This is a genomic window from Faecalibacterium sp. 3, from assembly GCF_048323735.1.
Taxonomy (GTDB): Bacteria; Bacillota; Clostridia; order Oscillospirales; family Ruminococcaceae; genus Faecalibacterium; species Faecalibacterium wellingii.
This window is the reverse complement of record NZ_JBLWFN010000001.1, coordinates 171836-228801: the sequence shown is the minus strand read 5'-3', so window position 1 is coordinate 228801 and position 56966 is coordinate 171836. Positions and strand designations below refer to the sequence as shown.

Annotated in this window: 52 protein-coding genes and 2 riboswitches (2 of these 54 running past the window's edge); of the genes, 24 read left to right on the top strand and 28 right to left on the bottom strand. The window is 58.3% G+C overall.

Features of this window, described 5'->3' with window-relative positions:
- Nucleotides 1–545, top strand: partial view of an alkaline phosphatase gene (locus ACNSPV_RS01030; RefSeq protein ID WP_348584904.1) — the 3' portion only. Its footprint begins 1003 nt before the window's first position; the window shows 545 of its 1548 coding nt (coding positions 1004–1548); its start codon lies beyond the left edge, outside the window; the stop codon is at nt 543–545.
- 231 nt (nt 546–776) lie between these two features.
- On the opposite strand, the gene mscL is transcribed toward ACNSPV_RS01030, so the two are convergent.
- The 7 genes from mscL to ACNSPV_RS00995 form a co-directional block, all read right to left on the bottom strand.
- The gene (mscL, locus tag ACNSPV_RS01025; RefSeq protein ID WP_249237400.1) at nt 777–1229 is read right to left on the bottom strand and encodes a large conductance mechanosensitive channel protein MscL; all 453 of its coding nucleotides are present in this window, start codon (nt 1227–1229) and stop codon (nt 777–779) included.
- 171 nt (nt 1230–1400) lie between these two features.
- Nucleotides 1401–1892: a hypothetical protein gene (locus tag ACNSPV_RS01020; RefSeq protein WP_044953969.1), complete on the bottom strand. Its 492-nt coding sequence runs from the start codon at nt 1890–1892 to the stop codon at nt 1401–1403.
- Nucleotides 1893–2198: 306 nt separating this feature from the next.
- The gene (locus tag ACNSPV_RS01015; protein WP_348584905.1) at nt 2199–2999 is read right to left on the bottom strand and encodes a gluconate 5-dehydrogenase; all 801 of its coding nucleotides are present in this window, start codon (nt 2997–2999) and stop codon (nt 2199–2201) included.
- A 216-nt stretch (nt 3000–3215) separates the two neighbouring features.
- The gene (gene kduI / locus ACNSPV_RS01010) at nt 3216–4064 is read right to left on the bottom strand and encodes a 5-dehydro-4-deoxy-D-glucuronate isomerase (RefSeq protein ID WP_249237397.1); all 849 of its coding nucleotides are present in this window, start codon (nt 4062–4064) and stop codon (nt 3216–3218) included.
- Between the two features lie 19 nt (nt 4065–4083).
- Nucleotides 4084–5109, bottom strand: a complete 1026-nt coding sequence (locus tag ACNSPV_RS01005) for a sugar kinase (protein ID WP_097777423.1) — start codon at nt 5107–5109, stop codon at nt 4084–4086.
- A gap of 93 nt (nt 5110–5202) precedes the next feature.
- Nucleotides 5203–6165, bottom strand: a complete 963-nt coding sequence (gene eda / locus ACNSPV_RS01000; RefSeq protein ID WP_348584906.1) for a bifunctional 4-hydroxy-2-oxoglutarate aldolase/2-dehydro-3-deoxy-phosphogluconate aldolase — start codon at nt 6163–6165, stop codon at nt 5203–5205.
- Between the two features lie 223 nt (nt 6166–6388).
- Entirely contained in the window at nt 6389–7300 is a 912-nt protein-coding gene (locus ACNSPV_RS00995) for a Cof-type HAD-IIB family hydrolase (RefSeq protein WP_348584907.1), read from the bottom strand.
- 138 nt (nt 7301–7438) lie between these two features.
- Between ACNSPV_RS00995 and ACNSPV_RS00990 the strand changes: the two genes are divergently transcribed.
- From ACNSPV_RS00990 to ACNSPV_RS00980, 3 genes are all read left to right on the top strand, one after another.
- A complete protein-coding gene (locus ACNSPV_RS00990; protein WP_348584908.1) occupies nt 7439–8074 on the top strand; it encodes a phosphatase PAP2 family protein in 636 nt (211 codons plus the stop codon).
- Nucleotides 8075–8256: 182 nt separating this feature from the next.
- Nucleotides 8257–8931, top strand: coding sequence for a GntR family transcriptional regulator (locus ACNSPV_RS00985; protein ID WP_339395063.1), 675 nt, complete (start codon nt 8257–8259; stop codon nt 8929–8931).
- 205 nt (nt 8932–9136) lie between these two features.
- Entirely contained in the window at nt 9137–10066 is a 930-nt protein-coding gene (locus tag ACNSPV_RS00980; RefSeq protein ID WP_339395064.1) for a hypothetical protein, read from the top strand.
- 70 nt (nt 10067–10136) lie between these two features.
- On the opposite strand, the gene ACNSPV_RS00975 is transcribed toward ACNSPV_RS00980, so the two are convergent.
- From ACNSPV_RS00975 to ACNSPV_RS00955, 5 genes are all read right to left on the bottom strand, one after another.
- Complete coding sequence (locus tag ACNSPV_RS00975; RefSeq protein WP_249237390.1) at nt 10137–10883, bottom strand: J domain-containing protein; 747 nt, start codon at nt 10881–10883, stop codon at nt 10137–10139.
- Between the two features lie 95 nt (nt 10884–10978).
- Nucleotides 10979–11821, bottom strand: coding sequence for a DUF5685 family protein (locus ACNSPV_RS00970; protein WP_348584909.1), 843 nt, complete (start codon nt 11819–11821; stop codon nt 10979–10981).
- Between the two features lie 6 nt (nt 11822–11827).
- The gene (locus tag ACNSPV_RS00965) at nt 11828–12223 is read right to left on the bottom strand and encodes a hypothetical protein (protein WP_348584910.1); all 396 of its coding nucleotides are present in this window, start codon (nt 12221–12223) and stop codon (nt 11828–11830) included.
- 135 nt (nt 12224–12358) lie between these two features.
- Entirely contained in the window at nt 12359–14749 is a 2391-nt protein-coding gene (locus ACNSPV_RS00960) for a glycoside hydrolase family 2 protein (RefSeq protein ID WP_348584911.1), read from the bottom strand.
- Between the two features lie 234 nt (nt 14750–14983).
- Entirely contained in the window at nt 14984–15604 is a 621-nt protein-coding gene (locus ACNSPV_RS00955; RefSeq protein ID WP_348584912.1) for a flavodoxin family protein, read from the bottom strand.
- Nucleotides 15605–15793: 189 nt separating this feature from the next.
- Here ACNSPV_RS00955 and rsmD point away from each other — a divergent pair, with 189 nt between their 5' ends.
- The 11 genes from rsmD (at nt 15794) to ACNSPV_RS00900 (ending at nt 29435) form a co-directional block, all read left to right on the top strand.
- Nucleotides 15794–16372, top strand: coding sequence for a 16S rRNA (guanine(966)-N(2))-methyltransferase RsmD (gene rsmD, locus ACNSPV_RS00950; protein ID WP_249237384.1), 579 nt, complete (start codon nt 15794–15796; stop codon nt 16370–16372).
- Entirely contained in the window at nt 16369–16830 is a 462-nt protein-coding gene (locus ACNSPV_RS00945) for an ATPase (RefSeq protein WP_348584913.1), read from the top strand. Before rsmD ends, ACNSPV_RS00945 begins: the two co-directional genes overlap by 4 nt.
- A 297-nt stretch (nt 16831–17127) precedes the next feature.
- The gene (gene rsmH, locus ACNSPV_RS00940) at nt 17128–18093 is read left to right on the top strand and encodes a 16S rRNA (cytosine(1402)-N(4))-methyltransferase RsmH (protein ID WP_348584914.1); all 966 of its coding nucleotides are present in this window, start codon (nt 17128–17130) and stop codon (nt 18091–18093) included.
- Between the two features lie 35 nt (nt 18094–18128).
- Nucleotides 18129–18608, top strand: coding sequence for a cell division protein FtsL (locus tag ACNSPV_RS00935; protein WP_249237381.1), 480 nt, complete (start codon nt 18129–18131; stop codon nt 18606–18608).
- 127 nt (nt 18609–18735) lie between these two features.
- The gene (locus ACNSPV_RS00930; protein ID WP_348584915.1) at nt 18736–21219 is read left to right on the top strand and encodes a penicillin-binding transpeptidase domain-containing protein; all 2484 of its coding nucleotides are present in this window, start codon (nt 18736–18738) and stop codon (nt 21217–21219) included.
- A gap of 190 nt (nt 21220–21409) precedes the next feature.
- A complete protein-coding gene (locus tag ACNSPV_RS00925; RefSeq protein WP_348584916.1) occupies nt 21410–22792 on the top strand; it encodes a UDP-N-acetylmuramoyl-tripeptide--D-alanyl-D-alanine ligase in 1383 nt (460 codons plus the stop codon).
- 29 nt (nt 22793–22821) lie between these two features.
- Nucleotides 22822–23832 carry a glycosyl transferase family 4 gene (locus ACNSPV_RS00920; RefSeq protein WP_348584917.1) on the top strand — a complete coding sequence of 337 codons (1011 nt, stop codon included), beginning with the start codon at nt 22822–22824 and terminating at the stop codon, nt 23830–23832.
- Nucleotides 23833–23866: 34 nt separating this feature from the next.
- Entirely contained in the window at nt 23867–25192 is a 1326-nt protein-coding gene (locus ACNSPV_RS00915; protein WP_249237377.1) for an FtsW/RodA/SpoVE family cell cycle protein, read from the top strand.
- Nucleotides 25193–25235: 43 nt separating this feature from the next.
- Nucleotides 25236–26363 carry an undecaprenyldiphospho-muramoylpentapeptide beta-N-acetylglucosaminyltransferase gene (gene murG / locus ACNSPV_RS00910; protein WP_348584918.1) on the top strand — a complete coding sequence of 376 codons (1128 nt, stop codon included), beginning with the start codon at nt 25236–25238 and terminating at the stop codon, nt 26361–26363.
- Between the two features lie 31 nt (nt 26364–26394).
- The gene (locus tag ACNSPV_RS00905; protein WP_348584919.1) at nt 26395–27927 is read left to right on the top strand and encodes a cell division protein FtsQ/DivIB; all 1533 of its coding nucleotides are present in this window, start codon (nt 26395–26397) and stop codon (nt 27925–27927) included.
- Between the two features lie 29 nt (nt 27928–27956).
- Nucleotides 27957–29435, top strand: coding sequence for a UDP-N-acetylmuramoyl-L-alanyl-D-glutamate--2,6-diaminopimelate ligase (locus ACNSPV_RS00900; RefSeq protein WP_249237374.1), 1479 nt, complete (start codon nt 27957–27959; stop codon nt 29433–29435).
- A gap of 60 nt (nt 29436–29495) precedes the next feature.
- On the opposite strand, the gene ACNSPV_RS00895 is transcribed toward ACNSPV_RS00900, so the two are convergent.
- From ACNSPV_RS00895 to serC, 4 genes are all read right to left on the bottom strand, one after another.
- Nucleotides 29496–31598, bottom strand: a complete 2103-nt coding sequence (locus tag ACNSPV_RS00895; protein ID WP_348584920.1) for a heavy metal translocating P-type ATPase — start codon at nt 31596–31598, stop codon at nt 29496–29498.
- Nucleotides 31599–31742: 144 nt separating this feature from the next.
- Complete coding sequence (locus ACNSPV_RS00890; RefSeq protein WP_005944105.1) at nt 31743–32024, bottom strand: DUF6110 family protein; 282 nt, start codon at nt 32022–32024, stop codon at nt 31743–31745.
- Nucleotides 32025–32425: 401 nt separating this feature from the next.
- Nucleotides 32426–33586 carry a phosphoglycerate dehydrogenase gene (locus ACNSPV_RS00885; RefSeq protein ID WP_249237371.1) on the bottom strand — a complete coding sequence of 387 codons (1161 nt, stop codon included), beginning with the start codon at nt 33584–33586 and terminating at the stop codon, nt 32426–32428.
- Between the two features lie 214 nt (nt 33587–33800).
- On the bottom strand, nt 33801–34883 hold the full coding sequence (gene serC, locus ACNSPV_RS00880) for a 3-phosphoserine/phosphohydroxythreonine transaminase (RefSeq protein WP_207698925.1): 1083 nt from the start codon (nt 34881–34883) through the stop codon (nt 33801–33803).
- A gap of 331 nt (nt 34884–35214) precedes the next feature.
- On the opposite strand from serC, the gene ACNSPV_RS00875 reads away from it, so the two are divergent.
- A complete protein-coding gene (locus tag ACNSPV_RS00875) occupies nt 35215–35637 on the top strand; it encodes a BlaI/MecI/CopY family transcriptional regulator (protein WP_348584921.1) in 423 nt (140 codons plus the stop codon).
- 15 nt (nt 35638–35652) lie between these two features.
- On the top strand, nt 35653–37080 hold the full coding sequence (gene rlmD / locus ACNSPV_RS00870) for a 23S rRNA (uracil(1939)-C(5))-methyltransferase RlmD (RefSeq protein ID WP_348584922.1): 1428 nt from the start codon (nt 35653–35655) through the stop codon (nt 37078–37080).
- 62 nt (nt 37081–37142) lie between these two features.
- Here rlmD and ACNSPV_RS00865 read toward each other — a convergent pair whose 3' ends face one another.
- From ACNSPV_RS00865 to ribD, 6 genes are read right to left on the bottom strand one after another with little or no spacing between them, the layout of a single operon-like run.
- Nucleotides 37143–37595, bottom strand: a complete 453-nt coding sequence (locus tag ACNSPV_RS00865; RefSeq protein ID WP_348584923.1) for a low molecular weight protein-tyrosine-phosphatase — start codon at nt 37593–37595, stop codon at nt 37143–37145.
- Entirely contained in the window at nt 37592–38008 is a 417-nt protein-coding gene (locus ACNSPV_RS00860; protein ID WP_005944121.1) for a winged helix-turn-helix domain-containing protein, read from the bottom strand. The genes ACNSPV_RS00865 and ACNSPV_RS00860 overlap by 4 nt, the downstream gene beginning before the upstream one ends.
- A 20-nt stretch (nt 38009–38028) precedes the next feature.
- Nucleotides 38029–38505: a 6,7-dimethyl-8-ribityllumazine synthase gene (ribE, locus tag ACNSPV_RS00855; protein WP_097781396.1), complete on the bottom strand. Its 477-nt coding sequence runs from the start codon at nt 38503–38505 to the stop codon at nt 38029–38031.
- A gap of 21 nt (nt 38506–38526) precedes the next feature.
- Nucleotides 38527–39723 carry a bifunctional 3,4-dihydroxy-2-butanone-4-phosphate synthase/GTP cyclohydrolase II gene (locus ACNSPV_RS00850; RefSeq protein ID WP_348584924.1) on the bottom strand — a complete coding sequence of 399 codons (1197 nt, stop codon included), beginning with the start codon at nt 39721–39723 and terminating at the stop codon, nt 38527–38529.
- A 12-nt stretch (nt 39724–39735) separates the two neighbouring features.
- Nucleotides 39736–40377: a riboflavin synthase gene (locus tag ACNSPV_RS00845; RefSeq protein ID WP_418268249.1), complete on the bottom strand. Its 642-nt coding sequence runs from the start codon at nt 40375–40377 to the stop codon at nt 39736–39738.
- Nucleotides 40341–41465 (bottom strand): bifunctional diaminohydroxyphosphoribosylaminopyrimidine deaminase/5-amino-6-(5-phosphoribosylamino)uracil reductase RibD, encoded by a 1125-nt coding sequence (ribD, locus tag ACNSPV_RS00840; RefSeq protein ID WP_348584926.1) that lies wholly within the window; start codon nt 41463–41465, stop codon nt 40341–40343. The genes ACNSPV_RS00845 and ribD overlap by 37 nt, the downstream gene beginning before the upstream one ends.
- A 151-nt stretch (nt 41466–41616) precedes the next feature.
- Nucleotides 41617–41731: riboswitch (FMN riboswitch) on the bottom strand.
- 269 nt (nt 41732–42000) lie between these two features.
- Here ribD and ACNSPV_RS00835 point away from each other — a divergent pair.
- Nucleotides 42001–42504, top strand: coding sequence for a resolvase (locus ACNSPV_RS00835; RefSeq protein WP_348584927.1), 504 nt, complete (start codon nt 42001–42003; stop codon nt 42502–42504).
- 147 nt (nt 42505–42651) lie between these two features.
- A complete protein-coding gene (locus tag ACNSPV_RS00830) occupies nt 42652–43167 on the top strand; it encodes a hypothetical protein (protein ID WP_348584928.1) in 516 nt (171 codons plus the stop codon).
- A 59-nt stretch (nt 43168–43226) separates the two neighbouring features.
- Here the strand turns inward: ACNSPV_RS00830 and ACNSPV_RS00825 are convergent, their stop codons facing one another.
- From ACNSPV_RS00825 to ACNSPV_RS00810, 4 genes are all read right to left on the bottom strand, one after another.
- Nucleotides 43227–44108: an aldose epimerase gene (locus tag ACNSPV_RS00825; protein WP_348584930.1), complete on the bottom strand. Its 882-nt coding sequence runs from the start codon at nt 44106–44108 to the stop codon at nt 43227–43229.
- A 107-nt stretch (nt 44109–44215) separates the two neighbouring features.
- Nucleotides 44216–44371, bottom strand: coding sequence for a hypothetical protein (locus ACNSPV_RS00820; RefSeq protein WP_249237360.1), 156 nt, complete (start codon nt 44369–44371; stop codon nt 44216–44218).
- 80 nt (nt 44372–44451) lie between these two features.
- The gene (locus tag ACNSPV_RS00815; protein ID WP_005944146.1) at nt 44452–45942 is read right to left on the bottom strand and encodes a UxaA family hydrolase; all 1491 of its coding nucleotides are present in this window, start codon (nt 45940–45942) and stop codon (nt 44452–44454) included.
- 206 nt (nt 45943–46148) lie between these two features.
- Nucleotides 46149–47663, bottom strand: a complete 1515-nt coding sequence (locus ACNSPV_RS00810; RefSeq protein WP_348584931.1) for a tagaturonate reductase — start codon at nt 47661–47663, stop codon at nt 46149–46151.
- Between the two features lie 326 nt (nt 47664–47989).
- On the opposite strand from ACNSPV_RS00810, the gene uxaC reads away from it, so the two are divergent.
- Complete coding sequence (uxaC, locus tag ACNSPV_RS00805; RefSeq protein ID WP_348584932.1) at nt 47990–49423, top strand: glucuronate isomerase; 1434 nt, start codon at nt 47990–47992, stop codon at nt 49421–49423.
- Between the two features lie 87 nt (nt 49424–49510).
- Here the strand turns inward: uxaC and ACNSPV_RS00800 are convergent, their stop codons facing one another.
- Nucleotides 49511–50185 carry a hypothetical protein gene (locus tag ACNSPV_RS00800; RefSeq protein ID WP_348584933.1) on the bottom strand — a complete coding sequence of 225 codons (675 nt, stop codon included), beginning with the start codon at nt 50183–50185 and terminating at the stop codon, nt 49511–49513.
- Nucleotides 50186–50335: 150 nt separating this feature from the next.
- Nucleotides 50336–52027, bottom strand: a complete 1692-nt coding sequence (locus ACNSPV_RS00795; RefSeq protein ID WP_348584934.1) for a M3 family oligoendopeptidase — start codon at nt 52025–52027, stop codon at nt 50336–50338.
- A 202-nt stretch (nt 52028–52229) separates the two neighbouring features.
- Nucleotides 52230–52325: riboswitch (THF riboswitch) on the top strand.
- 155 nt (nt 52326–52480) lie between these two features.
- On the opposite strand from ACNSPV_RS00795, the gene ACNSPV_RS00790 reads away from it, so the two are divergent.
- The 4 genes from ACNSPV_RS00790 to ACNSPV_RS00775 form a co-directional block, all read left to right on the top strand.
- Nucleotides 52481–52993, top strand: a complete 513-nt coding sequence (locus ACNSPV_RS00790) for a folate family ECF transporter S component (protein WP_348584936.1) — start codon at nt 52481–52483, stop codon at nt 52991–52993.
- A 66-nt stretch (nt 52994–53059) separates the two neighbouring features.
- A complete protein-coding gene (locus tag ACNSPV_RS00785) occupies nt 53060–54334 on the top strand; it encodes a folylpolyglutamate synthase/dihydrofolate synthase family protein (protein ID WP_348584937.1) in 1275 nt (424 codons plus the stop codon).
- A 1061-nt stretch (nt 54335–55395) separates the two neighbouring features.
- Nucleotides 55396–56772: an MATE family efflux transporter gene (locus ACNSPV_RS00780; RefSeq protein ID WP_348584938.1), complete on the top strand. Its 1377-nt coding sequence runs from the start codon at nt 55396–55398 to the stop codon at nt 56770–56772.
- Nucleotides 56773–56788: 16 nt separating this feature from the next.
- On the top strand, nt 56789–56966 hold the beginning of the coding sequence (locus ACNSPV_RS00775) for an exodeoxyribonuclease III (RefSeq protein WP_249237352.1). It continues 575 nt past the right edge of the window; only the first 178 of its 753 coding nucleotides appear in the window; its start codon is at nt 56789–56791; its stop codon lies off the right edge, out of view.

Sequence of the window (56966 nt, the reverse complement as noted above, 5' to 3'; positions counted from 1 at the left end):
TGATCCTTGTCACCGCCGACCACGAGACCGGCGGTATGGCCATCGGCTACAAGACCACCAACTACGACACCTTCCTGACCAATCTGGCCCACCAGAAGATGTCTTACGCAAAGTTTGATTCTACCTATGTGCAGAACTACATCGCCAACAAGACCCCCTTTGAAGCTGCCATGCAGGATGTGAAGGCAAACTTCGGTCTGACCCTGCCCACCGACCCGGATGCCGCCAGCGCCGGCAAGCTGCTGCTGACCGACTACGAGGTGCAGAACCTGCGCACCGCCTACGAGCGTACCCTGAAGGTCGGCTCTGCCAGCCAGAAGGAAATGTCTCAGCAGGACTACGAGCTGTACGGCACCTACATCCCCTTCAGCATGGCCATCTGCCATACCATCAACCATAAATCCGGCATGGACCACACCACCTACGCTCACACCGGTGCCATGGTGAACGTCTACGCCAACGGCGTGGGTGCGGAGAAGTTCGGCGGCGTGTTCGACAACACCGAGATCTTCCACAAGCTGGCCGACCTGACCAAGGTCAAGTAAAGCTTCACCAGACCGATCTTCCACATTTTTCCCGGATAAAATAAAACCTCCCCGCTCTGGAACCGCAGCGACTGCGGCCGGGCAGGGAGGTTTTGCGTTGATTATGCTGTTTGCCTTTGCGGCTCCGCCGGTGAAAAAACAAATCGGGAAAGTTCGCAGACTTTCCCGATTTGTAATTTGGAAAATGATTCCGCTGAATATGGCCAGAGCAAAGCGGAGGCCATTCAAAATTTAATTGTTGATCTCCGGGAAGCCCTCCAGCTTGCTGGTGCAGTGGGGGCAGCGCACCGCCTTGATGGAGATCTCGCTCTGGCAGTAGGGGCACACCTTGGTGGTGGGCTCTGCGGGAGCTTCCGGCTCAGCAGGCTTCTTGTGCAGGGAGTTGACGAACTTGATGACCACGAACAGCACGAATGCCACGATCAGGAAGTTGATGACGGCATTGATAAAGGAACCGATGCCGATCATCACATCGCCCACATGGATGCCGACGTCCGAGAAATCGGCGTTGAAAAACAGGCCGATGGCGGGGTTGATGATGTCGTTCACCAGTGAGTTGACGATGGCGGTAAAAGCACCGCCGATGACAACGCCGACTGCCATGTCCAGCACATTGCCGCGCATGGCAAAGGCCTTGAACTCTTCAAAAAACTTTTTGATGCCCTTGACTTCTTTTTCTGCCATAAGGAAATCCACTCCTTTACTCCCTTTGTGCCGCAAGGGAACGTATTTGCTTTTATGATAGCGGATTTTTGGCGTGATTGCAAGGGAAAATGACAGCCTCAGCCCGCTTTTGGCAAAAAATAAAACGGGAAAGCCCGCAGACTTTCCCGTTTTACAGTGATGAAACAGTTCTTACTTTTCCGGTGCAGTAAAAGCGATAGGGGTAGCACCTGCAGCGGCATCCACACTCAGCAGGGAGATGGGAGCGACCTCGTAGTGCAGGGTCTCAAAGCTCTGAGTCTGGCCGTCCTCGGTGGTGAACTCCAGAATGTAGGTCACGTCGGACTGCTTGTCAGCCTCCACGTCGCGGGTGATGACGATGTTCTCGCCGTCAGCCAGACCGTTCTCGCCGGCCAAATTGTCGCCCTTCTCGTCGCTGCCTGCATCGTACAGGTACAGCTCGGTGACGGTAGAACCGGTGGTGTTGTACACAGTGTACTCAGCGGTGGTGGGCTCAGCTGCTTCGCTGGAAGCAGCCTCAGAGCTTGCAGCCTCGGAAGAAGCGGCAGCAGAAGAAGCCACAGAAGAGGAAGCGGCGGTGGAGGATGCAGAAGAACCGCAGGCGGTCATGCCAACAGCCAGTGCTGCAGCGGCAGCAACGATCGCAATGTTCTTGAGTTTCATGTGAAATATACTCCTTTGAAATTTCTTCGTATTCAGATCAACCAACAGGGTGTGATGGATGATGAAGACGATTATACGGGAATTTCGACAAAAAATCAAGACGCCTATGTGCATTTTCGACGATGAAACAGGAACTGTTACCGATTTGACATGAAATTGGAACATTTTAACATGAGTTAACATGAAGCAAAGTTTTGCAGGAAAGGCCGCTTGCCGCTTCGTAAAAAAAAACAGCCCCATGCAGACTTTGGCCTGCACAGAGCTGTCTGGTCGGAAGGTTAAAGAAGGCGCAGTGCCCCAATGGCTTTACTTGGGCTGGCGGCCGATGTAAGCCAGAATGCCGCCGTCGGCGTACAGGATCTGGCCGTTCACAAAGTCGGAAGCGTGGCTTGCAAGGAACACGCAGGGGCCCACCATGTCGTCCGGCTCACCCCAGCGGCCTGCGGGGGTCTTGGCGGTGATGAACTGGTCGAAGGGGTGGCGGCTGCCGTCCGGCTGCACCTCCCGCAGGGGTGCGGTCTGGGCAGTGGCGATGTAGCCGGGGCCCATGCCGTTGCACTGGATGTTGTACTCACCGTACTCGGAAGCGATATTCTTGGTGAGCATCTTCAGTGCACCCTTGGCGGCGGCGTAGGCAGAGACGGTCTCGCGGCCCAGCTCGCTCATCATGGAGCAGATGTTGATGATCTTGCCCTCGCGCCTTTCCATCATGTCCGGCAGAACGGCCTTGGAGCAGTTGAAGGCACCGCCTACATGCACGTCGATGACCCGCATGAAGTCGGCGTGGCTCATCTCGATCATGGGCACCCGCTTCATCAGACCGGCGTTGTTCACCAGAATGTCCACAGGGCCCACCTCGGCCTTGATCTTTGCCACCATGGTGTTCACAGCGTCCTCGTCGGACACATCTGCCACATAGCCGTGGGCGTCGATGCCGACAGCCTTGTAGGCGGCAAGACCTTTCTCCAGACTTGCCTCGGAGGAGCAGTTGAAGCAGACGGTTGCACCGCACTGGGCCATGCCCTCGGCGATGGAGAAGCCGATGCCGTGGGCACCGCCGGTGATCAGAGCAACCTTGCCCTGCAGATTGAAAGCGGAAAGATCCATGATTTTCTCCTTCTCAAGTTAAATAACCCTCTCAGTCTGCTTCGCAGCCAGCTCCCCCGAAGGGGGAGCTTTTAGATACGTTGAGGAAAGATGGATAAAAACCTCGCCCTTCGGGAGAGGTGGCATCGCGCAGCAATGACGGAGAAGGTTCAAGTTAAATTTTTAGCAAAAAGCCCCGTACCGGTTACCCGGTACGGGGCTTTTGAATGGTGCTTTTTAGCGCAGGTCAGTGGTAGCGATGTTGTCCATGTCGTCAAACTCCATGTTCTCGCCGCCCATTGCCCAGATAAACGTATAGTTCGAGGTGCCTACGCCGCTGTGGATGCTCCAGGAGGGGCTGATGACAGCATCCTCGTTGTGCATCACGATGTGACGGGTCTGGGTAGGCTCGCCGCACATGTGGAACACCACCTGCCCCTCGGGCAGTTCAAAGTAGGTATAAATCTCCATGCGCCGCTCGTGGGTGTGGCTGGGCATCGTGTTCCAGTTGGAACCGGCGTCCAGTTCGGTCATACCCATGCTCAGCTGGCAGGTCTTCAGCACATCCGGGTGGATGAACTGGTTGATGGTGCGCTTGTTGCAGGTCTCGACGCTGCCCAGAGGACGGTGATTTGCATCAGCCATCTTGATCAGGCGGGTCTCGTAAGAGCAATGTGCGGGAGCGGACACCATGTAGAACTTGGCGGGATGCTCCGGGTCGGCGGAAGCAAAGGTGACTTCCTTGGTGCCCTTGGTGATGTACAGGCAGTCCTTGTAGCCCAGCTCGTACTTCACGCCGTCGGCCACCACGATGCCGGTGGAATCCTTGCCGATGTTGAACATGCCGATCTCGCGGCGCTCCAGAAAGTAGTGGGTACCGAAGTTTGCCCACACGTCGATGCCCTTGTCGATGGACACGGTCTCGTGCACCGGCATGCAGCCCAGCGTGACCATACGGTCCACATGGCTGTACACAGCAACGACCTCATCGGCCTTGTACAGGCCGGTGATGAGCATTTCGTCCCGCATTTCCTCAGTGGTATAGCGCTTGAAATCCTTCTGGTTGCAGGAGTAGCGGATATCCATTGTGGACTCCTTCCTGCAATTAGCGCTGGATACGGCCGGAACCGTCGCCGCCAGCCAGCTTCTCGACCTCGGACACGGTCATCATGTTGTAGTCGCCCTCGATGGAGTGCTTCAGAGCAGAAGCAGCAACAGCGAACTCAACAGCTTCCTGAGTGGTCTTGCCGGTCAGCAGGCTGTAGATCAGGCCGCCGCCGAAGGAGTCACCGCCGCCAACGCGGTCGATGATGTGCAGGTCGTACTTCTTGGAGAAGCAGTACTCATTGGAAGCAACGTCGTACAGCATAGCGCTCCAGCCGTTGTCGAAGGCGCTGTGGCTCTCACGCAGGGTGATAGCGACCTTCTCGAAGTGGAACTTGTCAGCCAGCTGCTTGGCAACGCTCTTGTAGCCCTCAGCATTCAGCTTGCCGCCGTAGATATCGGTAGCCTCGGCCTCGATGCCGAACACGTCCTTTGCGTCCTCCTCGTTGGAGATGCAGACGTCAACATACTGGCACAGGTCAGTCATGGCAGCGCGGGCCTGCTCACGGGTCCACAGCTTGCCGCGGTAGTTCAGGTCGCAGCTGATCTTCACGCCGTGTGCCTTAGCAGCCTTGCAGGCCTCGCGGCAGATCTCGACGACGTTCTCGCCCAGAGCCGGGGTGATGCCGGTGAAGTGGAACCAGTCCACGCCCTCGAAGATCTTATCCCAATCAAAGTCGGAGGGCTGAGCCAGCTGGATGGCGCTGTTGGCGCGGTCGTAGATGCAGACGGAACCACGCTGAGAAGCACCCTTCTCGTTGTAGTAGATGCCAACGCGATCGCCGCCGCGGGTGATCATGCTGGTGTCAACGCCGTAACGGCGCAGGCTGTTGACAGCGGCCTGACCGATTGCGTGTGCGGGGAGCTTGGTGACGAAGGCTGCGTCCAGACCGTAGTTGGCCAGAGAAACAGCAACGTTTGCCTCGCCGCCGCCGAAGGTGAACTCCAGGCTGTTAGCCTGAACGAAACGCTCGTAGTTGAACGGCTGCAGACGGACCATCAGTTCGCCAAAAGTAACAACTTTCATTGGGTATTCTCCTTTTATTTACAGGTGTTTATGACCTTCTGCTGCGGGGCATCCCCGGCGCAGCAGGGCTTTCACGGATAGGGGAGCCGGAGCTCAGGCCTGGACCAGATGGAATGCGAAGCCGCCGATCTCGTCTGCAAAGTAGCAGGCGATGGTCTTGCCGTTCTTCACGTTCTTGCTGTCCAGATCGAACTTCACGCCGCGCTGAGACAGGTGGTAGATGGCACGGTCGACGTTGTTGCAGCCGATGGCGATGTGGCCATTGGTGCCGCGGCCGGGCTTCTTCATGATCTCAAACTCCTTGTTGCCCACATAGATGCTGGAATTGCCGGGAGCGACCTTCATGTTCAGCAGGCTGCCGATGAGGTTTGCCATCTTCATGGCCTCTTCCTCGTTCTCGGTGTTGATGCCGACGTGCATCAGCTTCAGGCCCAGCATGGTGTCAACCGCTTCCTTGCTCTGAGCGGTGATCTTAGCCCAGTCGTGAGCCTTGATCACGTCGCTCTTGCACATCCAGGTGCCGCCGACAGCAAAGATCTGGTCGTAGCCCAGATAGTCGTTGACGTTCTTTGCGTTGACGCCGCCGGTGCACATCCAGCGTGCGCTCTTCAGGGCTGCGCCGATGTTCTTCAGCATGCCGACACCGCCGTTTGCCTCAGCGGGGAAGAACTTCAGGGCCTCGCAGCCCATGTTCATAGCCTGCTGCATCTCGCCTGCAGAGCAGGTGCCGGGCATCATGATACCGCCCTTGTCGATGACGTGCTTGCAGACCTCGGGGTCAAAGCCGGGAGCAACGATGAAGGATGCGCCTGCTGCCATTGCACGGTCAGCCTGCTCGGTGGTCAGGACAGTGCCTGCGCCCAACAGCATCTCGGGCATCTCCTCGTGGATCTTGCGGATGCAATCCTCAGCACATGCGGTGCGGAAGGTGACCTCAGCTGCGGGCAGACCGCCGTCAGCCAGAGCCTTGCACAGGGGCAGGGCTTCATCAACGCTGTTGAAAGCGATAACAGGGATAATGCCGATCTGATAGACCTTTTCTACGATGGGATTCATAAATGCATTTCTCCTTTTTGAATTTAACTTTCTCGGTGCGCGTGGGCTGCCGTTTGGGCATGGTACACCCATCGTGCGCTTGTAATATTAGTATAAACGACGGAAACAAGTTTGGTAATGCTCAACAAGCACAATGTTTTGCATAATAGCTTGTATACATTGCACAAAAATGACGAATGACCTGAAAAGCAGGGCCGTTTTGCCCCGGTTTGCCCCTGTTTACTCAGATGCCGAGCTTCCGGAACAGCTCTGCAACGCCGTCGTGATCGCAGTCGGCCTCGCTCACAAGGTCGCCCAGCGCCTTGATCTGGGGCATGCCGTTTGCCATCACGGCGGCAATGCCCGCCTTTTCCAGCATGGCGCGGTCGTTCTCGCTGTCGCCCACCGCCAGAGTATTCTCGTGGGGGATGCCCAGCCGGTCGGCCAGAGCCAGCAGGGCGCTGCCCTTGTCCACACCGGCAGCGGTCACTTCAATGTTGTCCGGCGAGCCCTGCACCACCTCCACGCCCGGGATGGCCTGAAATCCCGGCAGAGCGGCGGCGGTCTTTTCGATGCTGTCAAAGAACATGCACAGCTTCTCGATCTCGTGGGCGTGGCGGGACATCCAGCTCTCGATGCCGGGGATGACGGTAAAGCGGCCGTCGGTCAGGTTCTGCCGGGCCTCGGAGGAGAGAAAGTGGGTGGTGCGGGAGGCAAGCTTTGCGATGCCCTCCGGCGTTTTGATGGCAAGACCATCGCAGAACACGCTCAGTTCACCATCGTACTGCTGGAACAGGGCAAAGACCTCCCGCGCAGTCTCCGTCGGCATCAGACGGTGCAGCAGGCAGGCGGGCTCACTGGTATGGCGCTGGGCAGCATTGGAGTAGCGGCTGTACACGGCACCCATGGGGTCGTCGCCCAGATCCCACACGGCCGCACCGTTGGAGGTGATGGCATACCGGATGCCGGGCAGCTTTGCCACCACAGGCGGCAGGCTGGCCAGCGGACGGCCGGTGGCAGGCACCACGGCCACGCCGTGCGCCACAGCGCGGGCGATGGCTTCGCGGGTGGCAGGGGTGACTTCGTTGTTCCGGCTCAGCAGAGTGCCGTCCAGATCCAGCGCAACAAGGCGGACAGAGGGAAAACTTTGCAACATAAAGGCTCCTTTTATAATCGGTACAATTTCCACAGAAAAAAGCTCTCTGTCTATTTTATCGCACCGCATGGGTTTGCGCAAGATGGCGGGATGTGGTATAATCATACGTCAACACATTGAAATTATAGGAGAAATACCATGAATCGCAAGCAGCTGCGGGCCCGGTGCCGCCCGCATTTGTGGTTTCAGCTGTACTGGGTGGTGTACCTCATCTGGTTCTTCTGGCTGGACCTTACCATCACAGATCCCAAATACATCATCCACAGCAGGATCGACGACCGGATCCCCTTCAACGAGTGGTTCATCTTTCCGTATTGCAGCTGGTTTCTGCTGCTGGCCGGGGTGACGGCGCTGCTGTGGTGGTGCGACACCCAAAGCTATGATAAGCTCTGCCTGACCATGTTCTCGGGCATGACCTTCTGTCTGATCCTCTATATGCTGCTGCCCAACGGTCTGGACCTGCGCCCCACGGCAGAGGCGATAGGACGCAGCAACATTGCCATGAGCATCCTGAATCTGATCTGGAAGGCGGATGCATCGGTGAACGTGTGCCCGTCCATCCACTGCCAGAGCTCGGCCTGCATGGCGCTGGCCTTCACCAACAGCCGTCTGGCAAAGGACCGCCCGGCCCTGAAAGTGCTGGCATGGGTGTGGGCGGCGCTGATCTGCGCTTCCACGGTGTTCACCAAACAGCACTCCATCATAGATGTGGTGTGCGGTCTGGCCGTGGCCTTCGTGTGGGTGCCGGTGGTGTACCGCCCTGCAGGAAAATGACCAAAAGTCCCCGGCCGGGGGCTTTTCTTGCGCACGGGCGCGGACAAATGAACAAAACAGAGAAAAAAATGGGCGATTTTTAGTTGCCGTTACACTTGACAGCCGCCAGCAGGTTGGGTAATATGGTCTTACAACTTCAATACTAGTATATCAATTTTTCACCCTGAAGGGAGAGAGACCGTATGGCATCACTGAGTGCGCGCGAAATGGCCTACCAGACCCTCCGCAGCCGGATCATTACCATGGAGCTCAAGCCCGGCGACCCACTGAATGACCGTGAACTGGCAGAGGAGCTTGGCATCAGCCGCACCCCCATGCGGGAGGCACTGCTGATGCTCAATCTGGCCCGCATGGTGGACATCAAGCCCCAGAGCGGGACCCATGTGGCACCCATCAATCTGCGGCTGATGGAAATGGAGCAGTTTGCCCGCTTCACGCTGGAAAAGGAGATCCTGAACCGGCTGCGCGGCCATGTGACGCCCCAGCAGGAAGCGGAATACCGCAGGAACATCGAGGACTACCGCGTGCTGGAAGCAGATTTGACCCAGCCTGACCGTCCCACCCGGCTGCTGGAGCTGGACAATGCGTTCCACCGCAGATCCTTTGAGCTGATCGGGATGGCGGCGCACTATGACTACATGCTTGCCAGCCTGCAGCATGTGGAGCGCATCCGCAAGTTCAGCCTGCAGACCGAGGAGAACAAGTCGGTGTGCGCCACCCACACGGCAATCCTGGAAGCGCTGCTGCACGGCAGCCCGGACGATGTGAGTGAAGCACTGGAAAGCCACCTGAGCCGGTACAAGCAGTCGGTGGCGCAGGCACGCAGCATCCATCCGGAATACTTTATCGATGAATGACAAGCCGGGAGGGCCTGCTGCGAAGGCAGGCCCTCTTTTGTGCGAAAATATAAAATATTTGAATCACTTGAATCCAGTTATTGACCGAAACAGCGTTTTGCGGTAAAATCGGAGTACAACAGGGCATGGCATCATGCCGGTTCCCGATGCAGCGTGCCGGTGGGTACGGCTGCGTGATCCTTTGAAAGACAGGAGGTCTTATACGATGAAGGCCAAACGATTGATATCCTTTGTGCTGGCAGCGGCATTCATGCTCAGCGCAGCAGCAACACCGGTGTTCGCCGCCGCTGCACTGCCGCAGCAGACCGCAGCAGTGGAACAGGAAAACGGAATAGTGTCCATCCGGATCAAGGCTACGGGCAACCTTGTCTATGGTTCGGATTATAAACTGGAAGTGCAGACCACCCCTGCCGATACCCAGTATATCGGTGTCGTTGTGGGTATTGGCGGCGAGGCAAACGGCTATGTGACGCTGATGCTCTCAGATAAGATCCGCACCCTGCTCAAAATGATCCCCCTGCCGCGGGTGATGTCCAAGACGCCGGATCAGGTGGAAGAGTTCAATGTGTACAACTACCTCAAGCAGCTGATCGACGGCAACGACGTCGGCGTGCTGCTGCGGGTGGCCGATGAGGTCGTCTCGGTGATGGATGTGCTGCACTTCTATGTGCCCACCATCGATCAGGTGTCCAACGGCCTGCGTCTTGCACTGAACCTGATCCGCAAGTATCTGCCGGAGGGGGCATTCAGCCGCATTTATCTGGACGAGCAGCCGGTGGATTCCGGCAACTATGTGGCGGGTGCGCTGGCGCTGGAAAGCAGCGATATGAACACGGCAGGCTTTGCCATGTTCCGCATCAAGCCCAAGCGCGACGGTGTGCGCATGTACTGGGCCCAGCAGGCAGAACAGGCAATGACCGCCGAAGAGCTGGAAGCCTTCAACGAAGCAGCCGTGCTGGAGGTGGATGGTCAGGTGGTGCCCACCGACAAGATCCGCTATACCTATAAAAAACAGGGCTGGTTCACCGAGAGCACCAGCGAGCTGCCCACCAAGCCGGGCACCTATACGCAGACGGCAGAGATCGGCGGCAACTACAACTGCAGCAAGATCAGCCGCAATATCATCGTAAAGTAATGCTGTAACAAAAACAAGGCCCCGCACCTAAAAGGTGCGGGGCCTTGCTGTATCCTGCGGAAAAAATGGATCACATGCGGAACCGGAAGGCCCAGCCGCCGCAGCAGCAGTTGCACAACAGGTTCAGCAGGATCATGCTCCAGCACCACTGCATCAAGCCGCCGGGGCGTGCGTAGGTGGTCTGGGTGGTGCGGTAGGTCTGGCCGGGGTTCTGCATCCGGCGCAGGTGCATCTGGTATTCGGTGTTATTGGGGTCCAGCTGCACGGCGCGGCGGGCATCCTGCAGCGCATCGATGCGGTTGCCCAGCCCCTGATTGGCAAGGGAGGAAAGATAATACCACCGTGCATTGCGTCCGGTCATGCCGTCCAGCACCCGGCGGGCCTCCGCGTAGCGGCCATTGACCACAAAGTTGCGGGCGGCCTGCATTTCCGGGCTGTCGGAGCCGGAGTAGCTGGCGCCCTGCTGGCCGTAGCCCTGCTGCCCACCGAAGCCGAACCCGAAGCCGAACGGGTCGAAGCCGTCAAAACCATCAAAGCCGCCAAAACCGCCGTAACCATTCTGGTAGCCCTGCTGCTGATAGCTCTGCTGGCCGTAGCCCTGCTGGTAGCTGCCGTAGGGATTGCCGCCCTGAGGGCCGGTCTCGCCTTTGGTGATGGCGTCATAAGCCGCCTGCACCTCTTTGAAGTGCTCTTCGGCGGTGGGGTCGTTGGGGTTCAGGTCCGGGTGCCAGCGCTTGCATTTGGCGCGGTATGCTTTTTTGATCTCGTCATCGCTTGCGCCGCGCGAAACGCCCAGCACCTCATAGGGATCTCTCATGGATATACTTCCTCACGTCTCATTTCATGCAGCCGCCATTGCGGCATAACGTTTATAGTCTACCGTATTGCCGTGCAAAAATCAAGCAAAACCGCTCAAGACTGCCGGTTGCGGGCATCCTTTGCGGTCTTGCAGTTGTATTTGAGCCATACGCCGGAATACAGGATGTTGCGCAGCAGGTCTGCATCCTCTACACAGGGCAGACGCTCAAAGCTTCGGGCGCATTGTGCCAGCAGCAGCTCAAAGATCTCCTTCATTTCCTCTTCATAGCCGGGCTGGGTGCTCAGGCTTTTCAACGGATTGTAGGCACCTTTGCGCTGATCGCGTTTCAGGTCGTCGTAGGCATCCAGCAGGTAGATGAATTTGCCCAGATGGAAGCCGATGCTGCGCAGCTCCGGCGACCAGTGATCCTGCCTGTAATCGAACAGCTCAGCCATCAGCGTGCCAAAGCAGCCGGACACTGCGTCCAGATCCTCGCTGCCGGCGGCTTCGTATCCGGCCAGCCGGTCAAGGCAGGTGCGGATGGCGCTGCACTGACGGGGCCAGCGGCTCTCGGCGTCCTGTTTGCAGCCGGTAAGCAGCTTTTCGTAGCCGAGGCCCAGCAGGCTGTGGTCATCCTTCCATTTATCCTCAGCGTTGTAGTAGTGCAAAGCTACGCTCAGATCTGCACAGTAATCGGTGGGGGAGGCCGCCCGCCATTCCACACCGCCCAAGGGGTGGATGGGGCACCGGTCGTGCCCGGAAGAAACTTCGGTCTCGCCCTCGTACAGGCTGCACAGCAGCAGATTCAGAAAGGTGAGATCATAGCTCAGGGTAAAACGGCCCCGCAGGCCATGCAGTGCATCGATGCGGCGGCACAGCCCGCAGTAGGCGGTGCGGTAGCGCTTCTGCGCCTCGTCCGAAAGCGCAGCCTGATTGGGAACAACATAACCAAACATATCCGGTCAGCTCTTTTTGATGAACTGGGTGCCGCAGCGGGGGCAGGAGATCTGAATACGGCCCCGGCCCCGGGGTACGCGCAGCTTCTGGCGGCACTTGGGGCAGCGGTAGTAGTGGTAGATCTTACGGTTGGCCCACTGATCCTTCAGGGAACGGAACCTGCGGTCGATGCGGTCTTTCAGGGTGTAGTACTGGTAATTTTCCTCGGTGCGCTTGGAAATATTGCGGCTGAGAGAACGGTAGTAGCACAGGATCAGCAGAGCCAGACCCAGCCAGGTGAACAGGCTGAAGCGGGTGAGCAGCGAGAGCAGCAGCAGCACGATGGAGGCCATGCTCAGAAACTGGTTCAGGCCATCGGTGCCGTAGCGGCCGATCATAAACTGACGGAATTTTTCTTTCATAAGTCCTGCATCCTTTTATTTTGGAATCAAAGCGGAAAGCGGGATGTGCCCGCTGTTATTTTACATTTCTTAGGATACCAGCCAACCATGATGAAATTTTGAACAGAGTGCAAATCTATCATGAAGGGACGGAGATTAACCGTTCTCCCGGCTGCGGATGGTCAGGACGGCGTCGGTGTCCAGCGCACCCTCCATGCGGCAGTGCAGCACGGCCCGGCCCGCCTCGCCGGTGGTGGCAAGGTAGGTGCCCGCCATGCCGCCGCGCAGCGGCACCACGCTGGGGCCGATGATCTTCAACGGGCCGTCCACACGCAGCTGGACAGCCTCGCCGCAGTAGGGCAGCAGGTTGCCGTTCTGGTCGATGGCACGCAGGCTGACAGCCGCGCAGTCCCATGTGGGACCGTCGGTCAGGATGGGATTGTGCACGGTGCATTCCAGCCGGACGCTCTGCACCGGCTCCCGCACCACTGTGCCCACGACCCGGCCGTGCCAGACCGCCTCAAAGCGGTACACGGGGCTGGGGCTGCCCAGAATGCCGATGTATTTGCAGTACATGCGGGCCACTTCGTTCCAGCTCAGCCGCAGCGAGAGCATCCGCGCCTTGGAAAGCGGCGAAAGCTCCATGGCGCACCGGCGCATATCATTCAGGATGGCCGCAGCGGCCTGAGCGGAAGGCGAGTCCATGCCCTCGTACTTTTCCAGCAGAGAGCCTACAAAATCGTTGATCTCAATGGGCGGGTGCGGCATGGCGGCAAAGCGGCCGTGCCGGTCGGGCGAGAACGCGGCAATGTAATCGTTGCCGCGGTACAGCCGCACGCTTTCGGCATTGGTGAACACCCAGCAGGCCGTAGGCGCGCCGCCGGGCAGGTCGCCCAGCGTCATGCCGGAAGAGACCTCCAGCACGATGTCCGAAGGGGAACGCGGCGTTTTCTGGCTGGCGTACACGGCTGCGGAAAGCTTTGGGTTGCGGAACATGTCCAGCATGCCGTGGTAGCAGATGCGGTCGCCGCTGCCAAATTCCCGGTGGGTGTTGTAATCGGCCATGCACCAGCCAAAGCTGCCGGCCACGCCCTGCTGCGCGATAGAATCGTTCAGCACGGCGGCGGTGCGCAGCGCCTGCACCAGCCGATGGGTCTCGTCGTCAAAGGGTTTGGTAGGCATCTGCTGCCCGCCGAATTCGCTGATCAGATAGCCCTTGCGGGTGTCGGGAGTCACTGCGGCGCGGGCTTCACAGGCGGCACCGCGGCCCCGGCAGGAGTAGTCGTTGTAGGCGTACACATCTTCCAGAAGCTGGCTTTTGCGGTGGTTCCGTGCACCTGCCGTGGGGCGGGTGGGGTCCAGCCGGTGGATGGCCTCGTTGGTACGCTTATAGAAAGCTTCGTCGTCGCCGCTGCCGTTCACCCGGGCACCCCACAGAAAAATGCTGGGATGGTTGCGGCACTGGCACACCATTTCGCGGCAGTTCTGCAGGGCTTGCGCCTTCCAGCTCTCATCGCCGATGTACCGCCAGCCGGGCATTTCGGTAAACACCAGCAGGCCAAGCTCATCGCAGGCGTCCAGAAATGCAGGGCTCTGGGGGTAGTGGCTGGTACGCACTGCGTTGCAGCCCAGATCTTTTTTCAGGATCTGAGCGTCCAGCCGTTGGATGCTGTCCGGCATGGCATAGCCCTGATAGGCAAAGCTCTGGTGGCGGTTCAGACCGCGCAGCTCCACCCGCTGGCCGTTCAGATACAGCCCGCCTGCCACGAACTGCACGGTGCGGAAGCCAAACCGCACCGTCTTTTCGTCCAGCACGCGGTCCGGCAGACCGGCAGAGCCGGGACGGATCAGCTGCACCGTGAGGGTGTACAGGGTGGGATGCTCGATGCTCCACGGATGCACGCCGTTCAGCACACCGGTGATGGGCAGCGAAAGCTCGCCGCTGTAGGCGGCGCGGCTGCCGGAGGGGCTGCGGATCTCGGCCTGCAGGGTGCAGCCCACGGTCTCGCCCACGGTGGAGGTGTAGATGCGGAAATCGCCCTCGGCCTTTGCCTCAATGAACACATCCCGCAGGTAAGCAGGCTCCTTGATGTCCAGACTGACAGCACGGTAGATGCCGCCGTAGGTCAGATAATCAATCTGCCCGCCGAAGGGGGGGATGTTCAGATCCTCGCGGCTGTCGCAGCGCACGGCCACCACGTTTTTCTGGCCAAAGTGCAGTGCACCGGTCAGATCCACCGTAAAGGCAGTGTAGCCGCAGCCGTGGTGGAACAGCCGCCGCCCGTTGCAGAACACAGTGGCGTCGTGGGCAATGGCACCGAAGGTGAGCAGCACGGTGCGGCCCTCCCACTCTCTGGGCGCAAAAAATTCCCGCCGGTAGCCGCACAGACACTGATATTCATTTTCACTGCAATAGTTGTAGGGCAGCACCCGCACGGTATGGGGGATGCGCACCGGCTCCAGTTCCAGCCCGCATTCCGGCCGCACCAGTGCCGGGTCGAACCGGGGCGTGAACAGCCAGCCTTCGTTCCAATCGTAGTGTTCCATAGCAGCGCTCCATCTGATAAAATCACTTTACATCTTATAGTAACATAAAGATATGAACGAAAAAAGATACGGAAGGCGCTTTGGAAAGGATTTTTAGTCGTTTCAGCACAAAAAGCGGGAGAGTGCAAACAAAAACTGCGTTCCGTGCAGGCCCTGCTGTCTTTTCTGCATAAAAAAGCACACCGGGAAGCTCTGCGGAACTTCCCGATGTGCAAACTGCGGAAAAACGTTTTCTTACCGGATAAAGTTGGTCATGGGCCGCTTGGGGTTCTGCGGGTGCTCAATACCGGCGGCTTTTCCGGCTTCGATGCAGTGCAGCAGCCAGGCCATGTTGCGGCCCAGCTCCTGCATCACGGCACAGCCCTCGGCGTCCTGCAGGACCTGCTCGGCGTTGGAGCCATGCACCATGGCCCAGTAGGAGCCGTTCACCAGCGGCATGTGGAAGAACTGCGGGTACTTTACCAGCTGGTCCAGCGTGGTGGTGGTACCGGCGCGGCGTGCAGAGCAGCAGATGGCGGCAGGCTTGTAGGCCAGATATCTGCCGCCTGCGTAGGCAAGGCGGTCCATGAAGCTGGTCATGTTGCCGGTAGCGGATGCATAGTGCACCGGGCTGCCGAACACAAAGCCGTCGGCGGTCTTGGCCTTCTCAATGGCTTCGTTAACCACGCCGCCGAACACGCAGCCATTGCCTGCGGCGCAGCCGCCGCAGCCGATGCAGCCGCCTACGGGCTTGCCGCCGACATGCAGGATCTCGGTGTCCACACCGGCGTCGTTCAGTTCCTTTGCGATGAGGGAAAGGGCGGTATAGGTGCAGCCCTTTTCGTGGGGGCTGCCGTTGATGAGCAGAACTTTCATACAGATACTCTCCTTTTGGTGTCCAGAATGCGCCGCAAAAGCCCGGCGCTGCCGATTTTATTGTAGCACAAACCGACAGATGGCGCAACGCGCGGCTCTTGACAAGAATATGCAGTTGGGTGATAATAAAGTGATACAAAAATGTGTTTGCAGCTGCATCTTCCGGCTGCAAGGAGGAGGAAAGAGAACATGCGCGTGATCGCAGGAGAAGCCCGGGGCCGCAGTCTGGAGGCCCTGCCGGGAACAGATGTGACCCGGCCCACCCTTTCGCAGGTAAAAGAGGCGATGTTCAGCATCGTCCAGTTCGACCTGCCCGGCGCGCGGGTGCTGGACCTGTATGCGGGCAGCGGCCAGCTTGGCATTGAAGCACTGAGCCGCGGCGCGGCGCGCTGCGTGTTTCTGGACGAGAACCGCGAGGCAGTGAATATCATCATGCGCAACTGCAAGGCCTGCGGCGTGTTCGACCGCAGCCGCGTCAATATCGGCGAGGCTGCACGGTATCTTTCCGCCTGCCGGGAGCAGTTCGACATCGTACTGCTGGACCCGCCCTTCCGCAATGGTACGCTGGAAAAGATCCTGCCGGCGGTGGACAAATGCACCGCACCCGGCGGCATCGTGCTGTGCGAGAGCGAGACGGGCATCGTGCTGCCGGCCGAGGCAGGCGGCCTGACCCTGCGCAAGCAGTACAAGTACGGCAGAGTGCTGCTGTGGAAGTACACAAAGCCCATGCAGCCGGCCGGTGATGAGCAGAAGGGAGAAGCACTATGAACGTGAACGAACTTTTGGATACCATTGAGGATACACTGGAGGAAGGCGCAAATGTCCCTCTGTCCGGCGGCAAGAAGATCGTGGACGTGGAGCAGATCCGTGATCTGCTGGACGAGATCCGCGCAAACCTGCCCGGTGAGCTGCGGCAGGCCCAGCAGATCGTGAACGATCGCGCCCAGATCGTGGAAACGGCCAACGCGCAGGCACAGGTCATCGTGAAAAAGGCGGAGGAAAGAGCCCGCATCCTGACCAGCGAGGCGGAGATCGTGAAGGCGGCGCAGCAGCGTGCCGCGGAGATCACCACCGCAGCCCAGAATGAGGTGCGCACCCTGCGCCAGACCGTGACGGACTACTGCGACAATATGCTCCGCAACACCGAGGAGACCATGGTGGAAAATGCGGCACAGGTGAAAAATGTGCGGGCAAATCTGCGCCAGAATGCCAAGAAAAACGGATAAACTGCGGCTGCATGATGTGACACCGCAGCAAAAGCGCAGGACAGCCGGCAGAGAGACTCTGCTCCCACAAGCTCACACACAAATTACACATCCCCGGAATAACAAAGTCCCTGCAGGCAAAAATGACGGCTGGCAGGGGCTTTTTTTGTTACATTTTGCAGATAAAACGGAAACGGAAACCCTTGCATTCAAGGGCTTGATTTGCTACAATAAAGTTGTGTCATCGGGTGAAAGCGTGTACTGCGTGCACAGCCCTCTGATGCACAAAGCCATGAACGAAGAAAGGAGGCCGTACCGATGGAACTTGAAACACAAGCAGCCTTTGACCCGGCCTCGTTTGAGCATATCCCGGTCCTGCTGAACGAGTGTCTGGAGGGTCTTGCCATCGACCCGGCTGGCACTTACCTTGACGGAACGGCGGGCGGCGCGGGACATTCCCGCCAGATCGCCCTGCGATTGGATGCGGCAAAGGGCGGACGCCTGATCTCGCTGGATCAGGACCCGGATGCCGTGCAGACCGCGCGTTCCCGTCTGGCGGGCCTGCCCGCTACGGTGGTGCAGATCAACTTCCGCTATGCGGGACAAGCTCTGGAAAGCCTTGGCATCGACAAGATCAACGGCGCACTGCTGGATCTTGGCGTTTCCAGCCATCAGCTGGACGATGCAGCCCGGGGATTTTCCTACCGGGCAGATGCACCGCTGGACATGCGGATGAGCCAGCAGGGCGAGACGGCGGCAGACCTTGTGAACACCGAGAGCCGCGAAGAGCTGGCGCGCATCCTGCGGGATTACGGCGAGGAGCCTTTTGCATGGCAGATCGCAGGCAGGATCGTGGAAGCAAGAGAAAACGCTCCCATTGAAACGACCCTGCAGCTGGCAGACATCGTGGCCAGCGCCATGCCGCCGGCAGAACGCCGCAAGAACAAGAACCCATCCCGCCGCACCTTTCAGGCGCTGCGCATTGCAGTGAACCATGAACTGGATGCGCTGGAAGAAGGGCTGGATACCATTTTTGATCACCTTGCGCCGGGCGGCCGGCTGTGTGTGATCACCTTCCACTCGCTGGAGGACAGGCTGGTGAAGAACAAATTCCGCCGCTGGTCCACAGCCTGTACCTGCCCGCCGGAGTTTCCGGTGTGCGTGTGCGGGGGCAAGGCAAAAGCAAAGCTTGTCACCCGCAAGCCCATTGAGGCAAACAGTCAGGAACTGGAGGAGAACCGGCGCAGCCGTTCCGCCCACCTGAGAGTTTTGGAAAAATGCTGAACAGAATACCTGTTTTGTGAGGAGGAGAGCAAGCCATGGGTCAGGCAGCATATGATTATAACGCAGTGCGGCGCAGAAAAGCCCCGCAGACACAGCGCAAGGCGAACCTGCGTGTTGCAAAGGGCGGCAAGCGCCGTCTTACGCCGCTGCAGGCAGCGGTGCACAATGCCATGAATCTGGTGGCAGCTGCGCTGCTGGTGGGCTTTGCCATCAGCCTGCTGTGGAGCGAATCCCAGCTGGTGGAGCTGAACGATCAGATCCAGGATGCAAAGGCACAGCTGGTGAGCGAGCAGAGCCAGTATACTTATTACAACAGCACCCTGAACAGCAAGACCAATATCACCAGCGTGGAGGAAACCGCCGGGCGTCTGGGCCTGATGAAGATCGACCAGAGCCAGATCACCTACATCCGTCTGGGCGAGAGCGATACGCTGGAGCGTACCCAGTCCGCTGTGCGGCAGTGGACTGACTTTATCTATAACGGAGCAGTGAACATTCTTGGCACCATAAGGTGAATCAGGTACGGGAAAGCGTGCGGCAGCGCACGCTTTTTCGGTTTTATGCCCCCTTTGCAAAAAAAACTTCAAATCCAATAAAAGTGCGGCGGGAAGCAGAAACTGCCTTTTGCCGCAGGAGCATACCATGCCAAAATTTATCCGAAAGATCACCAAAAAAATAAAAGGGCCATGGCCGGATACCGGTGCCGGTGCCCGCATGAACCCCAAGATCAGCCTGCTCTGCGGCAGTCTGGCCCTTGCGATCATGGGGCTTGCGGCCATCCGTGTGACCTACAGCCTGTATAACATCCAGATCCGGAACGGCGAGACTTATCGTCAGCTGGCGGCAAAGCAGCAGCTGCTGGATACCACCATCAAGGCGACCCGCGGCGAGATCTATGATACCTCCGGCATCACGCTGGCTTCCACCAGTGTGGTGTGGACCATCTGGGCCGATCCGGACAACAGCAAGATCCTGTACACCTCCACCGGCGAGGAGGACAACGAGGTGCGCACGCTGGACCCTGCCATGTGCGCCGAGGTGAGCCGGGAGCTGACCCTGCGTCTGCTCTCCGGCGACGGTGAGAGTCTGGACGCGGTGGACACCTCGTCGGAGACGTACCAGACCCAATACCAGAAGGTCTACGATGCACTTTCCAAAACCGACACCAGATATCAGGTGCTGGCCACCAAGGTGAACAACGCCGTCAAGCTGTCCATTGAATCGTATGTTTCGCAGTTCAATAAGGCGCACAAGCGTGCCAATGGCACATCCCGCAAGGGAAATATCTCGGTGGGCAGCGAGAAGAGCTTTCAGCGCAATTATCCCTACGGGGCATTTGCGGCGGCGGTGCTGGGCTTTACGGATGCCGACGGCATCGGCACCTACGGACTGGAAAAATCCTATCAGTCCACATTGGCCGGTGTGGACGGCCGCACCATCACCAAGCGCAACGCCTACAACAATGCCATTGCGGACGAGAATGCCACCACCTTTGCCGCCAAGGACGGCAGCAATCTGGTGCTTTCGCTGGATGTGAACGTGCAGGAGATCGTGGAGCGGTATCTGAACGAAGCCATTGCAGCCAACACAGTGGAGAACCGCGGCGCGGCTATCGTGATGAATGTCAAGACCGGTGCCATTCTGGCAATGGCCTCCAAGCCGGACTTTGACCCCAATGATCCGCTGGATTACAGTGCCAATCTGGATTATCTCAACGAGCTGGTGCACGCAGAGCCGGAGCTGTACGGCATCTACAAAAAGGATGAAAACGGCAACGAGCTCAAGGACGCAAACGGCAACCGCATTCTGGACGAGGAAGCGGATTATTCCGGCTACTTCCGGGATATCCAGTGGAAGAACAAGACCATCACCGAGCTGTATTACCCCGGAAGCGTGTTCAAGGTGATCACCTCGGCCATGGGCGTGGATTCCGGTCTGGCGAATATCAACACCACCTTTACCTGCGCCGGTGCCTACGGCGTGGCCAAGGAGACCTACCACTGTGCAGGCCACAAGGCCCACGGCACCATCAATCTGGCCGATGCCCTGCGCCAGAGCTGCAATATCTATTACATCCAGCTGGGCCAGAGGATTGGATCTCAGACGTTCTACAATTACTTTGACGCCTTTGGCTTCACCGACCGCACGGGCGTGGACCTGCCCAGCGAGACCGGTTTTATGCAGTACTACAAGGGCAGCCAGCTGGGCGAAGTGCAGCTGGCATCCTCGGCCTTTGGTCAGGCCATGGCGATCACCCCGCTGCAGATGTGCACTGCGGTGGCAGCAGCGGTCAACGGCGGCTATCTGGTCACGCCCCATGTCGTGGATAAGATCACCGATGCCAACGGCAATGTCATTGAGGAGATCGGCGCCAATGTCCGCCGTCAGGTGGTCAGCGAGAGCACCAGCAACGTGATCCGCCAGATCATGGAATATGAGGTGGGCGCCGGTACCGGCGGCGGCAAGTACGCCTATGTGTCCGGCTACCGCATCGGCGGCAAGTCCGGCACTTCCGAACAGCTGAACATGGACCGCCGCGCTGATGGCGACTACAAGAAGGTGGCATCCTTTGCCGCCGTGCTGCCCGCCGACGACCCGGAGATCATCGTCTATGTGATGCTGGATGACCCCAACAACGCCAGAACGGACTATTCGTCCCTGCTGGCGGCTCCCGTTGTGGGCAACATCATCAGCGAGATCGCGCCGTACCTTGGCATTGCCACCGACGGCGAGGACCGCAGTCAGACGGTGGTCACGGTGCCGAATCTGGTGGGCACCGAGTGGAGCAGCGCACAGGTGCAGCTGAACATCAAGGGCCTCAAGCATCAGCTGGCCGAAAGCACAGCCAGTCAGGCGGCGGCAGCTGTTACCTACCAGTACCCCCATGCAGGTGCAAAGGTGGCCTATGGCACCACCGTGTATCTGTATACCGATACCTACGAGGGCAGCCATACCGAGGTGCCGGATGTGACCGGCAAGAGCGCGGACTTTGCCCGCCAGATGCTGTCCGCTGCCGGACTGAACTGCGTGGTAGAGGGGAATACAGGCGGCACGGTGCAGGCGCAGAGCGCGGAGCCCGGCTCCAGCGTGCAGCGCGGCACCATCGTGACCATTACCTGTGGATAAATAACAAGAGGCGCTTACGCGCCAGCTCTCCCGAAGGGCGAGCTTTACGAGTGGGTACGGTAAAGTGAATCTTCTGAAGAACTGCACTTTATCGTAAGATGCAAAAGAGCTCCCCTTTTCGGGGGAGCTGTCAATGCCGCAGGCATTGACTGAGAGGGTTTTACAAGATAAAAGAGAGGGGAAAGAACCAATGGAAAAAATTTCTGCAAGCAAGCTTCTGGCAGGGCTGGTGCCCGCGGGTTCCATCCCGGAAGAGGTACAGGTGGAGTCTGTGACCACCGACAGCCGCGAGGTGCGGCCCGGCTGCATCTTTGTGGCCTTCCCGGGCGAAAAATTTGACGGCCACGACTTTGCGGCAAAGGCACTGGAAAACGGCGCTGTTTACGTGGTGGTGAACCACCCGGTGGAGGGCGTCCCTGCGGAGAAGGCCATCCTCTGCCCGGACAGCTACCACGCGATGATGGTGATGGGTGCCAACTACCGCAGCCAGTATCACCCCAAGATGGTGGGTGTGACCGGCAGCGTGGGCAAGACCACCACCAAGCAGATGACCTATGCGGCCCTTGCCGGTTTTGGCGAGACCATCAAGACCGAGGGCAACCAGAACAATGAGCTGGGCATGCCCCGCACCCTGATGCGCATTGGCAGCAGCACCGAGTATGCAGTCATTGAAATGGGCATGAGCCATGCGGGCGAGATCGACCGTCTGGCCCGTGCCGCCCGTCCGGATGTGGGCATCATCACCTGCATCGGCGTGTCCCACATCGGGAATCTGGGCAGTCAGGAGAACATCTGCAAGGCAAAGCTGGAGATCTGCGCCGGCCTGCCCGAGGGCGCACCGCTGGTGCTGAACTATGACGATCCCTTCCTGCGCAAGGCAAAGCTGCCGGAGCATGTGCGCCCGGTGTGGTTCAGCCTGACGGATGAGAATGCGGACGTGTGTGCGCTGTCCATCCGGCAGGAGACTGACGGCATGAGCTTTGTGCTGGAAGATCAGGAAGAGGGCACCTTTGTGGTGCGGATCCCGGCCATGGGCAGGCACAATGTTGCCAATGCACTGGCTGCTTACTGTGCCGCCACCCGTCTGGGCTGCGACCCGCACGGCGTCATCAAGGGCCTTTCCAATTTTGAGCAGACCGGCCGTCGCCAGAAGGTGGTGCACAGCAAGGGCGTTACTGTCATTGAGGACTGCTACAATGCAAACCCCGACAGCATGAAGGCTGCCCTTGCCATGTTCAGGGAGTTTCCCTGCAAGCGCCGCTTTGCCCTGCTGGGCGATATGCTGGAACTGGGCGAGCTTTCCCGCGAAGCCCATGAGGAGCTGGGCCGTCTGGCCGCAGAGAGCGATCTGTACTGCCTTGTGACCTACGGCGAAAATGCAAAGCGCACCGCTGTGGTGGCTGCGGCCAAGGGGGTCAAGACCCTGCATGCAGACAGCTACCGCGAAGCCGCGGACGCTCTGCTGGACCGCATGGAGCCCGGCGATGCACTGCTGGTGAAGGCCAGCCACGGCATGGCTCTGGAAAAGGTGCTGGAAATTTTCTACGCAGAGCAGAAAGATGCCGAAGAATAACATTCCGGCATGAATTTGGAGACTGAAAAATGATTCGTTTCGCCTTGATCGCCGCGTCGGTGCTGGGTTTTGCACTGACGGCGGCGCTCGGCAATCTGATGGTGCCGCTGCTGCGGGAGCTGCAGCGCACGATGCGCGGCGCGCAGCCGGAACGGGAGATCGACCAGAAGGAACCGGAAGAGCCTGTGCCCACGATCGGCGGGCTGTGCCTGATGGTGGGCACGCTGGCTGCAGTGGGTGCTGGCTGGCTGGCGGCATGTGCCGCACAGCCCTCCCTGCTTGGCAGCGACCGGCAGATGATGTCCCGGCTGCTCATTGCGCTGCTGGGCACGTTTGCCTTTGGTGCTGTGGGCGTGGCAGATGACCTTGCGTGCATCCGCAGCCGTTCGGCGCTGGGCATGCGCCGTGCACCGCGCCTTGCGCTGGAAGCGGCTGCTGCGGCTCTGGTGCTGGGACTGCTTGCCCTGAGCGGCTGCCTGCCTGCCGGGCTCGTCCTGCCGGGAGCAGGCTATATCCGGTTTGCTCCGGCACCGTTGCTGTGGGGTGCACTGCTGGTGGCGCTGGCCGAAGCGGCCCGCGTGGCCGACGGCGCGGACGGCACGGTGTGCGGCACGGCCTTTGTGGCCATGCTGGGCCTGATGATGCTGGAAACGCAGCTGGGATGGTTCCCGCTGGCGGTGTTCCCGGCAGCACTGGCCGGAGCACTGATGGCTTTTCTGCTGTGGGATTTCCCGCCGGCAAAGCTGCACCCCGGCAAATGCGGGTGTCTGTTTGCGGCGGGAGCCATCGGCTGCATCCCGCTGTGCATCGGCTATGCAGAGCTCAGCGTCCCGCTGGCGCTGCCCTTCTGGCTGGAAGGCGGCATGGTGGCGCTGCAGATCCTGTTTTACCGCCGCCGGGGCAGGCCGCTGTTCGCGGCTGCGCCGCTGCATCGCTGGCTGGAAAAGCGCGGCCTGAGCGCGGTGAATGTTTTTTACAGCCTGTGCGCCCTGAGCGTGTGCGGGCTGGCGCTGGCCGTGCGTCTGGCACGCTGGGCCTGAGCGCTTTATTCTGAAAAAACGAGGGGGAAGGGCAATGGAAGCCGCCCGCAGACAATACAGACAAAAAGAGACGACATGGGCCCCGCCGCTGCAGCGGGACCCGGGGCCGTGGAGCCGGCTGGTGATCAACTGGATGGCAACACTGGCGGTCATTATGGCGTTTGGCCTTGTGATGCTGTACAGCGCAAGCTACACCACCGGCTACCTGCGCATGGGCGACAGCCTGCACTACATCAAGCAGCAGATCCTCTGCATGGCCATTGGCATCGGATGCATGGCAGCCATGAGCTATGTGGATCACCGCTTTCTGCGCTGGGCATGCAAGCCGTGTTACTGGATCGTGCTGCTCATGCTGGCAGCTACGCTGGCCTTTCCGCCGCTGAACGGCTGCCGCCGCTGGATCCGTCTGGGAGGACTGACCCTGCAGACCTCTGAGGTGGCTAAGTTTGAGATGATCCTGCTCACGGCGCATCTGGCGTCCAGTGCGCCGCAGATCGGGCGGTTCCGTCCGTCCCTGAAAGAAAAGGTCCGGCTGAAGGACTGGCTGTTCATCCGCATCGTGCGGCAGATCATCCTGCCGGTGCTGCCGCTGGTACCGGTGCTGGTGCTGCTGATCATGGAACCGCACATGTCCGGCATCCTGCTGACCACCGCCATTGTGGGCACCATCCTGATGATGAGCGGCAGCGGCGGGATCATTACATGGGCAGGAGCAGGCACCGCGGCGCTGCTGCTGGAAACGCTGCTGACTCATGTGAACTCGATTGAGTACCTGCAAAAACGCCTGAAAACATGGTCGGACGATCTGGAAAAACTGAACCCCCAGACCAAACAGAGCCTGTATGCCATTGGCTCCGGCGGCCTGAAGGGCCTTGGCCTTGGCAACAGCGTGGAAAAGCAGCTCTGGCTGCCGGAGAGCACCAACGACTTTATCTTCAGCGTGGTATGTGAGGAGCTGGGCTTCATCGGGGCCACGCTCATTATCGTGCTGTTTATCCTGTTCATCGTGCAGGGCCTGCTGATCGCCTACAAGGCCGAGAATCAGTTCTGCACCATGGTGGGCATCGGCATTATGGCACAGATCGCATGGCAGGTGTTCTGCAACATCGCCGTTGTCACCAATACCATCCCGAACACCGGCATCAGCCTGCCCTTCTTTTCGTCCGGCGGCACCAGCCTGATCCTGCTGCTGGCAGAAATGGGCGTGATGGTGAACATTGGGCGCAATGGAGAACGAGCGGCCCAGCAGCGGGCTGCAGACCACGCCCGGCGGGAGGCAGAACGTGCGGCGCAGGAGGCCGAACGGGCCAGCAGGACCATCAATCTGGAGGATGCCCGCCGTGCACAGAACGGGAAATGAGAGGCTCCGGGCAAAGGCCGGACACATATAGGAGGAGATCAGTATGCGAGTTCTTATCGCTGCCGGCGGCACTGCCGGCCATATCAACCCGGCACTTGCCATTGCAGGTGCCATCAAAAAGGCAGATCCTTCTGCCGAGATCCACTTTGCCGGCCGCAGGGAGGGCATGGAGTACCGTCTGGTGGGTCAGGCAGGCTATCCGTTCCACCACATCGAGATCACCGGTTTCCAGCGCAGACTGTCGCTGAACAACATCAGGCGCAACATCGTCACCCTGTGGAATCTGGCCCTTTCCGGCCCCAAGGCAAAGAAGATCATGAAAGAAGTCCGGCCCGATCTCGTGATCGGCTGCGGCGGCTATGTGTCCGGCCCGGTGGTGCGCTGTGCTGCCAAAATGGGCATCCATACCGCTATCCATGAACAGAACGCCTTTCCGGGCGTGACCAATAAGCTGCTGGCACCGGATGTGGACATCGTGTTCGCCGCTGTGCCCGCCGCTGTGGAAAAGCTGGGAGCACCCGATAAGACCATCGTGGTGGGCAACCCGGTGCGCCCGGAGGTGTTCACAAAGGCAAAGGAGCGGGACGCCATCCGTGCCGAGCTTGGCGCAGGCGACCGCACCGTGGTGCTTTCCTTCGGCGGCAGTCTGGGCGCACGCCGCGTCAATGAGGTGGTGGCCGACCTGTGCGCATGGGAGCAGCAGGAGCACAAGCCGGTGCTGCATCTGCATGCCACCGGTCAGTACGGCGTACAGCTGTTCAAGGATCTGGAAAAGGAAAAGAACTTTGCCGAGGGCAGCAGCCTTGTGGTGAAGGAATACATCAACAACATGCCGGAGCTGCTGGCAGCGGCAGACCTTGTCATCAGCCGTGCCGGTGCGCTGACGCTGGCCGAGCTGGAGGCCGTGGGCCGCGCTGCCGTGCTCATCCCCAGCCCCAATGTGGCAGAGAACCATCAGTATTTCAACGCGATGGAGCTGCAGAAGGCTGGTGCCGCCGTGGTCATTGAGGAAAAAGACCTGACAGGCGAAAAGCTGGTGGGCACCGTCGCTGATCTGCTGGCACAGCCCGGTAAGCTGGCCGAAATGGGCAGAAATGCCCGCAGCCTGTCGGTAGACGACAGTCTGGACCGCATTGCCGCTGCCCTGATGAAACTGGTGCAGAAGCACTGACGAGGAAAAAAACGGAAAGGAGGTGCACGCCATGCAGCGATCCGGTGGAAACAACGGCAATATCTACGATCTGCGGAAGGATCTGCAGCGTCCTCAGGCACCTTCACAGAAAAAGGAGACCTCCGGCAGCACCGACAGCCGCTATGGCTTTAATGGTGAGCCGCTGAGCTTTGCGCCGGACCGGACGTCCAACGGCGCCGTCCGGCGGACCCGGACGGACAACAGCATCGAGTTTCCCACCCAGCCGCGCCGCACAGCCCAGAGCAGTGCCCCGCGCACCCGCAGTCAGGGCCAGAACCGCAGCGCACCGCGTTCCCGCCCTGCGTCTGCAGGCCGGAACAGCTCCGGCACAGCCCGCAGGCCCCAGCAGCGCAGGCCCCAGAGCCAGCAGACCGGGCAGGCGGCAGACAGAGCCTCCCGCCAGCGCTACAAAAATCAGCGCCTGCGCCCGGCGCAGCAACAGCAGGTCCGGGACCCGGTGCGGCGGGAAAAACGCAAGAAACGCCGCCTGACCCGCGCCGCGCTGAAACGGCGGCGGATGATGCGGCGTCTGATGGCCTTTGTGACCCTGCTGGCTGTGATCGCCGCCGGCGTTTACCTGACCATGACCATGCTGTTCAAGATCGGCACCATTCAGGTGCAGACGGAGGATGGCACCGTGGTGCAGGAAGCGGGCGGCTATTCCAGCAGCGAGATCATTCAGGCGCTGGGTGTAGCGCCGGAGGAAAATATCTTCAGCTTTGACCCCGGCGAAAAGGAGGCGGCGCTGGAACGCCAATTCCCTCTGCTGGAATCCATCAGGGTGGTGCGGGATTATCCCAACACGGTGGTGGTGCAGGTGACGGAAGCAGTGCCTGCCTACGCCATGCAGACCCAAAGCGGGTGGCTGACCCTCTCGGATCAGTTCAAGATCCTGGCCTGCGGGTCGGCCCAGCCGGAGGGACTCAAGACCCTGTACGGCGGTGAGACGAAAACGACTGCCCCCGGCGAGCAGCTGAGCTTTGCGGCAGAGGATGCCGCCGACAGCACGGCAGCGTCGGACAGCGCAGCGGCCAGCAGCCCGGAGGAAGCGGACAAAAAGATGGAGACCCTGACGGCGCTGCAGGCAAAGCTGGAGGAATATGAACTGCTGGATGATGTGACCCGCATGGAATTTGCGGACACCGATCAGGTGGCATTTTTGTATCAGGATCGGGTCAGCGTGCTGCTTGGCACCCTGAACGATCTGGATTATAAGCTGGACCGCGCACGCTATGTGCTGACCAATGCCGACGGTAAGGGCTGTGCCCCTACCGACACCGGCAGACTGGATTTCAGCCATGTGAGCGCAGGCAGCACCCGCAAAATTTATTTTGCACAGGGAGAGCCGACCCTGCCCTCCGGCTATGTGGTGCCGGAACCGGAGGAACCGGCCCAGACCGAGGAACCGTCTGCCGATGATACCACGGCAGACGGCGCAGAGGATGCCGCAGCCCAGCCTGCGGGCGATACGGCTGCAGCGGAGGAAACGCCGCTGACCGACCCCGCCCGCATGACCGCCAACGAGACCCAGGACCCCATGTAAGAATACGACCGTTTGAGGAGTGAGCAGCAATGAAACTGGAACAGTTACTGGAAGGTGTGCCCTTTACTCTGGTGCAGGGCAGCCTGAATACGGAAATTTCGGATATCATCTATGACAGCCGCAAGGCAGCCCCGGGGCTTGCATTTGTGTGCATCGTGGGCACCCAGCGCGACAGCCACGAGTTTGCCGCCGACTGTGCCGCAAAGGGAGTCAGCGCGCTGGTCATCCAGCACGACATCGACCTTTCCGCCCTGCCGGATGTGACCGTGGTCAGGGTGGAGAGCAGCCGCTATGCCATGGCGCTGATGAGTGCAAACCTCTTCGGCAACCCGTCCCGCCAGATGACCATGATCGGCGTTACCGGCACCAAGGGCAAGACCACCACCACCCACATGATCAAGAGCGTGCTGGAAGCAGCGGGCCGCAAGGTGGGCATGATCGGCACCAATGGCATCTACTACATGGGCTGCCACAAGGAGACGGCCAACACCACCCCCGAAAGCTACGAGCTGCAGAAGACCTTTAGGGAGTTTCTGGATGCAGGCTGTGATACTGCGCTGATGGAGGTGTCCAGTCAGGGCCTGATGATGGATCGCGTGGCGGGCGTGCACTACGACGTGGGTGTGTTCACCAACCTTTCGCCGGATCACATCGGCCCCGGTGAGCACAAGACCTTTGAGGAGTACCGCAGCTGGAAGGGCCAGCTGTTCAAGCGCTGCGACGTGGGCGTGGTGAACATTGACGATGAGAACACCGAAGCCCTGCTGGAAGGCCATACCTGCAAATTGGTCACCTATGGCCGTGATGAAAAGGCCGACTACCGCGAGACCGGCTATGAGCTGCTGCGCACCCATGATTTTCTGGGCGTTAAATTCCATGTGACCGGCAAGGACGAGATGGACGTGAAGGTGAATATGCCCGGTGAGTTCAGCGTGTACAACGCGCTGGCAGCTCTGGCGGTGGGCAAGGTGCTGGGCCTGCCGGATCAGGCGATCCACGACGGCCTTGGCAAATGCGTGGTCAAGGGCCGGGTGGAGCTGGTGCCCATCAGCAAAAAGTTCACCATCCTGCTGGATTACGCCCACAACGAGGTGTCCACAGAAAGCCTGCTCACCACTCTGCGGGCCTACAAGCCCCACCGTCTGGTGGTGGTGTTCGGCTGCGGCGGCAACCGCTCCAAGCTGCGCCGCTACGGCATGGGCGAGATCTGCGCCAAAATGGCCGATTTCTCCATCCTCACCGAGGACAACAACCGTTTTGAAAAGGTGGAGGACATCCTTGCCGATATCCGCGTGGGCATGAACAAGGGCAACCCGGACGCAAAGTTCGTGGAGATCCCCGACCGTCTGGATGCGCTGCACTACGCAGTGGATCACGCGCAGGAGGGCGACCTGATCGCTGTAATCGGCAAGGGCCATGAGACCTACCGTGACCGCGAGGGCGTCAAGACGCCGTTCCTGGAGCGGGAGCTGCTGGAAGAGTACGCACAGCAGATCGGGCTGGAATAAGAGCGCAAAAAACAACGCCGTGTCGAATGTTAAGACACGGCGTTGTTTTTATGCAATGGTTCAGGCTTTCAGCTGCGGGGCCCTGTTCTCCGGCAGGAGGTTGGTCATGCTCTTCAGGCTGATGCCAATGGTGGACAGGTTATGCAGCATGGCAGAGGAGGCCGGCTGCAGGATGCCCAGAGCACCCAGCGCGATGAGGGCGGAGTTGAAGGTGAGCACGAAGCGGTAGTTTGCGTGCACGCGCTTCTGCAGGGAGTTGGCGATGGCCTTGAGCGCCACCAGCTCCTCCAGACTGTCGGCCTTGATGGTCACATCGGCGATCTCGCGGGCGATGGCAGCGCCGGAGTTGATGGCGATGCCGATATCGGCAGCAGACAGGGCAGGCGAGTCGTTGATGCCGTCACCGATCATCACCACGGTGTGGCCCTCGGCCTTGGCCTGCTGGACAAAGTTGGCCTTATCCTCGGGCAGCACCTCGGCAAAGAAGCGGTCCACGCCCACCTGCTTTGCAATGGCGGCAGCGGTGCGCTCGCTGTCGCCGGTCATCATGACGGTGTTCCGGATGCCCAGCGCACGCAGGCCGTTCAGCACAGCGGCGGCTTCCGGGCGCAGCGGGTCGGAGATGCAGATGACACCCACCAGCTGCCCGCTGGCAGCCATGTACAGGTGCGAATACGCGGGCTTGAGGGCATCGAACTTCTGCTGCTCGGCTGAGGGGATGGTGCACTTTTCATCCTCAAAGACGAAGTGGTGGCTACCGATGACCACCCGTTCGCCGCCTACGCGGCTTGCAATGCCGTGGGCCACGATGTACTCCACCTCGGAGTGCATCTCCTCATGGGAAATGCCGCGCTCTTTGGCGGCACGCACCACGGCGTTGGCCATGGAATGGGGGAAGTGCTCTTCCAGACAGGCAGCCAGCTGCAGAACTTCGCGCTCGTTACAGCCGGAAAAAGGTACGACCTCCACCACCTGCGGGGTGGCACGGGTGAGGGTGCCGGTCTTGTCGAACACGATGGTGTCTGCCTTGGACAGGGCTTCCAGATACTTGCCGCCCTTGACGGTGATGTGGTAGCTGCCGCACTCACGCATGGCAGAAAGCACGGCCAGCGGCATGGAGAGCTTGAGCGCGCAGGAGAAGTCCACCATCAGGCAGGAGATGGCGCGGGTGGCGTTGCGGGTGAGCAGATAGGTGACCACCGTTGCGCCCAGACACCAGGGCACCAGCTTGTCGGCCAGTACCAGCGCACGGTTCTCGGTGCTGGACTTGAGCTTTTCGGATTCCTCGATCATGGCCACGATCTTGTCGTAGCGGTTGGAACCGCCCTCAGCCTTGGCGATAAAGACGCACTCGCCCTCCTCCACAACGGTGCCGGCATAGAGGGTGGAGCCCTCTGCCTTGCGCACCGGCATGGCTTCGCCGGTCAGGGCAGCCTGATTCACCATGGCTTCACCTTCCAGCACGGTGCCGTCCAGCGGGATCATGTTGCCGCTGCGCACGACCACCTCATCGCCAGAGCGTACTTTGGTCAGAGGCACCAGCACTTCGGTGCCCTGACTGCGCACCCACACCTTGTCCACGTTCAGGGCCATGCTGCGGGCCAGATCGTCCAGACTCTTCTTGCGGGTCCACTCTTCCAGCAGAGAGCCCAGATTCAGCAGGAACATGACAGAACCGGCAGTGCCAAAGTCGCCGCGCAGCAGCGAGACGCCGATGGACAAAGCGTCCAGCACCTCCACTTCCAGCCTGCGGCTCAGCACGCAGCGCACACCCTTCCAGAGGAAGCGGATGGAGCGGAAGGCGGTGTAGGCAGCGTCAAGGGGTGCGGGCAGGAACAGCTTGCGCAGGCAGCGGCCTGCCACCAGATCGAACATTTTATCCTGATATTCCCGGTTCAGCCTGCGGCTGTCGGTAGAGGTGACCAGAGCGTCATACTCGGCCACATCGAACTTGTAGCCCGCCAGAACAGCGATGGCAGCGGAACGTCTGCCGGTATAGGTAATGACTACATCGCCGGTGCGCTCGTAAACGGCGGCATGGACAATGGCGTCATGGTGGTTCAGATAAGCTTCCAGCACATCGGCACGGTGCAGGGTCATGCGGACTTTTTCCACATGCACGCGCATCCGGCCCTTGCCTTCATGCAGAATGGTACATTTCATATATCAAATATCCTTCTCTATCTTTTTGCCGCAGCGTCAGGCTGCTATACCCTGCACGCCTGCGGCCCCACTCTCACAAAAAAGAGCCGCCCGAAGGCGGCTCGAAAGCCACGTTGGGGCTTTCAGTGCTTTACGAACCGAAAATTACTCAGCGGTCTCTTCGGTGGTCTCCTCGGCGGCATCCTCGATCACAGCAGCCTCGGCTTCAACAGCACGAGCCTCGTTGATGGCTTTTGCATCGGCCAGAATGTCACCGGCCTGCTCCTGCACCTTGCTGACGGTCTCCATGGTGGAGTCCTTCATGCGCAGCACGGCAGCAGTGGTCTGGGTGTAGACCTTCTTGGCGTCCTTGCTGGACAGCAGCTTGAAACCGGCAGAACCGAACAGAGTGCCGGCGGCGAACAGTGCGATCTTCTTGATATCCATAGTAACTTCCCTACCTTTTCTATTTCCTGTCAGAGGCCCTGCACCGCAGGACCTGTAAGATGAATATACCGGCCCAAAAGCCGGAGAACAGGGTGGACATTTCCCTTCTGTCGAGCCTATTGTAGCACAGAATTTACCATTTTCAAGCTTTTTCTTGAATGTTAATACATGTAAACTTTTTACGATGTGTAGTTAGAAAAAGCTATCTCTAACGTGTTTTTTGAGACAAACTACAGTTTGTAAATGGAAACTAACCGGCAGATGGGACGAGAAAGAATTTCCAGCTTGTAAAAAGTCCTGGTTTGGAAATGCAGTTTGCCGCCACGGCCCTTCTCTGTGAAAAAGCAACCCGGAAAAATCCGCAGATTTTTCCGGGTTGCTAAAATAAAAATCGTTTTGCTTTACAGGATGCGCACCCGGATCACAGCGGGGATGGCAGCCAGCTTTTCGGCCAGCTTCTTGTCCACAGCACCGGTGGCATCCAGCATGGTGTAGGCCATGTTCTTCTTGCTCTTGTTCACCATGTTTTCGATGTTCAGGCCGGCTTCGGTGGTCAGGGCGGTGATCTGGCTGATCATGCCGGGCTCGTTTTTGTGGATGATGCAGATGCGCTTGCCGCCGGCGCGGGGCTGGTTGACCTCCGGCATGTTCACCGAGTGGATGATGTTGCCGTTCTTCAGGTAGTCGCTCAGCTCCTTTGCAGCCATGACAGCGCAGTTGTCCTCGGCTTCCGGGGTGGAAGCGCCCAGATGCGGGGTGCACACGATGCCGGGCTTGCCCAGAATGGCCTCAGACGGGAAGTCGGTCATGTAGCCGGACACCTTGCCGGTCTCCATGGCTTCCAGCAGGGCTTCGGTGTTGACCAGTTCGCCGCGGGCGTAGTTCAGGATCTTCACGCCGTCCTTGCACAGGGCAAGGGTCTGGGTGTTGATGGTGTCCTTGGTGGTGGGCAGGTAGGGCACATGGATGGTGATGTAGTCGCACAGCGGCAGCATGTCGTTCAGGTTGACGCAGTGGTGTACCTGACTGCTCAGGTTCCATGCGGCGTCAATGGAGATGTAGGGGTCGTAGCCGTAGACCTCCATGCCCAGCTCAATGGCACAGTTGGCCACGCGGGAGCCGATGGCACCCAGACCGATGACACCCAGCGTCTTGCCCTTGATCTCGTTGCCCACAAACTGCTTCTTGCCCTTTTCCACGGTCTTTGCCATGGCGGGGTCGCCGGTCAGGCCCTGACACCACTGGGCAGCAGCAGCCACATTGCGGCTGCCGGCGATCAGCATACCGATCACCAGCTCGGCCACAGCGTTGGCGTTGGCACCGGGGGTGTTGAACACCACGATGCCCTGCTCGCTGCAGCGCTCCAGCGGGATGTTGTTCACGCCGGCACCGGCGCGGGCGATGGCCAGCAGATTGTCGTTGAAGGCGGTATTCAGCATGTCGGCGCTGCGGACGAGGATGCCGTCCGGGGCATCGGTGTCCACAGCCACGTCAAACTGCTTGTTGTTCAGCTTTGCCAGACCCACCGGGCTGATGGCGTTCAAAGTTTTGATGGTGTACATAGTCCAGATTTCCCTTCTGTTATACGAGAACCTTCTCAGTCACGGCTTGCACCGTGCCAGCTCTCCCAAAGGGCGAGCTTAGAAAGCGGGTTCGATCAAGTTGTCCTTCTGATAAAAAGCTCCCCCTGAGAGGAAAGACTTCCCCCGGCCGGGGGAAGATGTCGCGCAGCGACAAAAGGGGGAATCTGCCAAACGAAGTGAGGCTGAGAGGGTTTTATGCGTTTTCCTTGCGGAACTTCTCCATGAAGTCCACCAGCTTATCCACGCCCTCGGCAGGCATGGCGTTGTAGATGGAAGCGCGCATGCCGCCTACCAGACGGTGACCCTTCAGGTTCACGAAGCCTGCTTCTGCAGCTTCGGCGCAGAACTTCTTGTCCAGATCTGCATTGGGGCTGGTGAAGGTGACGTTCATGGTGCTGCGGTAGCGGTGCTCCACAGGATTCGTGAAGAAGTCCTGACCATCCAGATAGTCGTACAGCACCTTGGCCTTGGCTTCGTTGATCTTCTGCATGTTGGCAAGACCGCCGATGTCGTTTTCCAGATACTTGAGCACCAGACCGGTCATATAGATGCACCAGCAAGGGGGCGTGTTGTACATGCTGTCCTTGCCCAGCAGGGTGGTGTAGTTCATCATGGTGGGCACATTGTCGGCGGCATGGCCCAGCAGGTCATCGCGGACGATGGCAATGGCCATACCGGCGGGGGCTACATTCTTCTGCACGCCGAAGTAGATGCAGCCGTACTTGGTCACGTCCACCGGCTTGGAGAGGATCATGGAGCTCATGTCTGCCACCAGAGGCACACCCTCCACCTGCGGCACCTCCACGAACTGGGTGCCGAAAATGGTGTTGTTCTGGCAGATGTGGATGTAGCTGGCATCCTTATCATAGTTGATGGCGTTCACGTCCGGGATGTAGGTGAAGTTCTTGTCCTTGCTGGAAGCAACGATGTTCACCTCGCCGAACTTGGCGGCTTCCTTGGCGGCAAGGTTCGAGAAGTTGCCGGTGACAAGGTAATCTGCCTTGCCGGTGGTCATGAAATTCAGCGGGACCATGGCAAACTGCTGGGTGGCACCGCCCTGAAAGAAACCGACCTTGTAGTTGTCGGGAATGTTCATTACCCGGCGCAGGGTGGCCTCGGTGTCCTTGATGATGGCATCGAACCACTTGCTGCGGTGGCTCATCTCCATCACGCTCTGACCGCTGTCGCCGTACTCGAGCAGCTCTGCCTGTGCCTGCTTGAGCACCTTCTCGGGCAGCATGCTGGGGCCTGCGCTGAAGTTGTAAACTCGTGCCATAATGAACTCTCCCTTTCCTGTATCGCACAGCACCGCGGTTTTCTGCGGTGCGTTCTGTTGATTGCTGTAGCCGTAGTATACCGGTTTTGCGGGGGCGAAAACAAGAGCATCTTTGCACAAAGATACGGCGCAAAAGCCCCTGCGCAGGCACAAAGCACACAAATGTCCTTAACAGAAAGACAAAAACAAAGACAAGTGTAAAATATAGCCGGAAAAGCCTGATTTCATCGGCATTTCCGGCTCTTGCACTTTTATGGGAAAACAGGTATAATAAAGAAACAAAGACAAATGTAAAAGCAAAAAAGATGCGGAAAGGAGGGAGAACAGCAGGATGTATGGCATCCCGGACAGTGTAAAGCCGCTTTCGGCGGCAGAGGAGCAGGTGATGCTGGCGGTGTGGGCCTGCCGTGCGCCCGCGACCCGGCGGGACATCGACGAAAAGCTGCACGCAAAGGGCTGGGCCCCGGCGACCGTGCTCAACTTTCTTTACCGGCTGGAAGAAAAGGGCTGGGTGAAAAGCGGCAAGGACGGCAACCACAACACCTATACCCCGGCCATCACCCGGCGCGCCTATCATGTGTGGAGCATGCGCGAACGGCTGGATACCCTCTTTGGCGGCGACCTTGCGGCGGCGGTGCACGCGCTGGTGAGTGAGAGCGGCTGCGGCCAGAGCGAGCTGGAACAGGCCATGAAGGTGCTGGAGGAAAAGCATCTGGAAGCGGAAGAATATGATCTGTATGACCCTTATGGGTAAAAAGGAGAGCGGAAGATGGATTGCAAACTGCGTGCCAAGAACTGCGGCGGCTGCCCGATGCTGGGCATGGACTACGCCACACAGCTGAAGCAGAAAGAAGAGACCGTGAAAAAGCTGCTGGGCAGATTCGGCCCGGTGGAGCACATCCGGGGCATGGAAACGCCGTACCACTATCGGAACAAGGTGATATCCACCTTTACCACCGGCTGGGGTGGAAAACTTACTTCCGGCATTTACGCGGCAAACAGCCATAAGGTGCTGCCGGTGGAAAGCTGCCTTTTGCAGGACGAAGTGCTGGACAAGACCATGCTGGCTGTGCGCGCAGCGGCGGGCGTCTGCCATTACCAGCCTTTCAATGAGGATAAGGGCACCGGCCTTCTGCGTCACTGCCTGCTGCGGCGGGGCGTCATGACCGGGCAGGTGATGGTGGTGCTGGTAACGGCCCAGCCGGTGCTGCCAGGAGCCAAAAACTTTGTCAAAGCACTGCTGACCGAAGCCGGAAGGCAGGGCGTGACCATCACCACCATCGTGCAGAATGTGAACAGCCGCAGGACCAGCGTAGTGCTGGGTGAAGCGGAAAAGGTGCTGTACGGCAAGGGCTTCATTCTGGATACCCTCTGCGGCAAGACCTATGCCATCAGCCCACGCAGCTTTTATCAGATCAACCACGCCCAGACCGAAGTGCTGTACGGCCTTGCGGTGGACGCCGCAAAGCTGACCGGAAAAGAGGTAGTGCTGGATGCCTACTGCGGCATCGGAACCATCGGCCTGACCGCCGCCGACCACGCAAAGCAGGTGGTGGGTGTGGAGCTGAACCGCGACGCCGTGCACGACGCCATTGGCAATGCAAAGCACAACGGTGTGAAGAACGCCCGCTTCTTTGCCGCCGATGCCACCCAGTGGATCGGCGAGGCTGCCGCCGCAGGCGAGCGGGCAGACGTGATCTTTATGGACCCGCCGCGGGAGGGCTCTACACCGCAGTTTATCGAAAGCGTGGCCCGCATGGCCCCGAAGCGTGTGGTGTACGTCAGCTGCAACCCGGTCACGCTGGCCCGGGATCTGGAGCTGCTGACCCGGAAGGGATACAAAGTGGAGAGCAGCACGCCGGTGGATATGTTTCCCCACAGTGAGCATATCGAGACGGTATGCGCATTGTCCAAACTAGATGTCTACCAGAAGATCACGGTAGACCTGAAGATGGATGAGTTGGACGTGACTGCTACGGAGACCAAGGCTACCTATGAAGAGATCCGGGAGTACGTCAAGGGGCACACCGGTCTGAACGTGAGCGACCTCTATATTGCACAGGTCAAGCGCAAGTGCGGCATCAAGGAGCGGCAGAACTACAACAAGCCTAAGGCTGAGAACCCCAAGCGGCTCAAGTGCCCGGCGGAGAAGGAAAGAGCCATCCGGGAGGCGCTGAAGTATTTTAAGATGATTTGAAATAAAAAAATAGACGGATGTCTGTCAACTGGCAGACATCCGTCCGTTTTTATGATAATCTGTTATGATCGCAGTTCCTCAAGCAATGCCGTGCATCCTTCCAGTATATCCTGCCATGTGGCTTCAAAATCTCCCGTGAACCATGGGTCTGCCACTTCACGGGGATGATCCGTATGCGCCATCAGCAGCGAGACTTTATGCTGTGGGTCTCCGCCGACAAGCCGCAGGATGTCGCACAGATTACTTTCGTCCATGCCAATCAGATGATCATACCGTGCATAATCCAGCCGGGTCATCTGCTGGGCGGTCTTGCCGTTGCAGTCGATGCCATGTTCTGCCAGCTTCTGCCGTGCAGGAGGATAGACCGGATTTCCGATTTCCCATGCACTGGTGGCGGCTGATGCGATTTCAAATTGCTCGGATAGTCCTGCCTTGGACGTAAGGTCTTTCATCACATACTCCGCCATCGGGCTTCGGCAGATATTTCCGAGACAAATAAATAAGATCCTGGTCATGCCGGGTCGTTCTCCTTTTGGCTTACAAAAGCATAGCCGCCGTGGGTAGTGCGGATAAAGCTACCGCAGCCGGCCAGCTTCTTTCGCAGATTGGAAACGGTATTTGCCACGACCTTTAAGGTGTCGTCACAGTTTTGTCCCCACACAGCACGGAAAAGCTCTTCTTTTGAGAAGATTTGTCCTTCGTGGGAGGCAAGCATCAGCAGCAAATCGAACTCCAGTCGTGTAAGGGAGACTTTTCTGCCGTTGCACGACACTTCGTGGGTCATTCCGTCCAGTGTAAGCCCCGGAAGAACCAACTTCTCCCATGAATCAATGGATATTTGCTCTGCCTCGATGTGCTCTCGTTCCAGAAGCATCCGGATCTTCTGCTCTAATTCCGGGTCAGGCTGTCGGGTCTTTATAACGATCATGGCAAACTCCTGCGTGTATTTTACTCTGCGGCGGTATCCATTTCCCGGAGCAGGTTTACCATCTCGATGGCACTGACTGCACAGTCATAGCCTTTATTACCTGCTTTGGTGCCTGCCCGCTCGATGGCCTGTTCGATGTTTTCGGTGGTCAGAACACCAAAGAGGACGGGAACCCCGCTTTCCAGCGAGACCGTGGCAATGCCTTTGGAAACCTCATTGCACACATAGTCGTAATGGCTGGTAGAACCGCGAATCACGGCACCAAGGCAGATCACAGCATCATACTTTCCGCTTTTTGCCATTTTAGAGGCGACCAGTGGGATCTCAAAAGCACCCGGAACCCATGCAACATGAATATCAGCGTCCTGCACATCGTGCCGGAGCAGACCATCCATTGCTCCGCTCAGAAGTTTGGACGTGATAAATTCGTTGAATCGGGCAGCTACGATACCGACCTTGATATTCTGAGAAACCAGCTTGCCTTCAAATGTTTTCATTTTTAAATACCTCTTTCGTTGTTAATATTCCAGAAGATGTCCCATCCGTGCCTGCTTCGTTTTCAGGTAAAACAGGTCATACGGGGTCGCCGTCATCTGAATGGGTACGCGCTCGGAGATCTCCAGCCCAAACTCGGAGAGCTGATATACTTTGTCCGGGTTATTGGTAAGCAGGCGCAGACTTTTTACGCCAAGTTCCCGGAGGATCTGCGCGCCGAGATAATACTCCCGTTCATCTCCATGGAACCCCAGAGCGAGATTGGCTTCCAGCGTATCCATGCCCTGCTCCTGAAGTTCATAGGCACGCAGTTTGTTGATCAGACCGATGCCCCGGCCTTCCTGCCGCATATAGAGCAGGATACCCCGGCCTTCTTTTTCGATCTGCGTCATGGCAGCGGCCAGCTGCTGGCCGCAGTCACAACGCAAAGAGCCAAATGTATCTCCTGTCAGGCATTCCGAGTGGACGCGGCACAGAATATCCTTTCCATTGCCAATGTCACCTTTTACCAGTGCAATGTGATGCTCTCCGTTCAGGCGGCTCACAAAACCATAAGCTCTGAAGGTGCCATACTTGGTGGGCAGGTTCACTGCCGTCACCTGATCGACCAGTTTATCGTGACACTTGCGGTACTCCTGTAAATCACGGATGGTGATGAATTTGATCTGGAAACGCTCTGCCAGCTTTGCCAGTTCAGCGGTGCGCATCATCGTGCCATCCTCCCGCATGATCTCGCAGCACAGGCCGCATTCTTTCAGCCCTGCCAGACGGCACAGGTCAACGGTTGCTTCCGTGTGACCGTTGCGCTCCAACACACCGTTCTTTTTTGCCAGAAGGGGGAACATATGGCCCGGTCTGCGGAAATCTTCTGCTTTTGCGTGATCGTCCACACAAGCCATCGCCGTAATGGAACGCTCTGCGGCAGAAATGCCCGTAGAAGTAGAAACGTGGTCGATGGACACCGTAAATGCCGTTTCATGGTTGTCGGTGTTATACTGCACCATTTGCGGAAATTGCAGCTTCTGGACAAAAGCCTCGGACATCGGCATACAGATCAGACCTTTGCCGTGGGTCGCCATAAAGTTGATGTTTTCGGTGGTGGCAAATTCGGCAGCACAGATGAAGTCCCCCTCGTTTTCACGGTCGGGGTCATCCGTTACCAGAATGATTTTTCCTTGCTTCAGGTCTTGCAAAGCTTCGGGAATGGTATTGAAGTTCATCGTAAACTCTCCTTAAAAGCCGCAGCGCAGCAGCATTTCTTTTGTGAGCGTGTTTTGCTTCGGTGTTTCTGATGGAAGCAGCCTCTCGATATATTTTCCAACAACATCGGTTTCCAGATTGACAAAATCCCCTTTGTGCCGTTGGTTCAGGTTCGTCTGACGGACGGTGTGCGGTATCGTGGACACGGAAAAGCCCGTAGGTTCCACCGCAGCCACGGTCAGGCTGATACCGTCTATTGTGATAGAGCCTTTTTCAACAACATAGCGAAGGATCGCAGAATCTGCATGAATGGTGTACCAGATGGCCGTATCGTCTTTTCGGATATTAGCAATGCGTCCGACGCCATCCACATGGCCTGCTACGATGTGTCCGCCAAAACGTCCGTTGGCCGGCATGGCACGTTCCAGATTGACAGCACTTCCAACGGTGAGCTGTGCAAGTGCAGAGCGGTTCAAGGTCTCGTGCATGACATCCGCAGCAAAGCTATCCGGGAAGAGCTGCCTGACGGTCAGACAGATGCCGTTGACGGCGATGCTGTCGCCGATCCTGGTTCCTTCCAGAACCGTTTTTGCACAAACAGTCAGTACGGCGGAATGCTGTCCCCGATTGATGGATTTTATTGTTCCGACTTCTTCCACGATTCCGGTAAACACGGGTACTCCACCTCACTTTCGATCAGGAAATCTTCGCCAAGCTGTTCCAATCGGCTGTTCTTCAGGCGGAATGCAGCATCCGGAAGCGGGACACCTGCACCCTCAATGGGTGCTTTGGCATCCCTTCCTCCGAACAGCTTCGGGGCAATGTAAGCCTGTACCTGCTGCACGATGCCGCTTTCCAGTGCAGACCAGTTCAAGGTTCCGCCGCCTTCCAGCAGAATGCTGTCGATCTGCTCCTGCCCCAGCTGTTCCATCAGTTGCAGAAGATTCACATGACCGCAATGCGCTTCCAGACAAAGGACCCGGCACCCGGCCTGTTGATATGCCGCCTGCTTCTCCGGGTCGCCGCAGCAGGTCGCAAGAATGGTCGGAACCTGTTTGGCGGTCATGACCACCTGTGATTGCAGCGGTGTCCGCAAATGTGTATCACAGATGATCCGGACGGGATCACGGCCACCCTCTATCCGGCAGGTCAGCAGCGGGTCATCTGCTAGGATGGTTCCGACTCCCACCATAATGCCGCGGAATCGGTGTCGCTGCCGTTGAACATGATTCCGGGCAATTTCCCCGGTGATCCATTTGGAAGCGCCTGTGTATGTGGCGATTTTTCCGTCCATCGTCATGGCGTATTTCATGGAAACGAAGGGGCGTTTTGTGGTGATATAGTGGAAGAACACCTTGTTCAGCGCATCGCATTCCTCTTGCAGAACATTTTCGGTCACATCTATGCCGTGTGCGCGCAGGATTGCAATTCCCTTTCCAGCCACCAGCGGATTCGGGTCAGCAGAACCCACGACCACCCGGTGAATGCCCGCGTCCAGAATCGCATCCACGCAGGGCGGCTGCTTTCCGTAATGGCAGCACGGCTCCAATGTCACATACAGGGTCGCTCCCTGCGGATCTTCGGTGCAGGATGCCAGCGCATTGCGCTCCGCATGAGCCTGACCGTATCTCTGGTGCCAGCCCTGTCCGATGATCCTGCCCTCTTTTGCGACCACGGCACCCACCATCGGGTTGGGAGATGTCCATCCGCAGCCCCTTTTTGCAAGCTGCAAAGCCAGACGCATATAGTCTTTGTCGTTCATCGTGTCGCCTCCAAAAGAAAAAGCCCTGAACAAAAACGTTCAGGGCAAGCCGAAAAGACACAAGGGACCCTTGTGCAAAAAAGAAAGCTCCAGAATGCAAACGCATCCCAGAGCAGCCTCCACAAGCGCAGAACCGTGCGGGCTCTGCGCTTGGTATCTTCTTTCATCCAGACTGTACTGTCGGCTTCGGAGTTTCACCGAATCATGCCTTACGGCTCGTGGGCTGTACCACCGGTAGGGAATCGCACCCTGCCCTGAAGATTTCTGATTCAATTACAGCGGCATTATAGCACGGCTCCTTTCGGATTGCAAGGGCATTCTGCAAACCGGGACGAAACCGGGATGAAGCGAATCGCTACAACAATAAAATCACATCGTCCGTAGGACAATGTGAACGGAGAATCCAAAGGGGCGCGGGTCGCCAGGCGAGAGCAGCGCCCTTTGGCACACGACTTTGCTTGCAAAGTCTATTCCGAACAAGACGGTACGAATGGGAGGTGCTGGAAATGGCAGCAGAAAAGACCAAGGTCTACACATGAAGGTAGATACCACTGCCATTGAGCAGGAGATCGCCGCCTATGAGAAGCAGCTGCGGCAGCACTACTCCACAAAATCCCGGCTTATGGAGGAGATCGACAGCCTTGACCCGGACGACCGGCACTTTATCGCCCGAAAATCCGACCTTGACGACCGCCTTTATAAGATGTACGATAAAATCGAAGAGGCGGAAAATGGACTGATGGATGCCCGGGCAAAGAAGCAGACCATTGAAGCCGACAAAATCACAGGTGACAACATCTATAAGATCCTGATTTGCTTCGACAAGCTTTATGCCACCATGACCGAGGCGGAACGCCGCAGGCTGGTGGAGATTTTGATCGATGAGGTGCAGATCTACCCGGAACGCCAGCCTAACGGACAGTGGCTGAAGTCTGTCCGGTTCAAGCTGCCCATCATTGACCATGACCTTGAATTGAGTTTGGACAATCCGGATCGTGTCGAGGTTGTGTGTTCGATGGTTAGAGTCAAAAAGCATTGATCTAATGTGAAGTAGGGTGAGCCGTTTTATGTATTCTGTTACACAGCGTATAAAAATGATCCGGCAATATGAAGGAAAATAAGTAGGCCTGTGCGGTCTGGTGAAAAATAACAGCACAAATAGCACAGAGAAAAGGAGCATCTACCCATGAACGCAAATATCAATTATGATGAGATCCCGGATACCAGTGCCGTGCAGGAGGACCTGCTTGCGGCGCTGAGCAGCCAGCATGTGACCGTGCACACGAATGAGGAGCCGGACTTCGACTACATGGAAAACGAAGATGTGGCCTTTGTGGTCAAGAATCCGCACAACGAAGAGAATCTGCTCATTGAACTGGGCGGCGAGTTCTCGCTCTTCTTCGGCCTGTGGCATGGGCAGTACAAGACGGTGGAGTATGACTACGACCGCATGAAGAAGGACGTTGCCGCGATTCTGGCGGGCAATGCCGGTGTGCTGAGCCTGTACACAGACGGCAAGTGGCAGGGCAGTACCCTCTGCCCGGAGAAGGTGTCTGCCGATGCCGACATGGAAAAGCTGCTGGAACGCTGCTGGCAAAAGCAGGAGCCGAAGGAAAAACTGCTGGCACAGGGCGGCAGGGTGGAATTGCTCTACTGGGACCCGGCGGAAAATAAGAGCTTTGTGATTCCGGCAAAGAACTGAACTATAACAAAAAGGACACACCGTGACAGGTGTGTCCTTTTTGTTATATGATATGAAGCTTAGACCTTCTCGATGGTGATGCTCCAATCGGCGGTCATGGCCTCGTCCGGCTCCAGCACCTCGTGCCGGCCTTCCTCGTTGACGCTGTTGGCCCAGCCGTTCCAGGGCTCCATGCACACAAAGCTCTCGGCATCCTGCTGCCACAGCACGGCGTGGTCGAAGCTGTCGTCTGCATCCACAGTCACCTTGTGGCCGTTACCGCTGTCGGTGAGGGTCATGGGGAACTGTACGCCGGTCAGCAGGCGCACGCTGTTGTCGGCGCCTTCCTTGCGGGTGAGGGTGATCTTTTCCGGGGCAGCGGGCTGCTCGCCCTTGGCGCTCTCGGAGCAGGTGGCACAATGGATGTCAAAGTCCACATTTTCCAGCTTGGAAGCCTTGAAGTAGGGGTGGAAGCCAAAGCTGAAGGGCATGTTGGTGTCGCCCTCGTTGATCACGGTCATGTTGATGGCGGCAGTATTGCCTTCGAGGTTGTAGTTCATCAGCACGGTGAAATCGAAGGGATAGAGGAATTTGGTCAGGGGGGTGGACTCCAGGATCAGGGTCACGCCGTCCGGGCCGACGCTTTCCACATCCCATGCGCACAGGTCGGCAAAGCCGTGGTTCTCCATGGGGTATGCCTTGCCGTCGAAGATATGCACGCCGTTATCGGGCAGGCCGCAGTTGGGGAACAGCACCGGCACGCCGAAGCGGGGACGGTTGCACTCGGAAAAATTGGGGTGGCGGGTCCAGATGTACTCCTCGCCGTTCAGCGAGAAGCCGGTGATCATGCCGCCGCGCTCCGGGGTGATGACCAGCTCGGTCTTTGCCTCGGCGTCGGTGATGACATACTGCTCGTAGCAGGCACCGTTTTCGGTGACGTAACGGGTGGTGATCTGATTCATAAAATATACCTCCTGTTTTAACCTTCTCAGTCTGTTCGCAAGCTCACAGCCAGCTTCCCGAGGGGGGAGCTTTTTGCGCTTTATCTCAAGGCGATGCCGGAGAGGGTTCAGTCCTTCTGATGTTCTTTTAGTTTTTCAAAATAATAATCAATGCCATAGCGGATGAGATATTTTATGACCCTTGCAATAACGGCCACGATAGCGGCAAAAATGCCGCCGTAAAGCAGGAACGCATAGATCATCATACGGGTGGTCATAGCCATAATAACACATCCTTTTTGTGGCTCACAGATGCACAAAAAGGCCGCCGGGCGGCGCGAACCGCTCAGCAGCCTTTGATTTTTTACAGAACGACGCCGTCCTTGAAGATGGAGATCTCGCGGAAGCCGTGCTTCTCGGCCTTGGTCTGCTCGCCGCTTGCAACGCGGATGACCAGATCCAGCAGGTCCTTTGCGGCCTCGTCGATGGTCTTTTCGCCATCTGCGATCACGCCGGTGTTGAAGTCGATCCAGCCGGATTTCTTCTGGGCCAGCGGAGTGTTGGTGGAGATCTTCAGGGTGGGAGCCGGGGCCGAGAACGGAGTGCCGCGGCCGGTGGAGAACAGGATCAGGTGTGCGCCTGCGGCGGTCATGGCCGTGGCAGAGACCAGATCGTTGCCGGGGCCGTACAGCATGTTCAGGCCCTTGGTGACAACAGGATCACCGTAGCCGATGACATCCATGATGGGAGCAGTGCCGCCCTTCTGCACGCAGCCGCAGCTCTTGTCTTCCAGCGTGGTGATGCCGCCCTGCTTGTTGCCCGGAGAGGGGTTATCGTAGACCACCTCGTTGTGGCTGATGAAGTAATCCTTGAAGCCGTTGATCATGTGCTCGGCCTTGACAAAGACGTCATGGTTGATGCAGCGGTCCATCAGGAAGCCCTCGGCACCGAACATCTCGGGCACCTCGGTCAGCACGGTGGAACCGCCGCGCTGGCCCATCATGTCGGAGAAGCGGCCGATGGTGGGGTTGGCGGTGATGCCGGACAGGCCGTCCGAGCCGCCGCACTTCATGCCCACCACCAGATCGGACACGGGGATGGGCTCACGCTTGAACTGACCGGCGTAAGCGGCCAGTTCCTTGAGGATATCGCGGGCAGCGGTGAACTCGTCGTCCACTTCCTGACAGGTGAGGAACTTCACACGGTCGTGGTCGTACTCGCCCAGCTCTTCCACGAACTGATCGTGCTGCAGGTTCTCGCAGCCCAGATGCAGCACCAGAACGGCGGCAGCATTGGGGTGGCGCACCAGCGCAGCCAGCAGTTTGCGGGTCTGTGCATGGTCGTGGCCGGTCTGGCTGCAGCCGAAGGGATGAGTGAAGGTGTACAGGCCCTCGATGGAGCCGGTGACCAGATCCTGATTGTCAGCAACGATCTTCTTGGCGATGTCGTTGACGCAGCCCACGGTGGGGATGATCCAGATCTCATTGCGGATGGCGGCGCGGCCGTCCTTGCGGCGGAAGCCCATAAAGGTCTCCGGCTCGACCTTGGGCAGGGGAGCCAGATCCGGGGCGGGGTTGTAGCTGTACTCCACCTCGCCGGACAGGTTGGTGTGCACGTTATGAGTGTGCATCCAGCTGCCGGGAGCGGCGTCAGCGGTGGCGTGGCCGATGGGGAAGCCGTACTTGATGACGTTCTCGCCGTTCTTGATGGGCTTGACCGCCATCTTGTGGCCCTGCGGGATGTCCTCCAGAGCAGTCACAGAAAGACCGTCCACTTCCACCAGCGTGCCCTTGGCAATGGGGTGCAGAGCAACGACCACGTTGTCGATGGGGCTGATATGAATTGCCTGCGGCATAGTAGTTCTCCTTGTTGACAATTAAAAGCACAAAAGGGAATGAACCCTCTCCGTCATCGCCATGCGATGCCACCTCTCCCGAAGGGCGAGGTCTTTGCGATGAAAACTTTACGTTTCCGCAAAAGCTCCCCCCTCGGGGGAGCTGGACGCGAAGCGGACTGAGAGGGTTCACACCTCAAAGCAATGTTTCTTTTAAACGATCAGGCTTACAGGCAGCTCTTGTAGGCAGCCTCGGCACCCTCGGTGCGGATCTTCTCGAGGTCTGCCAGAACAGCGGCCTCCAGACCCTCGATCTTGGTCAGATCCTGATCCCACATCTGGGTGTTGGTCAGCACAGCGTGCACCAGCTGGGCTGCGGTGTCGTCCTTGTGTGCATAGTAGAAGTCCAAAGCCCATGCGTCATCCTGGATCTTGTAGGTGTTGCCGGCGGGGCGCTTGCAGATCAGGCCGTCAGCGGTACGCTCCTGAATGTCGTTGGAATAGAAGGCAATGTAGGCTGCCAGAGACATGGTCAGGCACTTGGGCAGCTGCTTCTGCTCCTCGATGTAAGCCAGGAAGGAAGGCATGTTGCGGGCCTTCCACTTGGAGGTGGAGTTCAGGGAAATGCTCATCAGCTCATGGTTGACGAAGGGGTTGTTGAAGCGGTCCTCAACAGCGGAGGCAAACTCTTCCAGATCCTTCTTGTCCAGCGGCAGGGTGGGGATGATCTCCTCGTGCAGCATCTTGTTCATGAAGCCGCGGATGGTGTCGTTGTGCATGCAGTCACGCACAATGTCGAAGCCGGCCAGATATGCGCCCAGAACGAAGCCGGTGTGGGCACCGTTCAGGATGCGGACCTTGCGCTTCTTGTAGGGGGTGACGTCAGGCACGACCATGACGTTGACGCCGGCCTTCTTGAACGGCAGCTTGTCCTCCAGACCTGCGGGACCCTCGATGACCCACACGCCGAACACTTCGCCCACGTCCAGAGCGGCATCGTGGTAGCCGTTGACCTCTTCCATGGCAGCCAGTTCCTTGGGATCACGGATGCGGCCCGGAACGATGCGGTCCACCAGAGTGGAGCAGAAGGTGTTGGCGTTGTTCATCCAGTCGATGAAAGCAGGCTCCAGATTCCAGTCCTTTGCGTAGTTGTTGCAGCACTTCTTCAGCTCTTTGCCGTTGTTGTCGATCAGTTCGCAGGACAGGATGGTCAGACCCTTGTCAGCAGCGCCGTTGAATGCCTTGTAGCGCTCGAACAGCACGCGGGTCAGCTTTGCGGGGAAGCTGTTGGGAGGAACCTGATCGAACTCGCTGTCGCCCTGCGTGTAGGCGATGCCGGCCTCAGTGGTGTTGGAAACAATGGTCTCCAGATCGGCAGAACGTGCCAGAGCCAGCACTTCGTCCCACTTGCCGTCGATGTAGGGGCACACACAGTCGGACACGCAGGAGATCACGCGCTTTGCATCGACCTTCTGGCCCTTCTCGCTGCCGCGCAGGTACAGGGTGTACAGGCCCTCCTGCTCGTTGATCCAGTCTGCCATCTGGGGGAAGTTGCTGATGGGCTGCACCAGCTTGACCTTGCCGTTGTAGCCGGCCTTCTCGTTTGCGATATCATAGAAGTAATCCACGAAAGCACGCAGGAAGTTGCCCTCGCCAAACTGCATGACCTTGACGGGTGCATCCTTCAGGATGTAGCCGTTGTAGCCGGTGCCTTCCAGAACCTTGTAGTTCAAAGTTTCCATCTTGTTGATCTCCTTTATAAACTTGCTTTGCTTATCAGAGAGCCTCTTTGTCTGCCCTCTGCTCCTTACCCTATTTTATGCTGTTGTATACAAATAAGTCAAGGGCTTTGTGCAATATTTTTAGCCCAAAGGTGCCGTTTTGGGGCATTTCCAGCGAAAAGCACAATTGTGTGCTAGAAAATTTGTCACTTTTTCAGTTGTATACATGCAAATTTTCCGCTATACTAAAAGTAAGACGAGTTTGCCCGTGCAGGCGGGTGTCCCGTTGTACACAACGTTTGACTATTTTCTAACAAACATCGATCAGAAAAAGGAGTTATCGACCCATGAAAGCATTTATGGATAAGGACTTCATGCTCCAGTCTGCCACTGCGCAGCATCTGTACCACGACTACGCTGCGGATATGCCTATCTGCGACTACCACTGCCACATCCCTCCCCGTGAGATCTACGAGAACCGCCGCTTTGAGAACATCGCTCAGGTGTGGCTGGGCGGCCGCAACCCGGACGGCAGCTACTTCGGCGATCATTATAAGTGGCGCGTGATGCGTTCCAATGGTGTGCCCGAAGAGTACATCACCGGTGATAAGCCTGACCGCGAGCGCTTCCAGAAGTTTGCAGAGGCTCTGCCCATGGCCATCGGCAACCCGATGTACCACTGGACCAATCTGGAGCTGCATGTGTTCTTCGGCTACGAGGGCGTGCTGAACGGCGATACCGCTGAGGAAGTCTGGAACCTGTGCAACGACAAGCTGCAGCATGACCCCAAGCTGACCGTCCGCGGCCTGATCGAGCAGTCCAACGTTGCCTTCATCGGCACCACCGATGACCCCATCGATGATCTGTACTGGCACAAGAAGATCAAGGAAGATCCCACCATCAAGTTCACCGTGGCTCCTTCCTTCCGTCCCGATAAGGCCATCAACATCAACAAGCCCGGCTTTGCAGAGTACATGGGCAAGCTGGCCGCTGTTGTGGGCAAGGAGAAGCTGGCCTGCATCGACTGCGTGACCGATGCCCTGACCAAGCGCATCGAGTTCTTTGCCGAGATGGGCTGCCGCGCTTCGGACCACGGCCTGGATTACATCCCCTACCGTGAGGCTACTAAGGAAGAGGTCAACGCCATCTACCAGAAGGTGATGAAGGGCGAGACCTGCACCACCGAAGAGGCTGAGAAGTACCAGACCTATATCCTGATCCATCTGGGCAAGCAGTATCACCGTCTGGGCATTGCCATGCAGATCCACTACAACTGCCTGCGTGGTGTGAACCGCAAGATGAACGCTCTGCTGGGACCCGACACCGGCTATGATATGATCAACACCGCTACCTGCGGCGGCGAGATCGCAAGCCTGCTGAGCGCCCTGAACGACACCGACGAGTGCCCCAAGACCATCATCTACAGCCTGAACCCCGCCGACGACGCACAGATCGGCACCATTCTGGGCTGCTTCCAGAACAGCGAGGTGCCGGGCAAGATCCAGCACGGCTCCGCATGGTGGTTCAACGACCACAAGATCGGCATGGAAGAGCAGATGACCCGTCTGGCAAGCCTGGGCCTGCTGGGCAACTTCGTTGGCATGCTGACCGACAGCCGCAGCTTCCTGAGCTACACCCGTCATGACTACTTCCGCCGCATCCTGTGCAACATCATCGGCCAGTGGGTCGAGGATGGCGAGTATCCCAACGACGAGAAGGCTCTGGAGAAGATCGTCAAGGGCATCTGCTTCGACAACGCAAAGCGCTACTTCAACCTGTAAGAGAAGTGCCTGAATCTGAATAAGGCATAACACAAAGCCCCCGGAACGGTGATCCGTTCCGGGGGCTTTTGCGTAAACAGAAGAGCTTTACTTTACAAGGCTGCGCAGCACGACACGCGCAGTGGAAACATCGGAACCGAGCAGGGTGTCGTAGACGTTCAGGACGTCCCGGATGGCCTGCAGGTTGTCCTTGGTCAGGGTGTAGGTCTTGGTGGAACCGTCCCTGCCGGTAAAGGTGGCGGTGACGCTCTTGGCGGCAAGCCACTCGTTCAGCCAGCTGGTCTCGTCGTCCATATCGAACAGCTCATAGTCGAACCATGCCTTGAGGTCGTTGTCATAGCCGCCGATGAACTCTTCATCACAGGTGAAGTCGTAGTAGTTATCCTCGGTCTCTACCCGAACAGATTTCATGTCCAGCTTTTTATTGCCGAAGTAGGTTATGCCCAGACTGAGATACACGGTGGGATCATCGTTGGTAACGAACAGGTAGGGGTACAGACCGCAGGAGGCCTTTTCCATGCTGGCCTCCTCGTAGGGAGAATCGATCTGCCAGCCCTCGGCCTCGCTGTCATAGGTGACAGTGAGCTTGGACAGGGTAGAGCGCAGCTGTGCCTCCGACACCGCATTGGTCACAGAAAGCTCTGCCGGAGCAGGCTCGTCCGGAAGGGCGGGGGTCAGGGCAAAAGCGGAGACGCCGCCCATCAGGATGGCGGCGGTGCACAGGCAGGCGGCACCGCGCTTGAACAGTCCGGTCAGTTTCATAAGGATCTCCTTTCGCTTCACAGAAATGCTTTTTCTCTGTCCAGAGCATACCAGATTTTACGGTCTCTGACAGCAAAACGGCATGAATCGACCATCAGATGCATCAGAACGACCGTTCAGATGGTGTGCAGTGCGGATGAAAACGGCCTCTTACACCTGATGGTTTTCCAGCCAGTCGGTCATCTGCTGGGCGATGCCCTTGATGCTGCCTTCCTCAAAGGGGACTTTCAGCCCGGCAGTCTCCAGCAGCTCGGTGTAGCTGGCCGTACCGGCGCGGCGCACAAGGCGCAGATAGCGCGCCCATGCATCCTTGTGGTCGGTCAGGCTCAGCAGGAAGAACTGCAGCGCGGCCATGGTGGACAGACAGTAGTCGATATAATAGAAGGGGCACTCATAAATGTGCAGCTGGCGCTGCCAGCCTGCGCCCCGGCCATAGAAGGGCAGATTGTCAAAATCGATCCACGGACGGTATTTCTTTTCCAGCTTGAGCCACTCGGCATTGCGTTCATCGGGGGTCAGGTCCGGATTCTGGTACATGATGTGCTGGAACTCGTCCACCTCGCAGCCGTAGGCAAGGAACACGAAGCTGTCCTCGGCGTGCAGCAGGGCGTATTTGTCGGTATCCTTGCCAAACAGCAGATGATGCCACGGCGCAGTGAGGAACTCCATGGCCATGGAGTGGATCTCTGCACTCTCCATGCCGGGGCATTCCAGATCGGCGGGGATGGCGGGGTCACGCTCGGCTACATAGCCCTCAAAGGCATGGCCGCATTCGTGGGTCAGCACGTCCACATCGCCGGAGGTATCGTTCCAGTTGGCAAAGATGAAGGGGGCCTTGTAGCTGGGCAGGCTGGTCATATAGCCGCCGGACATCTTGCCGGGGCGGCTCTCCACATCGAACAGCTCGTTGTCCTGCATGAAGTCGATGAACTCGGCGGTCTCGGGGCTCAGCTCGTGGTACATGGTGCGGGCGGCATCCATGCGGGCCTTGTAGCCGGGGATGGGCTTGGGGTTGCCGTCCCGGAACAGAATGGGCAGGTCGGTAAAGGCGGGATGGGCGATGCCGGTGCGCTTTGCGCGCAGGGCCATCACCTTCTGCAGCTGAGGCACCACATCGTTTGCGACCTGATCGCGGAATTTCCGGATCTCCTCCGGGCCGTAGCCGATGCGGTTCATGCGGACGTAGGAGAGCTCGCTGTAGTCGTGATAGCCCATCACCCGGGCCTGTGCATTCAGGTTCTTCACGATCTCGCCGTACAGCTCGTCCAGCTCGGCACGGTGGGCGTCAAAATAACCGGCCTCGGCCTCGTAGGCGGCACGGCGCACAGCAGGGTCCAGATCTTCTTTGTAGGGGCCCAGCTGGGGGATGGTGAGCTGTTTGCCGTCCAGCTCCACCAGTGCGCCGCCGTAGATCTGCTGGTAGCGGCTCACCAGAGCATTGAACTGCTGCTGCAGCTCCACGGTGCGGTCGTCCATGCTGAGGACGGCGTTCTTCATGCCGGCCACGCAGGTGGTGCCGAATTTTTCGGTCAGGGCATCCACATGGGGATTTGCCAGAAATGCCCGGCTGATCTCCACGCTGGCGTTGGTCACGGCGGGGCCGTTGGCATCAAAGAAGTCCTGCTCGGCCTTCCAGTAAGCGTCGCGGGTGTCGCAGGTGTAGTGGATGTTGGCGAGGTTTGCGGCGGTGTTGTACTCTGCAAAGGCTTCGCTCTGCTCATAGTAGAGCCGGACAAGGGCATCGCCGTCCGGTGCGGCAGCGGCCTTTGCGGCCAGCTCCCTGCACCGGGCCAGCAGGGCATCGATGTCCGGGCGGGTATAGGTCATTTCGTTGAATTTCATCGGGAAACATTCCTTTCCGGGAGAAAACTCCATATTTAAGGTTAAACTCATCTTACCACGTTATGCGGCAAATGAAAAGAGGATACAGGCCAAAACCCGGCAGATGCTATGCACAACTGCTAAAAATTGGTGCTGCGTTTTAGCAAAGTTATCCATTGATATGGTTGCAAGGCCGCAGAAAAAAGACTATAATAAAGCCATCAACAGAGTAAGACCATGTGCGTTAAGTGCCGCATCAACGGGGAGTTGTGCTGTGGACGAAGGTGTACCCGCGGTGCATGGTCTGCATCCCGCTGCTGCATGGACTTGGGTGCAGGCGAGACGGCTTGCGTCCCGCCCGGAAGTGAAAGTTGTTGGATTCACGCCCTCCTTTGTGCGGTTTGTCACAGGGAGGGCGTTTTTGTTTGTGCAGACCGCCCGCCCGGTATTCCTTTTGCAAGGAGGACAGTTGATATGAACAACTCGAAAAATTCCGTCCGCACGCTCACCATGCTGGCCTTGCTGGTGGCAATGAGCATCGTGTTCAGCCGGGTGCTGAGCATCTCCACCGGCTTTGTGCGGTTCAATCTGGGCAGCCTGCCGGTGCTGCTGGCAGCGCTGCTGTTCGGCCCGGGAGCAGGCTTTGCCGTGGGCGCCGTGGCCGATATGATCGGCGGCGTGCTGGCAGGCTACGCCATCAACCCGCTCATCACGCTGGGCGCAGGTGCCATTGGTCTGGTGGCGGGGCTTGCATGGCAGAAGCTGCCCGGGCTGCGCACCGGCCTGCGGCTGCAGATCAGTGTACTGCTGGGACACTTTGTGGGTTCCATGGTTATCACCTCGCTGGCACTGCGCATCTTCTACGGCTACCCGTGGGCAACGCTGGCCGTGCGCATCCCCAATGCACTGATCCTGGCTGCGGTGAACACCGTGCTGCTGCGCATCCTGCTGGAAAACCGTGCCCTGATGAAGATGGTGAAAAAATAAAGGCTTTCCGTATCCGCAAAAATAAAAAATTCGTCTAAAATAGTGATCTCGAAAAGAGGCATTACAATGAACTACGAACAGGCAATGGAATACATCCACGCCGTCCAGTGGGCCGGCCACAAGCCCGGCCTGACACGTACCCGCACCCTGCTGGCCGCACTGGGCGACCCGCATAAACAGCTCAGATTCGTGCATGTTGCAGGCACCAACGGCAAGGGCAGCACCGCCGCCATGATGGCGTCCTGCCTGCAGGCCGCAGGCTATCGGGTGGGTCTGTACACCTCGCCCTTCATCAACCGCTTCAACGAACGCATCCAGATCAACGGAGTGCAGATCCCGGATGAAGAGCTGGTGAGACTGGTGGAACAGGTAAAGCCCGCCGCCGACACCATGGAGGATGTACCCACCGAGTTTGAGATCATCACGGCGCTGGGGATGCTCTATTTTGCCCAGCAGAAATGTGAGATCGTGGTGCTGGAGGTGGGCCTTGGCGGCACGCTGGATTCCACCAACGTCATTGATGCCCCGGAGTGCGCAGTCATCACGGCACTGGGCATGGATCATGTGAAGGAGCTTGGCCCCACCCTTGGGGACATTGCCGCTGCCAAGGCGGGGATCATCAAGGAAGGCTGTCCGGTGGTGAGCTACGGTGGTGTGCCGGAAGCAGACGCTGTGATCCGCCGCGTGGCAGCGGAAAAGCACGCCGAGCTGACCGAGGTGGATTTCAGCAGGCTGAAATACGAGGGCGGCAGCCTTGACGCCGTGGAGTTCGACTTTGATGGCCTGACCGATGTGCACCTGCCCCTGATCGGCAGCTACCAGCCCCGGAATGCGGCGCTGGCGGTCACGGCCCTGCGGGTGATGCGCGCCCATGGCTGGAACATTCCGGAAAGCGCCATCCGCACAGGTCTGGAAACGGTCAGTTGGCCGGGCCGGTTCGAGCTGCTGCGGCACGCGCCCGCCTTCCTGCTGGACGGCAGCCACAATGCCCACGGGATGCGCGCTACGGTGCAGAGCCTGAAAGACCGTTTCCCGGGGCAGAAGTTTGTTTTTCTGGTCAGCATCATGGCAGACAAGGACGTGGACCAGATGCTGAGCCTGCTGGCTCCGCTGGCCGTGCGGTTCGTCACGGTGACGGCACACACGCCCCGGGCAATGCCTGCCGAGGTGCTGGCAGAACACATCCGGGCCTATGGCTGCAGGGCAGAAGCGGCAGACTCCATCGAAGCGGGCGTGGCCCGGGCGGTGGAGCTGGGCGGTAAAGGCCCGGTGTGCGCACTGGGCACGCTGTATTTCTCCGGCGATGTGCGGAAAGCTTTTGCGGAACTTGTGAAGGGCTGACGATTTAAAATGGCTCCGCGTGCGCTGCGCCATCATCAGCGGAAAAATTATTTTTAATATTTGCAACTCAGGAAGATCTGCGGATCTTCCTGAGTTGCTTTTTCACGGGAAGGGACCGTGGCGAGTAGCTGCATCTGCTGGCGCTCGCTCCCCTGCGGGGAGCTGTCGCGCAGCGACTGAGGGGCCTTGAAATCGGCGCAACACAAAAAATCCTTTAGCGGAGCGACTTGGATTTTTTGTATGGAGCCCAACAGCTTTGGGGTTTGAAAGGGGCGAGCAGCCCCTTTCTCGTTGCGGGGTGGGTGGAGTCCAGAGGTAGGGAGGGGGGACTCGAAACACCCCTCCCTGCCTCTGGCCCAGCGGAGCGTCACCAGCGGCGATGATTTTTATAAAAGCTATGAAACCTGTCCTACGCGACCGCTCTCTGCACAAGAAGCAACTTTTTCTGTGAAAAAGCAAACAAGCCAGCTCCGCAGGGCTGGCTTGTTTGCAATAAAAAAATAATTTTCCGCTGAAAATGCCCAGAGTGAAACGGAGGGCATTCAAATGGTTAGGCCTGCGATAGCACAGACAAAAAGAAAAAGCGGTGACTCGTGCAGGTTGAGTCATCGCTTTTCTTGCCCCTTGCGGGGCAGGCAGGGTAAATGATAAGAAGGTAAATGAAGAAAATAGCAAAAATAAGGAACAAAGCGCGATAATGAGCGAAAAACCGCTCTGAGAAGTTCATGTATCCAACACTGCAGCTTTGTTGGATACAACATACCACTTTTCAAATAAAAATACAAGCCCTTTTTTTGATTTTTCACCAAAAGACGTCCGAAAAAACTCATTTTTGGAGGAACGCACAAATTTGACGAAAAGTTCCCAGCAAACTGACGAACAAGCCCAAAAAGCAGCAGAAACGCCCCGGATGCCGCGCAAAAAACACACAGGATACGACAGTTCTTTACAAGCGTCGGCCTGTGTGTTATGATGGATACATTCAATGGGGAGTCTGCCTTGTGTGCGGCAGACGGCGTGCAGGGGAAAAGAGGCCCGGCACGGGGGAAAGGAGCATATCAATGGAAAATCAGACGGTGAGCGGAACAAAAAAGCCGCTCTTCGGAGGGCGGAAGCCGCTGTTCACACAAAAGGAACTGCTGCTGCTGACCGGCCCGCTGCTGGTGGAGCAGCTGCTGGAAGTGACCGTCGGCATGGCCGATACCATGATGGTGTCCCGCTGCGGCGAGGCGGCTATTTCGGGCGTCAGCCTTGTGGACATGATCAACAACCTTATCATCGTGCTGTTTGCGGCACTGGCCACCGGCGGCGCGGTGGTGGTGAGCCAGTTCCTGGGCGCACGGGAGCAGAAGAGCGCCAATGAGAGCTCCGGTCAGCTGATCCTGCTCAGCGGTCTGTTCGGGCTGCTGGTGGGCGCATTCTGCTTTGTTCTGGCCCGGCCCATGATCCGGCTGTTTTACGGTGCCATTGATGCCGATGTGCTGGACGCCAGCGTGCTGTACCTGCGCATCATCGCCATCAGCTATCCGTTTCTGGCACTGTATAACGGCGGCGCGGCACTGTTCCGCAGCATGGGCAACTCTAAAATCTCCATGCAGATCAGCTTTTTGATGAATGTCATCAATATCGTGGGCAATGCAGTGTGCATCTTCGGCCTGAAAATGGGCGTGGACGGTGTTGCATGGCCCAGCGTGGTGTCCCGCATGGTGGCAGCGTTCCTCATCCTGCGCAGATGCTACCAGAAGGGCAACGCCCTCAAGGTGCCCAAGACCACCCGTCTGGATGCAAGGATGACCCGGCGCATTCTGGGCATCGGCATCCCCTCTGCATTCGAGAACAGCCTGTTCGAGGCCGGACGCATTCTGGTGGTGAGCATGATCTCCACCTTCGGCACGGTGCAGATCGCGGCCAACGCGGTGGCAAACAATCTGGACGGCATGGGCGTCATCCCCGGCAAGGCCCTCAGCCTTGCCATGATCACGGTGGTGGGCCGCTGTGTGGGCGCGGGAGACAGCGAGCAGGCGGTCTACTACACCCGCAAGCTCTCCCTGTGGTCCTACATTGCAATGGGCCTTTCCAACGGTGCCATCCTGCTGTTTTTGCATAAGCTCATCGGCATCTATGCGCTGTCCGGTGAGACGATGGTGCTTTCCGAGACGCTGGTGCGCATCCACGCGGGCTTTGCCATCCTGCTGTGGACCCTGTCCTTTGTGCTGCCCAACGCACTGCGCGCCGCCAATGATGTGAAATTCACCATGCTCGTGTCCATTCTGAGCATGGCCGTGTGGCGGCTTGGCTTCAGCTATCTGCTCTGCGTGCGGATGGGCTGGGGTGCCGTGGGCGTATGGATCGCCATGATCATCGACTGGATGTGCCGTGTCACCTGCTTTGTCATCCGCTTCCGTAGCGGTGTATGGAAGAACAAATATCACGCATAACATAAAGGAGTACAGCATGAAACTGATCAGCTGGAATGTCAACGGTCTGCGCGCCTGCCTGACCCACGGCTTTGCCGAGAGCTTTGCGCAGCTGGATGCCGATATCTTTTCGGTGCAGGAGACCAAGATGCAGCCGGGACAGGCAGATTTTGCCCCGGAGGGCTACACGGAGTACACCTATTCCGCAGAGAAAA

Bases quoted from the DNA above. Each gene is read 5' to 3' on its own strand.
- mscL (WP_249237400.1), bottom strand. From the start codon at position 1,229: ATGGCAGAAAAAGAAGTCAAGGGCATCAAAAAGTTTTTTGAAGAGTTC.
- ACNSPV_RS01020 (WP_044953969.1), bottom strand. From the start codon at position 1,892: ATGAAACTCAAGAACATTGCGATCGTTGCTGCCGCTGCAGCACTGGCT.
- ACNSPV_RS01015 (WP_348584905.1), bottom strand. From the start codon at position 2,999: ATGGATCTTTCCGCTTTCAATCTGCAGGGCAAGGTTGCTCTGATCACC.
- kduI (WP_249237397.1), bottom strand. From the start codon at position 4,064: ATGGATATCCGCTACTCCTGCAACCAGAAGGATTTCAAGCGCTATACC.
- ACNSPV_RS01005 (WP_097777423.1), bottom strand. From the start codon at position 5,109: ATGAAAGTTGTTACTTTTGGCGAACTGATGGTCCGTCTGCAGCCGTTC.
- eda (WP_348584906.1), bottom strand. From the start codon at position 6,165: ATGAATCCCATCGTAGAAAAGGTCTATCAGATCGGCATTATCCCTGTT.
- ACNSPV_RS00995 (WP_348584907.1), bottom strand. From the start codon at position 7,300: ATGTTGCAAAGTTTTCCCTCTGTCCGCCTTGTTGCGCTGGATCTGGAC.
- ACNSPV_RS00990 (WP_348584908.1), top strand. From the start codon at position 7,439: ATGAATCGCAAGCAGCTGCGGGCCCGGTGCCGCCCGCATTTGTGGTTT.
- ACNSPV_RS00985 (WP_339395063.1), top strand. From the start codon at position 8,257: ATGGCATCACTGAGTGCGCGCGAAATGGCCTACCAGACCCTCCGCAGC.
- ACNSPV_RS00980 (WP_339395064.1), top strand. From the start codon at position 9,137: ATGAAGGCCAAACGATTGATATCCTTTGTGCTGGCAGCGGCATTCATG.
- ACNSPV_RS00975 (WP_249237390.1), bottom strand. From the start codon at position 10,883: ATGAGAGATCCCTATGAGGTGCTGGGCGTTTCGCGCGGCGCAAGCGAT.
- ACNSPV_RS00970 (WP_348584909.1), bottom strand. From the start codon at position 11,821: ATGTTTGGTTATGTTGTTCCCAATCAGGCTGCGCTTTCGGACGAGGCG.
- ACNSPV_RS00965 (WP_348584910.1), bottom strand. From the start codon at position 12,223: ATGAAAGAAAAATTCCGTCAGTTTATGATCGGCCGCTACGGCACCGAT.
- ACNSPV_RS00960 (WP_348584911.1), bottom strand. From the start codon at position 14,749: ATGGAACACTACGATTGGAACGAAGGCTGGCTGTTCACGCCCCGGTTC.
- ACNSPV_RS00955 (WP_348584912.1), bottom strand. From the start codon at position 15,604: ATGAAAGTTCTGCTCATCAACGGCAGCCCCCACGAAAAGGGCTGCACC.
- rsmD (WP_249237384.1), top strand. From the start codon at position 15,794: ATGCGCGTGATCGCAGGAGAAGCCCGGGGCCGCAGTCTGGAGGCCCTG.
- ACNSPV_RS00945 (WP_348584913.1), top strand. From the start codon at position 16,369: ATGAACGTGAACGAACTTTTGGATACCATTGAGGATACACTGGAGGAA.
- rsmH (WP_348584914.1), top strand. From the start codon at position 17,128: ATGGAACTTGAAACACAAGCAGCCTTTGACCCGGCCTCGTTTGAGCAT.
- ACNSPV_RS00935 (WP_249237381.1), top strand. From the start codon at position 18,129: ATGGGTCAGGCAGCATATGATTATAACGCAGTGCGGCGCAGAAAAGCC.
- ACNSPV_RS00930 (WP_348584915.1), top strand. From the start codon at position 18,736: ATGCCAAAATTTATCCGAAAGATCACCAAAAAAATAAAAGGGCCATGG.
- ACNSPV_RS00925 (WP_348584916.1), top strand. From the start codon at position 21,410: ATGGAAAAAATTTCTGCAAGCAAGCTTCTGGCAGGGCTGGTGCCCGCG.
- ACNSPV_RS00920 (WP_348584917.1), top strand. From the start codon at position 22,822: ATGATTCGTTTCGCCTTGATCGCCGCGTCGGTGCTGGGTTTTGCACTG.
- ACNSPV_RS00915 (WP_249237377.1), top strand. From the start codon at position 23,867: ATGGAAGCCGCCCGCAGACAATACAGACAAAAAGAGACGACATGGGCC.
- murG (WP_348584918.1), top strand. From the start codon at position 25,236: ATGCGAGTTCTTATCGCTGCCGGCGGCACTGCCGGCCATATCAACCCG.
- ACNSPV_RS00905 (WP_348584919.1), top strand. From the start codon at position 26,395: ATGCAGCGATCCGGTGGAAACAACGGCAATATCTACGATCTGCGGAAG.
- ACNSPV_RS00900 (WP_249237374.1), top strand. From the start codon at position 27,957: ATGAAACTGGAACAGTTACTGGAAGGTGTGCCCTTTACTCTGGTGCAG.
- ACNSPV_RS00895 (WP_348584920.1), bottom strand. From the start codon at position 31,598: ATGAAATGTACCATTCTGCATGAAGGCAAGGGCCGGATGCGCGTGCAT.
- ACNSPV_RS00890 (WP_005944105.1), bottom strand. From the start codon at position 32,024: ATGGATATCAAGAAGATCGCACTGTTCGCCGCCGGCACTCTGTTCGGT.
- ACNSPV_RS00885 (WP_249237371.1), bottom strand. From the start codon at position 33,586: ATGTACACCATCAAAACTTTGAACGCCATCAGCCCGGTGGGTCTGGCA.
- serC (WP_207698925.1), bottom strand. From the start codon at position 34,883: ATGGCACGAGTTTACAACTTCAGCGCAGGCCCCAGCATGCTGCCCGAG.
- ACNSPV_RS00875 (WP_348584921.1), top strand. From the start codon at position 35,215: ATGTATGGCATCCCGGACAGTGTAAAGCCGCTTTCGGCGGCAGAGGAG.
- rlmD (WP_348584922.1), top strand. From the start codon at position 35,653: ATGGATTGCAAACTGCGTGCCAAGAACTGCGGCGGCTGCCCGATGCTG.
- ACNSPV_RS00865 (WP_348584923.1), bottom strand. From the start codon at position 37,595: ATGACCAGGATCTTATTTATTTGTCTCGGAAATATCTGCCGAAGCCCG.
- ACNSPV_RS00860 (WP_005944121.1), bottom strand. From the start codon at position 38,008: ATGATCGTTATAAAGACCCGACAGCCTGACCCGGAATTAGAGCAGAAG.
- ribE (WP_097781396.1), bottom strand. From the start codon at position 38,505: ATGAAAACATTTGAAGGCAAGCTGGTTTCTCAGAATATCAAGGTCGGT.
- ACNSPV_RS00850 (WP_348584924.1), bottom strand. From the start codon at position 39,723: ATGAACTTCAATACCATTCCCGAAGCTTTGCAAGACCTGAAGCAAGGA.
- ribD (WP_348584926.1), bottom strand. From the start codon at position 41,465: ATGAACGACAAAGACTATATGCGTCTGGCTTTGCAGCTTGCAAAAAGG.
- ACNSPV_RS00835 (WP_348584927.1), top strand. From the start codon at position 42,001: ATGAAGGTAGATACCACTGCCATTGAGCAGGAGATCGCCGCCTATGAG.
- ACNSPV_RS00830 (WP_348584928.1), top strand. From the start codon at position 42,652: ATGAACGCAAATATCAATTATGATGAGATCCCGGATACCAGTGCCGTG.
- ACNSPV_RS00825 (WP_348584930.1), bottom strand. From the start codon at position 44,108: ATGAATCAGATCACCACCCGTTACGTCACCGAAAACGGTGCCTGCTAC.
- ACNSPV_RS00820 (WP_249237360.1), bottom strand. From the start codon at position 44,371: ATGGCTATGACCACCCGTATGATGATCTATGCGTTCCTGCTTTACGGC.
- ACNSPV_RS00815 (WP_005944146.1), bottom strand. From the start codon at position 45,942: ATGCCGCAGGCAATTCATATCAGCCCCATCGACAACGTGGTCGTTGCT.
- ACNSPV_RS00810 (WP_348584931.1), bottom strand. From the start codon at position 47,663: ATGGAAACTTTGAACTACAAGGTTCTGGAAGGCACCGGCTACAACGGC.
- uxaC (WP_348584932.1), top strand. From the start codon at position 47,990: ATGAAAGCATTTATGGATAAGGACTTCATGCTCCAGTCTGCCACTGCG.
- ACNSPV_RS00800 (WP_348584933.1), bottom strand. From the start codon at position 50,185: ATGAAACTGACCGGACTGTTCAAGCGCGGTGCCGCCTGCCTGTGCACC.
- ACNSPV_RS00795 (WP_348584934.1), bottom strand. From the start codon at position 52,027: ATGAAATTCAACGAAATGACCTATACCCGCCCGGACATCGATGCCCTG.
- ACNSPV_RS00790 (WP_348584936.1), top strand. From the start codon at position 52,481: ATGAACAACTCGAAAAATTCCGTCCGCACGCTCACCATGCTGGCCTTG.
- ACNSPV_RS00785 (WP_348584937.1), top strand. From the start codon at position 53,060: ATGAACTACGAACAGGCAATGGAATACATCCACGCCGTCCAGTGGGCC.
- ACNSPV_RS00780 (WP_348584938.1), top strand. From the start codon at position 55,396: ATGGAAAATCAGACGGTGAGCGGAACAAAAAAGCCGCTCTTCGGAGGG.